Below are 57,671 nucleotides of genomic sequence, written 5' to 3'. Positions count from 1 at the left end.
GAGTTCCTCCTTCGTGTGTATTGATATTATTTACATACGAAAATATGTTTTCAGAATAACTTGTGTTGTATATTAAGGCCACTTCAACTGGAATTTCACCTTTTTCGTGATCCATCGAAATTACGTGTGTAATAATAGGCTCACGGTTTCCGTCTAAGTAGCGAATGTATTCCTTTAATCCTTCGGTAGAATGAAATACCTCTCCTAAGAAGTTTCCATCTTTATCAACTTCTCTTTTATCTGTAAATGTGATTGAAATTCCTTTATTCAAAAAAGACAATTCACGCATACGTGCAGAAAGTGTATCGTATGAATACTCTGTAGTTTGTGTAAAAATAGTTGGGTCAGGATAAAAAGTTACAATAGTCCCTCTTTTAGTCGTATCTCCAATTTGTTTTACTGGATACAAAGCCTTTCCTCTTTCGTATTCTTGCTCATACACTTTTCCATCACTACTATGAACGGTTGCTCTCAAGTGAGAAGATAAGGCATTCACACAAGACACCCCAACACCGTGAAGACCTCCAGATACTTTATAAGAATCTTTATCAAATTTCCCTCCAGCTCCAATTTTGGTCATTACTACCTCAAGTGCTGAAACGCCTTCTTTTTTATGAATACCAACTGGAATTCCACGACCGTTGTCTTCAACTGTAATAGAACCATCTTCATTTATAGCTACACTAATGGTATCACAATGACCTCCCATTGCTTCATCGATAGAGTTATCTACCACCTCATACACTAAATGATGCAAACCACGGACACCTACATCTCCAATATACATGGATGGACGCATCCTTACGTGCTCCATTCCTTCTAATGCCTGAATACTGTCTGCTGAATAATTGTTCTTATTGATTTCCTCGCTCATATAAATTTATTCTAAAAATGTATTTTTTGTATAACACGCAAATATACAAAAGCAGAAAGGAATTTAGGGCAAAAATGCCGTTTTAAGCGCTTAAGTTATCAACATTCATAGTTTATATCCCAACAAAAAAAAACACGCCCTAAAAAGAGCGCGTTTTCAACATTAAAACTAATAATCTAATTCAAATAAACAATTATGCTTTTACATAGGCATCATCGTGCACATTGGCCACCGCTCTACCTGATGGATCATTCATATTTTTAAAAGCTTCATCCCATTCTAAAGCTATTTTTGTACTACAAGCCACACTTGCTTCTTGTGGCACGCACAAAGCCGCTGCATCACTTGGAAAATGTTCTGCAAAAATAGAACGGTAATAATACTCCTCTTTTGATGTTGGTGTTTGCAATGGGAATTTGTACTTAGCGTTAGCCAATTGTTCATCGGTTACTTCTTCAGCAACAACTGCTTTCAAAGTATCAATCCAGCTATAACCCACTCCGTCACTAAATTGTTCTTTTTGTCTCCAAGCAACACTTTCAGGCAACATATCCTCAAAAGCTTTACGAACTACCCATTTCTCCATTGGGTGTTCTTTGTTGATCATTTTATCTTGAGGATTGATACGCATAGCTACATCCATAAATTCTTTGTCTAAAAATGGTACACGCCCTTCAATTCCCCAAGCAGCCAAACTTTTGTTCGCTCTCAAACAATCATACATATGCAGTTTACCTAATTTACGAACATTCTCTTCGTGAAATTCTCGAGCATTCGGCGCTTTATGAAAATACAAATAGCCTCCAAATAACTCATCAGCACCTTCACCAGACAATACCATTTTGATTCCCATTGATTTAATGACTCTCGCCATTAACCACATAGGAGTTGACGCTCTTACAGTAGTAACATCATACGTTTCTAAGTTGTAAATCACATCACGAACGGCATCTAATCCTTCTTGAATGGTAAATTTAATTTCGTGGTGAATCGTTCCGATATGTTCTGCTACTTTTTGAGCTGCAGCTAAATCTGGCGAACCTTCTAATCCTACAGAAAACGAGTGCAATTGTGGGTACCAAGCATCTACTTGATCGTCTGACTCAATACGTTTTTGAGCGTATTTTTTGGCTACAGCCGAAGTAATTGACGAATCTAAACCTCCTGAAAGCAATACTCCATAAGGCACATCACTCATTAATTGTCTGTGGACCGCAGCTTCTAAAGCTTCTTTAATTGCAGGAATACTGGTTTCATTGTCTTTTACCGCTTCATAGTCCGTCCAATCCCTTTTGTACCATTGTACAAACTCACCATCTTTACTTGATAAATAATGTCCTGGAGGAAACAACTCAATTTTGGTACAATAGCCTTCTAATGCTTTCAATTCAGAAGCTACATAAAAAGTACCGTGTTGATCCCATCCTATATATAAAGGAATAATTCCCATGTGATCACGAGCTACGAAGTACTCGTCTTTTTCAACATCATAAATAGCAAATCCGAAGATTCCATTCATTTCGTCAATAAAATCAACTCCTTTTTCTTTGTATAAAGCCAAAATTACTTCGCAGTCACTTTCGGTTTTAAACTGATATTTACCTTCAAATTGTTTGCGTAAATCGCGGTGGTTATAAATTTCGCCATTGGCAGCCAAAATTAAATTGCCATCTTCGCTTAACAATGGTTGTTTCCCTGAAGCTGGATCTACAATAGCCAAACGTTCGTGAGACAAAATCGCTTTTTCATTACTAAAGATTCCACTCCAATCTGGTCCACGATGGCGGATAATTTTAGACATTTCTAAGACTTGAGGTCTTAGGCTTTCTGATTTCTGTTTTAGGTCAAAGGCACATACAATTCCGCACATAACTATATTTTTATTCTGATTATTTAATTTGATGAAGCAAAGATGCTATAACAGATATAAATAGAAAACACAAAATCGATTTTTAGTTATAAATTATAACTAAAAATCGATTTTTAAATAAAATATGAAATATAAAATCGATTCAATCAGAAGAAACACTTAAAATCTGTAAATCGTAAGCGCTATCTAATTACGATTATTTTTGTTTCGCTCCTTTAACAAAAGTATTTGAAGGCTTTATCTTAACAATCTGACTAGCTTCAACTTGCATCAAATCGGCATCAAAAACCACAAAATCCGCCCATTTACCGACTTCCAAACTTCCTTTTTCGTTTTCTTCAAAATTAGAGTAGGCTGCCCAAAGCGTCATTCCTTTTAAGGTTTCTTCGCGAGACAAAGCATTTTCTATTTGAAAACCATTTTTTGGAAATCCTTTTACATCTTGACGTGCCACTGCAGCGTGAAACGTAAGCATAGGATTGACTTCCTCCACAGGAAAATCAGTTCCTAGGGCTATTGTACCTGCTTTTTGGAGTAGTTTTTTATACGCGTATGCATTTTTCAAACGGTCTTTCCCTAAGCGATCGCCCGCCCAATACATATCGGAAGTGGCGTGTGTAGGCTGAACGGAAGGAATGATTCCGAGTTTAAAATAATCAAAATCGGATTCCTGAATTACTTGTGCGTGTTCAATTTTCCAGCGGCGGTCTTTTTTGCCTGTCAATACTTCTTTGTAGATTTTAAGCAAAACGGTGTTGGCCGAATCTCCAATCGCGTGCGTATTGAGCTGAAAAGGCGAATTGGCAATTTGTTGCGCTACAGCTTTAAGTTGAGGCACTGGAGACAACAAAGCTCCAAATTGTTTAGGACTATCTGAATACGGTTTGTGCATACAAGCGCCTCTCGACCCCAAAGCCCCATCGCCATACATTTTAAAAGAGCGGACATTCAATTGGTTGGTTTTATAGATTCCTTTTTTGAAATACAAATCCATATTTTTTTGATTGGCCGTAATCATCGCATAGACGTTTATTTTCATTTTACCCACTTGTTGCAAACTATCAATCAAAACAATAATATCTGGATCTAATCCAGCATCGTTCACAGTTGTCAAGCCATAATCAAACATTACTTTTTCGGCATCCAAAAGCGCGGCAATTTGTGTTTTTCGGCTGGGTTTTGGAATGATTTTAAACACCAATTCCATAGGGTTGTCAATCAGAATTCCGGTTGGTTCACCATTTTGAAGTTCAATTTGTCCGCCATCCGCTTTTGTCTTAGCGGTAATTCCAGCCAATTGCAGCACTTTGGAATTGACTACTATGGCGTGTCCGTCAATGCGGTTGAGTACCACAGGAATATTTGGAAAAGCGGCATCGAGTGCTGTTTTGGATGGAAATTTCTTAACGGCCCAATCGTTTTGATCCCAGCCATTACCGACAATAAATGCTGGATTTTTTGCTTTTTGAAACGCTTTTAGGCGCGTAATTATTTCTTCGAAGCTTTTGGTGCCGCGCAAATCTACTTCCTGTAACGTTAGTCCATAGCCATAAAAATGACAATGCGCATCTATTAAACCAGGATAGATAAATTTTCCTTTGTAATCTAAAATGGCCTTGGAAGTATATTTTTTCAAAAGCGAATCCGTATTTCCGATAGCCAGAATTTTTCCATCCTTAATCGCCATAGCTGTAGCTTTTTCGAAGGCAGCATTTACGGTATAAATGGTCGCGTTGGTTACGAGCGTATCCACTTCTGTTTGTGTGCTAGACATACAAGAAAACAGGAATAGGAATGCAAAAAACAGAGAAAATGATTTCATATTTTTGAAATTGGGTTTGGTCTCGCTAAGATAAGGAAAAGTCTCCTTCATCTGATTGTTCAAGAATCACATCACCTTACTCGATTAACGCCACTTAAATGTAGACACAAAAAAACCGTTGCTTTCAAACGGTTTCTATTTGTTTTTATTTGGATTTTGTCTAGTATCAAATATCCGAACTACATATATTTTACTTTTATTTTTCCTATAGGTTATCTTATAATGACTTGTTATTAATTTACGATAATCATATTTTAAATGAACAAAATCTTCATCTATCACACCAATTTCCGTAAAATCTACATCAGGGTTTTCTAAAATTTCGATGGTTTCAAAAATTGTATTGATAATTTCTTTTGACTTGAAAACACCATAAAGCAAATCATTAAAACCTCTTACTTTTTGCAAGTCTTTTAGGGCTCTTGACGTTAATTGAACAATTATTTGGTTTCCCATTTGTCCATAATTTCTTTAGCTTCTTTAAGACTATACAAACGACCGTTTTTAATATCTTCTTCTCCTTCGGCAATCATTTTGTCCTTTCTCTTTTGAATCCTGTAAGACTGTACCATTTGGTATAACATTTCCACAGTTTTATCATCTTCCTGATCTATAAAACTATGCAATTCTCTCTTTAACTCAATAGCATTCATCTTTTTATGTTTTAAAAATCAAAAATACAAATTTTGTTTCAACTACTTTTACCCTTCTTTCCAAAAAATCAAAATAATCCCTGCTAGCCCCGGGAGGAGCGGCATCCTTTGTTGCCGAGGTTCGGCAGCAAAGATATAGCGGATCGCGGGACGATGAAGCCAAGAGAGCCTGATTATTGCCGCTACTATGCTATAGACAAAACAAAACTCTGACGGATAGTAAATGCAAATAGCTTATTGTTCTTTTTATTTTTTTCCCTATAAATTGATTACAACTACTCTCAGTCTGTATACAAAGCTCCGTTTTTTATTTTTTAATTTAAATTATAGTTAATTAAACCACAAAAAAAATCATTTTTAAAATCAGTTTATTTTTTATAATTCGATTTATTTCTACTGTACTTTAAAAATTAGCCCAGCAATATCTTTCATGCAATGCTACTGTGTTTAGATATTCCCACTGAAAACACTATTACTATTTTGTTTAAGTGTAAATTGACGTTCCTATACAAACGCGACACAAACAGAACAAAATTCATATAATTTAACCTATTTATACATATTTAATAAATTTAATCACTAAAAAATATTATATTCGTAATATTATAACCAAAAAAAAACAACCAATATGACATTTAAAATTTTTAGAATATTAATAGTAACCGCTATTATATTCACATCTTGTAGTAGAGATGAAAGTGAAAATCAAACAGTAGTTGTCAATGTTTTGCAAAAGGAACCATTGACCACAGCCCAAATTAATGCAACTATTAATCAAGTTTTAACTTCAAATAAACAATTCCATTGGAGTGAAATGTCGAGTCAAATGATTTGGAGCGCGGCTTTGCAAGGTCAAAATTTAATCACAATAGGATTTGGGAATTCCGCTTCAGATTTTGACAGAAGTAAGTCGTCAAATAACCAAAAAATGCAAGAGGATTTACTGAGTATTATTTCTAAATACGAAGGCAAAGAATTAAAAGATATTTTAGTTTCTTCGGATGAATTTTTAAATCTCATGGATGTTGTTATTACCAAACAAGAGACAGTAATTGCCTTGAGACAAAGTAAATATATTAGATATATAGAACCCGCTGATTATAGGTATTTAGGCGACAGAGCAAACAATCAATACGAGAAATCGAGCTCTAGTACTAGCTCTGGTTGTGGGTTTGAATCTTCTACTTTAAATACTCAAGATTACACCACAGTAACTCCTAATGCAAGAGTTCCTTGGACATTTTATCAACATAATATTCCATCGGCTTGGAATTTAAGTACAGGAAGAGGAATTACAATAGGTGTTATTGATACAGGTACTTCTCCTAACCAAACTTTACTGGGATCAAACTTTAATAATGGTCTTTCAACAGATCGTTCTATTCAAAAATTTGGGACATTTGTAAATTCTATTTGGCCATGGAGCACAACAACAGACGGATCTAGTGATCTATGTGGACACGGTACCAGTATGTCATCAGTAGCTGCTGCACCTAGAAATGACAAAGGATTACCTGTTGGAGTAGCCTATAATGCCAACTTAGTAACGTATAGAGCCGCAGAAAATGTATTACTAGAAGGCTACCACGAACAGAATGGGGTTAAAAATGCGTTTACTGGTTTAGGAAATAATTCAAATGTGAAAATCATATCCATGTCTATGGGATATATATTTTCTGTAGGGAAAATTTCTGATGGTGTAAAATACGCTCATAGCAAAGGTAAATTAATATTTTGTGCAGGAGGAACTTCTACTACATTTACCACTTTTGTTGGAGTAATTTTTCCTGCCTGGATGCCAGAGGCAGTTGCCGTAACTGGAGTAAAAGAAGGTACTAATTATCAGAAATGTGATGTTTGCCACACAGGGGACAAAATTGATTTTACCATAGCCATGCAAAGAGCAGCAGGAGGAAATACGGTTCCTGTTACAAGCTATTACGATAATCAATCTGATTATGTAGGAGGTTCTTCTGTGGCCACAGCAACTACTGCAGGAATTGCTGCATTAGTATGGGCTAAAAATCCAACTTGGACAAGAGATCAAGTGCTAACAAAAATGAAACAATCTTCTAGATATTACCCTACTAAAAATCCTGATTTTGGTCACGGAAACATCGATGCTTTCTTAGCTGTTCAATAAATCTTAAAAATAACATAACCACTTATTTTTTTATAATTAAGTGGTTATGTTTCATTTCTATAAATATAACTTTTAAATAGTTCGAAGTGTTGCATTTATACTCACAAATATTAAAATAAAACACAAAAAAAGGTTGGTTTCGAACGGTGATTTATTCGTTTTATTTAGATTCTTTATTGTACCAAAAATGTGAATTATATATCATACTTAAAGACATTATCTCTATAGTATTCATCTTTTCATGTTTTAAAAATCAAAAAATATAAATTTTGTTTCAACTACTTTTACCCTTCTTTCCAAAAAATCAAAATAATCCCTGCTAGCCCCGGGAGGAGCGGCATCCTTTGCTTTTTTTCTTTAAAAAAGCAAAGATATAGCGGATCACGGGACGATGTTACCAAAAAAAACATTTGCTTCCCGCTCCTACTCTAACTTTTAAATTACAAAATTTCTTGAATGGTGTATTTGGTGGTGTTGATTTCGAATTCGAAATCTACTTTGTTGCCCATTAATTTCCTGCCCAAAGGAGATTGTGGCGAAAGCGCGATGATGTTGATGCCCTCGATTGTGATTTTGGGCAAGGCCAAACTGAGGTAGAGGTAAATGCCGTTGGCCACGACCAAACTACCCACGACTATGGTTTCGGCTACGATGGTGGGGTCGATTTTGTCTAAAACGGCTTTTTGAGCCAAGACTTCTTTTAGTTTGTGATTGAATTTTTCTTGCTCAATATGCATCATTGAAAGTGCGGTTTCGTGCTTGTCGCCTGCGGATCCTTTGGCATCATTTTTTGAATCTTCAGTCAATGCGGCAATCATATCGCGAAATGCATCGATACGGTCTTGCACTAATTGCAGGTAGTAGGTGTGTGTTTTTTGTTTGAATGTCATAGGAAAAGGTTAACCACAAAGTGCACTAAGAAGCGCAAAGTACACAAGGTTTCATTATTAATTTCTTTTGAAAAATGTCTCGCATAGTAATTCAAAAAAAGGAAAAATCTAACTTATAAAATAACTCTATATTTATTTCAAATTCGTTTTAGGAACAGCTTGTGATTTATAGTTCATAGGGAGTAAATCGCCCATTTTTTTGGTAGATAAAACTCCTGAATACTCCACGTCTTTGACATTAAGATTATTTCCAAAATTATCGATGTAAAGTGTATCCGTCTTGAAAACAATCTGAGATTGCTCTTTCTTTTTGTACAAGACGTTATATACTGAATAAAATTTAGGTTTCTTACCCGCAAGCAATACGTCTTTCAAGTCATTGACTAGAATTGTTACTTTTTTCAAATCTCCATTGTCCTCGACTTTAAAAAATTGTGAAGGGTCGGCTTGAAAACTCTTTCGAAACAATAAAAAGTCATCTTTTCCCCATACATTACTTGTAAGGTTCTTAAAAAAATGCATAGATGAACCTTGGTAAACTTTCTCTCTTCTTAACTTTACTTTTTCATCATTAATTACCTCAGAAAACAAAGCCGTTCCTAGAAACAAACTTTGGGTTACATCTTGACTTTTTATTGACTTTTTATAAAATTTCAGGCTAAACTCATATAAATCAAACTTTATTTTATATCCCAAATGCTCATTATTTACCAGTAAAGGGACTGAAGAGCTTGCCGTCAATAGGTTGTTATCATAATCGTACACAAAATTAATTTCATCTTCATTTTCTATCTTACACGATTTTCCTGCTACCGTTCTTCCTAAAAAATACTCTCTAAAAATGTTTAGCATACTTTTTCGACTGAACCCATTTTTTACGATTACTACTTCTTTTAAAGCTTCTGGTTTTAAAGAAAGATAAACGTTCTGATTGTTGTTTTCAAAAGGATTAGCTATAAAAACCGAATTATAACCTAGGTAATTAATCACCAATGAAGAATTAATCTTTTCTTTTACCACAAGATAATACTTCCCTTCTGAATCAGTCAAAGTACTGATTGTTGTCCCATCCAAATACACGGTAGCTCCTGGTAAAGGCTTTTTTTGTTCATCAAACACGGTTCCTTGAATTGCTTGTGCAAAAGCAACGCTTGAAAAAAGTAAAAAAAACAAAAGCAACCGTATTTTCATAGCTTTAAAAATCAAATTTATAACTTGCTCCCGCTACGATTTGAAATCCTTGAACGGGAAGATTGAGCCATTTTTGATAGGCTTGGTTGGCAATATTGTTGGCTCTTAAAAAAGCGGTAATGCGCTCGCTGTATTTATAACCTACATTCAAGTTTACATCAAAATAGGACGGCAAAGTAATACTAGCCGAATTGGTAACCAAATCCGTATTGAATTGATTCTCTTTTCTATCGCCAACAAAAAACACTTTAGCACCCGCAAACCATTTGTCTGTAATGACAACGTCTAATGTGGAATTGATTTTCATAGTGGGTAAATTCCACGCTTCGGCTTGAATATCTGTCGTATAGGTATTTAAAGTAGCATTTATTCCGAAGGCCACGTTTCTTGAAAAATCGGCTTTTAATTCTGCAAAAAGACTCATCGTTTTTACATCATCATAGACTATACCTAATGAATTTCCAAAAGCGTAAGACTCATTTGAACTAAGTTCCGTATAGTTATTCGCCTTGAACAAGGCCTTATTCCCTTCATTCAGATAGGATGCACTAACATTATAGCTAACTGAATTTGCCAATTTACCTTTTAATCCAGCAAAAAGATTGTACTTGGAATCTGTGGGCTGAATAAATAAAGTAGGAGAAAGAAATGGATTTTCATTCACAAAATCCATATAAGTATTCTGTTTTAAACTTCCATCGGCACCTAAATAAAAGATCATCAAATCACCCACGACTTTGTAGGATGCTTTGAAATTAGGATAGAAATACAATTTGCTTTTACTAGCTTGGGTATCCAAACTATAAAACAAACTCGCTCCTATTTGTAAGCTCCAATCGTTCTCTGCAATAGCAAATCGAGGGGCTAATCCAAAATTTAAGAAGCGATACTCAATAGCCGCTGTATTGGTTTTACTATAATTATTCTCAAAGGATCCGCCCAAATAATCCAAAACAACAGAGGTTGTGACTGCTTCATTCCAAAGATCCATTCCAAAAATAGATTGCGCAAAAAAACGATTTTCAGAAGATCCAAAAGCATCTGTAAAATGATGAAATTTTATTTTGGATTCATCTAACATACTTTCATCCATAGTCAGATTTCCTGATAGCGTGATGGTATTGTATTTTTGTTCTGAATCAATACCATTGATTAAATCGTTACGCTCACTTGGAGTTAAAGAACTTCCGAAATCAGCTTGCAATCCATACCAATTATAAGTTTGACTTTGAAATCCACCAGCAACATCCCAAGAATAATCACTTTCTTTTACTCCATAAAACAAATCTAATTTGGTATCATAAAAATGGTCATCGAGTAGCACATCATTTATACCACCTTGAGAAGAATGATGCTGAAAGCTCGCCCCTATAAAATCTCTAGCTTGTAATTTTTTATACACAAACAACGAACCTTGAAGCGTTCCGTAATTTCCAATACCCAATGAAGCATAATTTTCGAACAAGCGTTGTGCTTTGGCTTTTTCTACACTTGCAGCAACTCCTTTTGCAGGAGTAAAAGTAGACGCTACAGGAAAAGACAAAACCGTATATTTTACTGTTTCTTTTTGGGCATTTCCTTTATCGTCCAAAAGTGGCGTTTCTTTGATTTTGAAGGCATCCGATACGGTAGGCGAAAAAGATTTCACAACATTTACCTCTTCTGACCCAATGGTACCTTTCTTTTCTTGAGCAATACCCAAAGAGAAAACAAAAAGCATTGTAATGATACTAGTGATGCTATTGGAGGAAAAAGACTTTACTTTATCTTGTATATTCATATTATTTTACTCTTTTATACTAGTGTTTAGTATGATTTTCTAGGAATCTTTACAACTCCATAGTTGCTTTTGATATAATTTTTCGACTAATAAAAGTGATAGAAAGCAAATGCTTTTTGATTGCCTTTATTTTGAAATAGAAGAGTTCGTTTTAGCTTCCTCCTTTTTAATGGTATCCAATTCAGTTTGCGCCGCAGTAACCACATCTTTATACTCTGTGAAATTTTTAATGACACTTTCCAAAATGTAAGTCGCTTGAAAACTATCTTTTAATCCATAAAAATTACTGGCCATCACCACCAAACCTTTGGCACCCAAATAACGATAGCTGGAATAATTTTTGGCTAGTTTTTGAACCACTTCGTTTGAAGCTTCAAATTTCCCTTCTTTATTTTTAAAATAGGCATCATAATAAATCGCTTCAGCGGCTAATTCCCCTTTAGCAATGGGCAATAATCTCGCATAAGCTTCTTTTGCTTTTGTTTCATTTCCAGCTTGAATAGCACTTCTTGCAATAATTATTTGAGCATCGCTTTTTACCATTTCTTCAATCTTGGCCTCGGCTAAAACTTTTTCAGCATAAATAACTGCTTTTGGGTATTCTTTTGTTTCATAATACAACTTCATCAAATTAGAGAGTGCAAAAAACTTATTTTGTGCGATATCAGATTCTATTTCTAAATGCAACAATACTGGAATGGCATAATCTGTTCTTTTATCTTTTAAATGAATTTGAGCCAAGCGAACCAACGATTGCTCCGTATATTCAGAACGTGCTTGTTGTACTACAAAATCAAAATGAGGAATCGATTTACCTGCTGTTCCTTCATCATAATACGCTTGCGCCAACTGATAATTGGCTTTCAACGCGTGAACGCCATTAGGAAAAGAGGTCACATATGTATTAAGCCCAGCTATAGCTTGCTTCGTATTGCCTTGTTGCAACTGTTTTTCGGCGGCTTCATAACTGTCATTATCCAATTCTACATCAGTAACCGAAACAAAAGACAACGTTCGCACCCAAGCCGCATAGTCATTCACTTTGCCACTATCCACATAAATCAAACGCGCCGAAGCCACCGCTTCTAAAGCTTCTGGGGTTTTAGGAAAATCTGTGGCAATTTTTTTGAATTTGGTTAACGCCAAATCATCTTTATCATCATTATAATACACTAAACCTTGTCGCAACATCGCTTTTGAGGTAAAGGTTCCTTCTGGAAATTCGGTTATTAACTGGTTGTAAGTAGTTATAGCCAATTCGTCTTTTTTGTCTGCTACGTATGTATTTCCTAATTCAAAGAGCACATCATCTCTATAAACAGATTGTTTGTAACGCTCCAAGAAAACTTTCAACTCCACTATTTTCTTGTCATTTTTTGCTAAAAAACCATATGCTAATGCTTTTTGAAGATAAGCATAATCAGCATCTACACTTTTTAGCTCTATGGCTTTTATGTAGTTATCAATTGCTGGCCAATATTTTGACCCTACAAATCTGCAATCCGCCAAACGCAAGTAAGCGTCTGCCAAACGCACTTTATCTTCTTTGTTCTCGTCTATTTGCTTTTGAAAATAAGTCGCTGCTTGCTCATATTCTTTCAGTTTAAAACTCGTGTAGCCTAAATTATAATTACTGTTTTTAAACTCCACCGTTGTTGCTGCACTAGACAAACTGGCAAATTGTTTAAAACCCGCCAAAGCTGACGAATAATCTTCTAAAACAAAATCCGATTCGGCTTTCCAAAACGTGGCACGAGCGGTTATTGCAGTGTCCTTCGATTCGTTTATGGCTCGATTAAAAAGCTTGGTTGACGTGGCATAATCTCCAGCCGTAACCGCTTCAATTCCGCTGTAAAACAAGACTTTTTGATACACCACTTTATTTTCTGCAGTTTTATTTCTTTCTAGCAAAACCAATGCTTCTTTATAATTTTTAGATGAGATATAAGAATCTATCAACAAACGCTCCACCTCAGCCACATTAGGATTACGAGGGTATTTTTCTAAAAAAGCCATCAAAATAGCCGGAACACTTTCGTACGAATTTCCAATTTCATAACTTAATTTGGCATAATTAAGCGTAGCATCTTCCTGAAGCTCGGTATTAAAATCCATTTCAGAGGCATTTTTAAACGCATTCAATGCCTGCGTTTTTTGGCCTAAATCCAAATACGATTCTCCTAAATGATAATACGCATTTTGAGCCACAAAATCTTTTCCATCAATGATTTTATTGAACTGTGCAATGGCATTTTCATATTGCTTTTGTTGGTAATACGCATAACCCAATTGATAAAAATCGGTATTGTTCCACTTGCCTTTTTTCCCTTTGTATTCGGACAAATACGGAATCGCTTTCTGGTAATTTTTTAAGTTGAAATAACTCTCACCAATAATTTTATTCAATTCAGACAGTTCCATTTCATTCGATTGTTCCATCGCTTTCACACCCAAATCAATCGCTTTTTGGAAGTTACCCAACTTAAAATTCATATCCGCCTGAAAATACGACAACTTCTCTTTGTATTTTTCTTCGCCCGAAACCTCGTCAAAATACTTAGTTGCCGCTTTGTAATCATCGCCTTCATACGCCATAAACCCTAGATAATACTTAGCCTGAGCACCGTATTCTGCCGAGTTCAAAACCATATTCAAGTATTTAGATGCTTCTTTTTTCTTTCTGGTGGTGTAATAACTATATCCTTTTTGAAAATTAAAACGCTCCAATTCTTGTTTTGTCAATTCATCAGCTTCCACTTTATCAAACCAATACAAGGCTTTTGGGTAATTATTTTGTTCAAAATAATAATGTGCAGCTTCAACATAAGCTTGATTTCGCTTAGAGCTAGTAGGATATTTTTTTACGAATAATGCCACCAAATCCTCAGCATTATTGGCGTTTGTTCGGATAGCACAATTAGCAATGTAGTACGCACAATCCCCTTTGATATCCTCATTAGAAACATTCTGCTGCACTTTTTCAAAAACAAGTTGGGCGCTAGCATATTGCTTATTCATATACAAATCCATTGCCGTATCAAAACGCTGCAAATCGTGAGTATAAACAGTAGATTTTTGTGCAAAAACACCAGAAAAACAAAGTAAAAAAGGTAGAATTAGGAGCCAATAAAAGGTACGCATTGTGCTATTTTTTTGATGATTCAAATATATCATATTTATCGTATTACAAACGAGAAGAAACAACATTTTATTATCTCACTCCAATCGAGAATCGTAATTAGGAACAGAAAAATAAGGCATTTTTGTATACATCGTCCTGCTCTACACTATATCTTTTGTTTCGCTATCGCTTCACAAAAGGATGCCGTTTCTATCAGGGTTAAAAGCCAACATTAAGGCATTCTTGGATGCATTAAAATTCGACTTAAACTTCCCCAAATTACTTTACAAAACAAACTAAAGCCTTTCGCTATTACTATTACACAACAAAGCAACAATCAAACTGATGATTTTAGCTCATTAGCTTCGAATTTATTTTGAATACAAAGGCTAACTTCTTACTTTTACGCAATAAATCACTTCAATCATGTCACAAACCGTATTAGCTTTAAACAACGTAACCATTTATCAAGAAGGAAGAACCATTTTATCCGATGTTAATTTAGAAGTAAAACACGGTGAATTCATCTACTTAATAGGAAAAACAGGTTCAGGAAAAAGTAGTTTACTCAAAACCTTATACGGTGACTTGCCTTTAACAGAAGGTACTGGACATATTGTAGATTACAATTTAGAAACTTTAACTGAAGTAGAAATTCCTTTTTTAAGAAGAAGAATCGGAATCGTTTTTCAAGATTTCAAACTCTTACCTGACCGTTCGATAAATGACAATATGTTGTTTGTACTCAAAGCAACGGGTTGGATAGATTTGAACGATATGAATAACAAAATCGAAGAAGTGCTTACCAAAGTAGGCATGCAAGATTTTGGCAACAAAATGCCGCACCAACTTTCTGGAGGAGAACAACAAAGAGTTGCTATTGCAAGAGCTTTGCTTAACGACCCTGAATTTATTCTTGCCGATGAACCTACAGGAAACTTAGACCCACAAACCAGTGCCGAAGTACTTGAGGTGCTAAAAACCATCAATGCTCTTGGCAAAACCATCATTATGGCCACTCACGATTATGCGTTGTTAATGAAATACCCTTCTAAGACCTTAAAATGTGAGGATACCAAAATTTTTGAGGTAGTTCAGCGCACAGTATAATGCTTTCTATTCTTATTCCGGTATACAATTATGCTGTATTTCCATTAGTTTTGGAAGTACACAAACAATGTATTTCCGCCGGAATTCAATTCGAAATCCTTTGCCAAGACGATTTCTCCTCTTCATTTATAGAAGAAAATCGTACTGTTGAACAATTATCGTATTGTACATTTTCACAAAATGCAGTCAATTTAGGCAGAGGAAACAATCGAAATTCACTGATTCAAAAAGCACAATTTGAATGGTTACTGCTTTTAGATTGTGATACGTTTCCCAGAGATTCTTTTTTTATCAAAAACTATGTTTCGTTTATTGAAAAACCAATGGCTCCTTTGGCCTTTGGAGGAATTATATATCATCCCAAAAAGCCTCATAACTCACAATTGTTACGCTGGGTATATGGTCAAAAAAGAGAAGCTTTGTCTTGTGAATTCAGGAATAAAAAACCTAACAGCCGCGCACTTACTTCTAATTTAGTTATACGAAAAGAAATCGCACTGAGCCATCCATTTCCTGAATCGATGAGTGATTATGGGTATGAAGACTTGTCTTTTCTATCGAATTTGGGGCAGCAGAACATTACTGTTTTTCACCTGGACAATCCAACTTTTCATCTTAATTTAGAAACCTCCGCTCAGTTTTTGACAAAAACAGAAATTGCATTGCAAAACTTAGTCCTGTTGATTCAGACTAAAACAATAAAGCCCAATGAAAGTAAAATAATAGCAACATTTTTATGGGTCAAAAAACTACATTTGATACAATTGACGGCTTGGCTTTTTCAACAAACCAAAACAGTTACTACAAAAAATCTATTGTCTGACAATCCTTCGTTGCTACTTTTTGACTGGTACAAGTTGGGTTATCTTTGCCTATTGCAAACGCTCAAATAAGGTCTTCCACTTCAACATAATCGCATCCAAATCATACTTCGAAACACTTTGCCGAGCGTTGGCTCCCAGCTTTTTTCTTAAATCTTTATTCTCGAAAAGCAAGGCTAATTTCTCCGCAAAAGCGGTTGCATTGCCATCCTCAACCAAAAAACCATTTACACCATCAGTTATAATTGACCTTGGACCTACTGGGCAATCGTACGCCACACAAGGCAAACCAAAAGCCATAGCCTCAAGCAGCACCAAACCCAATCCTTCAGAACGAGAAGTCATCACCAACACCGAAGCGTTTGCATATAGTGGAGCAACTTCCGAAACAGGAGGATAAAAACGAACGGAAGAGGCAATTCCTAAAGCATTTACAAAAGGAATCAGATTTTCTTCAGGAGAAAGCGTTCCATAAATATCCAGTTTCCAATCAGGATACTTTTGAATTAATAAAGACCAAATCTCCAATAATCTATCGAGTCCTTTTTCATAGGAATTACGGCTAACAGCTAGTACTTTTTTAGCATCTAACGCAGCTAGTTCTTCTGATTTAAAAGACAATGGATTAGCAATAATCATACTATTTTTACTATTCCATTCTTGGGCACTTCCCCTATTCAACACCACAAAAGCATCAAAAGTTTTAGCTCCCCATTCTTTAAGAAAAATTCCTATTAGAAACCATAATCGAGACAAAAAAGGAAATGTAAAAGGTCTTTCATTTACATACTTTGAACCATGGCTTTCAAAAACCAGAGGTAAGCGCTTACCAATTAACAAGGGAACCAAGTAACCTTTCAATCCATTATCCGCCACAATAATACTATCGGGTTGCACTTGCGATATAATCTTTTGCAATTGTTTTTTGTAGGCATAAATCGCACTCAAAAAATAACCTTTTCGTTCAATATCATGCCAAACAATTTGCGCATTAAATTCAAAAAAAGGATGTTCTTCCCCATTATTCTGGGTCATAATATGCACTTCGTACCCGAAATTTTCAATGAAATAGTCGGTTTTGGTAGCTAGCACTTTTGCTACCCCACCCGCTTGATTGACAGAAGGAACTAAATACAATAATCTCATTTTTTAGTGTCCAAAAATTGTGAATAGTCTCGGATATAATCCGATTCTTCAAAAACATCCGATGCCAAAACCAAGCATACCGCACCCGAAGAAAAATTCTGTAATTCTCTCCAAATCCCTGTCGGAATCAGTAATCCCATAGAAGGTTTATTGAGCAAAATTGTTTTTTTCTCAAAACCGTCATCCAAAACTACCTCAAAGCTACCGCTTAAAGCAATCAAGACTTCTTGTTGTTCAATATGCGAATGTCCACCCCTAAAAGCACTACTAGGCACATCAAACAAGTAATACACTCGCTTAAAATCGAAGGTTAGAATATCATTTTGAATGAATCCTAAATTCCCACGAGTGTCTTCAACCACTGGGATTGCAATCTTTTTTAAGTCTTTAAGAGTAGTTTTCATTGGGTAAGTTCTAAATATTTTTTACGCCCATTAAATGCAAATTGAATGGCTTTGGGTATTTCTTTTAGCCTTATTTTTTTCTGCTTAACATCATAAAACACTTTTTGTAAAACGCGAAAAATCCAATTGTTCATCCCTACACGTTTCAAAAAAGCTCCTTGAATGTAATATCGTTGTAAAAAATCTACTTTATCAGTTGTGGTTTGGGTTTTATGGACAGCAATTACTTTGGGAACAAATGAAATTTGCTGTTGCTGACGATACAAATCCATCAAAAAAATTGCTTCTTCCCCCATTTCAAAGGTTACTCCTAATCCAAAATGAGCATCAAATTCGATTCGCGACGTCTCTAAAATGGCTTTATTTATCGTTATTTCAATAGACATCACAGAAAACAAAGTCAATGGTTTCAAAAACATTTGACTCTTTTTTGGATATTTTTTAAACAACTTCCTGTTTTCGTTTTCAATTTGAAAACTAATCACTGCGGCATCGGGAAACAGCTTGTAGGCATTGATGATTGTTTCTATAAAATCAGGTTCAAATACTTCATCATCATCTGCCAAAATTAAAATTTCTCCTTGGGAATTTTTCAATCCCAGATTTCTACTTTTAGACAACCCTATTTCAAAGGAATTAATGACTTTGACAGCAGGAAAATCAGAGGTTAAAATAGCATTTTCATGGGTTTGATTGACGATTAAAATTGAAAAATCAGCAAAATGAGCAAAAGGAAACATCGGAATCAAAAAATCCAACGAATCCCTATTCATCGTTGCAATTATAATTTCAATAGCCTCTTTTGTATAACGAATATTCAATTTGTTCTTACATTTACACAAATATAGAAAAATAGGGTTTGTAAATGAAAATACTTTTGATTGGCGAATACAGCAGGTTGCACAATTCTTTAAAAGAAGGCTTGGTAGCATTGGACCATGAAGTCATACTTGTAGCCTCGGGTGATGCTTTCAAAAACTTCCCTTCTAATTATTCGTTTCGAGCCCAAATCATCAATAGCAATTGGTTTTTTAAGAAAACAAGAAACCTAATTTACAGTTTAACTCGAATTGAAATTGAACAGATAGAACACGCGATTCGTTTTTACCTTTTACTTCCAAAACTTGATAAATTTGACCATGTACAACTCATTAACTCAGATGCATTAGCAACTTTTCCTTGGGTTTCGAGATTTCTATATCGTAAGTTATTTCAAAGTGTAAAAAGCCGAAGTTTACTCATTTGCGGTGACGAAACGCCAGTCATTGATTATTTGCTAAAAAAAGAATTATCGTATTCTATTTTGACTCCTTTTTTTGAAGATGCTACACTCAAAAATCATTTTTATTACCCTTTAAAATACACGAAACCATCTTACAGAAAAACCTTCGAATGGTTAGCACAAAATTGTCAATCGATGACGACTTCTGATATGGATTATAAAATTCCGATGGAACGAATGGGATTCAATGCGCCCTTGATTCCTAATCCAGTCAATTGTGAAAAGATTCCTTTTGAAGCCATAAGCAATCTTGAACCCGTTGTGATTTTCCTAGGCATTAATCGAGGGAGTTACATTAAAAAAGGGATTCCTTATTTTGAAAAAGCATTGGCCGAAATTGAGAAAAAATACGGTAATAAAGTTACTATCTCTGTTTGTGAAAACCAAGCGTACCAAGCGTATATTAAATTGTACCAACAAGCTCATATTGTACTCGACCAGATTTATGCTATGGACCAGGGATATAACGCTTTGGAAGCTATGGCAAAAGGAAAAGTAGTTTTTACAGGTGCAAGCGAGGAGTTTACAAATTATTATCATTTAACCGAAAATGTAGCTATTCACGCATTACCAGACAAAAATTACCTTGTTCAGCAATTATCCTATCTGATTGAAAACCCAAGCAAAATAAAGGAAATGGGAGAACGAGCAAGAGCATTCATAGAAAAAGAACATCATTATAAAAAAAACGCAGAACAATATCTTGCGGCTTGGAAACTTTAACTCTTCGGTAAAAACAGTTTTCTAAACACTAACAAAATCAATATAAAACCTAAGGCACTAGCGCAACAATACGCTTGAATCGCTCCTTCATATCCCCGAGTTTTTATCCAATACAGTGATAGTAGTAAATAGCTTAGATTAAAAGTTATTTCAAGAAAAAAATAAACCTTGAGTCGTGCTTTGATTAAAATTTGATATCCAAAGGCTAAGGTTAGTATTTTAAAAAAATCACCGATAAACTGCCAAATCAAAACCGATTTTAATTTCAAAAACTCCGGTGTGAATACCCACTTCAAAATCCATTCTTTAGTAAAAAACAAAACCAATAGCATTACTAAAAACAAAGGGACAAAAGACGAAAAGTACACCTTTACTTCTTGCTTAAAAGCGTCCTCGGTTGACAATGACGCTAATTTTGGCATATAATACAATGACAATCCAGATGTAAAAAAAAGCATATAAAAACTAGATAATTTGGTAGTAGCTTCCCAAAAACCAGCTTCGGTTAGAGAATAGTTTGTAGTAATCGCATTCCGTATCAAAAGCAGTGTTAATGGAGCAATAATGGCCGTAAGTAAAGCCATTGCAGAAAACTTTTGAATGGCCGTCACATATTCCTTTTTAATTAAAAACCGAAAATTAAATTGAAAAAGGCGTTTGTCTTTTACGACAAAAACAAAAGTAGTAAGCACCATCAGTAGTTCACTTAAGGCAATCGCCCAAATCGCACCATCAATGGAATGAAAATAAATTAAACTTATTGTTACTATAAAAACCAAAACAGAAGAAACCAATTGTACTAAAACAATAGTTTTGAATTGTTCCAAACCATTATAAATGGCTAACCAAAATGTAGTAAGCAACACCAACGGTAAAGACAAACCAACTATTCGGATTGGAGTAGTCCATTGGCTTGAATCGAACAAAAGCTGCGCAATAATGTCTGCAAAAAAGAAAACCCCAATGGCTAATAAAGAAGAAATAAATAAAAAAACAGAAAGAAAAGTAGCATACAATTCCGAAAGTGCTGTCTTATTTTCTTTGTTTTCAGCCACCAATTTCACCAGTGAAGTGCTAATCCCAAGTGTTGCAACCGATTTTAACATCGCACCCAAATTTCTAAAATTACCTAGTAAAGCCATTCCAGAAGGCCCTAAGAAAACTGCGACCACCTTGTTCGAGATAAATCCCAACACAAAAGTAGTCCCTACCGAAAGTGAATTCACACTCAGCACCTTGAATAGATTATTTTCTTTTAAAAATTTCAAAATTAATGAGTTAAAACAAGAAATTAATATTGGTTTAAGGCTTTAATAATAGTACTAACTTCTTCGTCTTCAAGAGCTGGATTCAGTGGAATACTCAAAACTTCCTCGTGAATTTTCTCGGTGATAGGAAACGAGAGCGAATTCATATTTCCTAAAGCCTTTTGCTTGTGCGGCGGAATGGGATAATGAATAGCTGTTTCAATGCCGAGTTGTTGCAAATAAGCTTGTAATTCGGCTCTTTTTGGAGTTCGAATCACAAACAAATGGAAAACATGATTTTTTGAAAAATCCCAAAATGGTAAGATAATCTTATCGTTTTTAATTTCGGTCAAATAGCGTTTTGCAATAGTTCTTCGCTTTTCATTATTTACATCTAAGTTGGATAATTTCAGGTTCAAAAAAGCAGCTTGAATTTCATCCAATCTCGAATTAACACCGATAAACTCATTCTGATATTTTGATTCGGAACCATAATTACGTAGGGATTGTATCACTTTGGCCAATTGAGCATCATTAGTAACAACTGCTCCTCCATCACCCAAAGCACCTAAATTTTTACTCGGATAAAAACTGTAAGCACGAGCCCATAGTTCGGTTTTGGAATTTGGAATTTCAAAATTGGAATTTCTTTCTATTCCATGAGCCTGAGCTGCATCTTCTACAACAATCAAATTATGTTCAGTGGCAATGGCATTTATTTGTCCCATTTCTGCTAACTGACCATACAAATGAACAGCTAAAATAGCTTTGGTCTTTGAAGTTATTTTTTCTGGAATCAAATTAGGATTAATGTTGTAAGTTTCTAATTTAGGTTCGACCAAAATAGGAACCAAATCAGCAGCCAGAATAGCTAAAATACTTGCAATATAAGTATTGGCTGGTACAATAACTTCATCCCCTTTTTGCAATTTTCCTAATTCAATATAGCCTTTAAATATTAAAATCAAAGCATCCAAACCATTGCCCACGCCCAAACAGTGTTCGGCTTTACAATAGCTGGCAAATTTTTTTTCAAATGTTTCGACTTCTTTACCTAAAATATACCAGCCGCTTTCTAAAACCGATTTCAATTGATCTTGAAATGCCGTTTCATAGCGTTTGTTTATTTTTTTTAAATCTAGAAATCGTATCATTTTAATGTGATTTTATAAAAATCTTGATTCCATACGGTGCAACCCAATTCTTCTTTTTGCTGTAATAAGCCACTATGAAATCCTTTTTCGCCAGAGTCATTTACAATTCCCATATCAAAAAAATGTTTGCCTCTTTTTTGAAAAATATCTAGTAAAGAAATGAATAAAAAATCCAAAGCACGGTATTTTTCACCGTTTTTGGAAGTGGCACCGTATTGTGATTTTACTCCGTTTTCAAATTCAAAAATGGTGATTCCTGCTACAATTTTATCCTCTACATACGCAGAAAATTGTTTGATATTTTGAGGAAATCTTTCGTGAAGCAATTGAATTTCTGCCAAGCTATGAACTGGTTTTGCAGCATATTTTTCTATTAATCTTGGCTCAAGAATTTTTTCCCAAAAAGGTTGAAAATTGGTTTCTTCTACCACTCGCAATCCCAATACTTCTGTTCGTCTAAAATGTTTCAATTTACTTTTAGAAATTGGAATCTCTTGATGCAATTGCGCTACCATATTCATTTCTTTTCGGTAGAGTTGCGCTCCTTTTTTCATCAAAAAAAAGTCAATCGCTGCGTTTCCTTGCCCTAAATAAAATGAAGGAATTGGGTGCAAATAAAAATGTCCCATCCGCTTGCTTTTGAAAAAATCAAACACCAAATCCAAAATCGTTTCTATCTTTTCTATTTTTAATTTGGAAGAATAAACCAATCCGCCATAAGTTAATCCTTGATGTGAATACACCGTGTTGTCTACTCTATTAGCAGGTAAAACTGCAACTAGTTTAACTTTGTCAAATAGTAACAGCGAAAAATCCTCAAACCGTTCTTTATGGTACTCCATAAAATCCCTATGAAACAAAAATGTAGCATTTGTAGCGGCACTCACAAAGGTGTTCCAAAGCTCATAATCGCTTTCTTGATAAGGCCTTACACTATAGTTTTTCAATTTTATTTCAATTTTAAATCAAATGTAGGTAACGACCAATTGAATTTGACCACCAACAATCGAACAATGATAATCACTAAGGATGTTACTAACTGAATTAATTCATCTGGGAAGTTGCCTTTTTTTAGCATAAAAAAAACAATACCTCCCAAAATACAAATGGTAGCATAAATTTCTTTTCTGAAAATAACTGGAATTTCATTACACAAAATATCCCTAATCACACCTCCAAAGCAAGCCGTCATAGTTCCCAAAGCAGTACAAATGATAGGATGCAAACCAATGCTAATCCCTTTTTCTAAACCAATAAGCGTAAAAACTCCCAAACCAATAGTGTCAAAAAGGAACAATGATTTACGCAACTTATCGAATCTTTTTCTAAAAAGAATCGCCAAAATATAGCCAATGAAAATCACATAAACATAGTTGAGATTGAGCATCCAACCCACGGGAGTTTTACCAATAAGAACATCTCTTAACGTACCGCCGCCTACCGCAGTAACAAAGGCAATAATCAATATTCCAAAAGGATCCAATCGTTTATTCATTGCCGTAAGTGCTCCCGATAAAGCAAAAGCCATAGTCCCAATAATATCTAGTAAATAAAACATGTTGCTCTTATTCGTTTACTCTTAAACAATGTTGTTTCTTTTTGAAGAAAACAAAATTAAAGAAATACTTATTAAATAAATGCAGTATTCTTTAAATATCCTAATTCAAGTTTAATCTAAGTAATACTCTGTGTATATTTGTCATTAAAAAAAAGCTTGAAACAAATTACTTCCATACAGAATCCGTATATCAAATCCTTGGTTTTATTACAGGAAAAAGCCAAAGCTCGAAAGCAAACGGGCACTTTTTTGATTGAAGGACAACGAGAAATAAGCATTGCAATAAAAGGAGGCTACGAAATTGAAACCTTATTATTTGTTCCTGAAATTTGTTCGGAAAGCCAAACCAAGCAATTGGCTCCAAATGCAGATTTAATCGAAATTACTTCCGCCGTTTATGAAAAACTAGCTTACAGAGATTCTACAGAAGGTGTCTTGGCTGTAGCAAAAACCAAATCGACATTGTTATCGGATTTAAAACTTTCCGAAAACCCATTGATTTTGGTGGCAGAAGCTCCTGAAAAACCAGGCAACATTGGCGCATTGTTGAGAACCGCTGATGCTGCTAATTTGGATGCCGTAATCATTGCCAACCCCAAAAGCGATTTATACAATCCAAACATCGTTCGTTCGAGCGTAGGTTGCTTGTTTACCAACCAAATCGCCACTGGAAGTACGGCGGAAATTATTGCCTTTTTGAATGAAAGAAATATTAGTTTCTATTGTGCTACTTTACAAAATTCCAATAGCTATCATCTTGAAAATTACACGACTCCAACCGCTTTGGTAGTGGGAACAGAAGCAACAGGATTGACTCAAGAATGGCGCGATGCGGCCACACAAAATATTATTATCCCGATGCAGGGCGAAATTGATTCGATGAACGTTTCGGTTGCCGCGGCTATTTTGATTTTCGAAGCCAAAAGACAAAGAGGGTTTTAGATTTTAGAATCTAGATTTTAGATTTTTGTAAGTTGAATAAAAATACTATAAATAACCAATAATGAAAAAACAGTATTTCTCTCTACTGCTGCTATTAGCAACCAGTTTTACCACTTTTGCACAAATTACCGAGGAGCAAATTGATCAAGTTACCGAGAAAGCCATTCAAACCTTTAATGTGCCTGGGATTGCCGTAGCGGTAGTAAAAGATGGCAAAGTAATTCATTCCAAAGGATATGGCGTAAAATCAATTTTGACCAAAGAAAAAGTAGATGGCAACACCTTATTCGGGATTGCTTCAAATAGTAAAGCCTTTACCACAGCCGCATTAGCTATGCTGGTTGAAGAAGGAAAACTACAATGGGACGATAAAGTAATTCAGTATTTGCCCAATTTCAAAATGTACAATGACTATGTTACCAACGAATTTACCATTCGAGATTTAGTAACGCATCGAAGTGGATTAGGACTTGGCGCAGGTGATTTAATGATTTGGCCTGACGGAAGCGATTTCACTTCAAAAGATATAATCGAAAATTTACAGTATTTAAAACCTGTTTCTGGCTTTAGAACCAAATTTGATTATGACAATCTTTTGTACATCGTGGCTGGGGAAATTATTCACAAAGTAAGTCAACTGAGTTGGGCTGACTTTGTTGAACAACGTATGATGAAACCACTTGAGATGAACCATAGTGTCGCTTCATACAAAAGGTTAAAAGACACTACAAACGTCATTGCTCCACACGTTCCTGTAAACGGTCAATTAAAAGTAATCAAGCCTTATACCAATCAACTTTTTGATGGAGCGGCAGGCATCTACTCTAGCGTAAATGACTTGAGTAAATGGGTACTTTTGCAACTCAACAAAGGAAAATACGGACCAGAAAACAAAGCTTTATTCTCTGAAGCGCAGCAAAATGAAATGTGGCAATTGCAAACCATCATTCCAGCAACCACTCGCCCACCCTACAACACCCACTTCAATGGTTACGGATTGGGCTGGTTTTTGAATGATGTTAAAGGATATAAACAAGTTTCGCACACAGGAGGTTTAGAAGGAAATGTCACTCAAGTCACTTTGCTTCCAGAACTACAATTAGGGATAGTTGTTCTGACCAATCAACAAGAAGGTGCCGCTTTTTCAGCGATAACTAATACGATTAAAGATAGTTATCTAGGTATTCCTGCTCAAGATTATGTAACGCTGTATCATAATCGAATCAAAGCCAATGTCGCTACTGCCGACAAAGTGACCGAAGAAGTTTGGGCAACTGTTGCTAAAAACAAAAAAGACAAAGTAAAAACTGATTGGAAATCTATTATTGGAACCTATAAAGACAATTGGTTTGGTGCTATTGAACTTTCAGAAAAGAAAGGAAAAATTTATTTTCAATCGAAACGCTCTCCACAATTAGCTGGCGAAGTTTTCTTTTACAAATCAGGCAATCTTGTGGTGAAATGGAACAATGCATTTTTCAATGCTGATGCCCATTTATTCCTAGAAAATGATACTTCAGGAAAAACGATTGGCATCAAAATGAAACCAATTTCAGACTTAACTGATTTTAGTTATGATTTTCAAGACTTAGACTTAAAAAGAGTCAACTAGTCGCCAACAAATATTTTATTTTTGTCCGATAAAAAATGATTGTATTTTTTTATCGGACAAATTACTTTTAAAAGCTCTTAAATAAACTTTAATAGTCAATTTTACCTTGCGAATCTGGTATTTATTACTTAGCTTTAAAAATTGAACCATGCCGTTATGACAGAATTAGAAATAGAAAAAGAAAACAAAGCGATTGCGCACGAGTATAAAGAATTGTTGCGTATTAGCTACCAAACCTTAACACCTGCCGATAAAAAACTGATTCGAAAAGCCTTTGATGTAGCCGTTGATGCTCACAAAGATCAACGAAGAAAATCAGGAGAGGCTTATATTTTCCACCCCATTGCTGTGGCCAAAATTGTAGCTTCTGAAATTGGTTTAGGTGCTACCTCTATTGCTGCTGCATTGCTTCATGACGTAGTAGAAGATACTCCCATTACTGTACACGACATTGAAAAACTTTTTAATCCAAAAGTAGCACAATTGGTAGAAGGACTTACCAAAATTTCTTTGGTTCAAAAAGACCTAAACGCCTCCATTCAAGCTGAGAATTTTAGAAAAATGATTCTTACTTTGAATGATGATGTCCGAGTAATCTTAATTAAACTTGCCGATCGTTTGCACAATATGCAAACTATGGATTCGATGCGCGAAGACAAGCAAACCAAAATCGCTTCCGAAACACTCTATATTTACGCACCATTAGCGCATCGATTAGGGCTATACAATATCAAAACCAAGTTAGAGGATTTGGGATTGAAATATACAGAACCCGAGATTTATAATGAAATTGTAAGCAAAATCAAAGAAACCAAAGAAGAACAAGACGCTTATATTAATGATATTTCTGAAGTACTAAAAAATTCTTTAAACAAAGAAGAAATTAACTACATCATCAAAGGAAGACCTAAATCTATCTATTCTATTCGGAGAAAAATGAGGGCTCAAAATGTAAGCTTTGACGAGGTCTACGATAAATTTGCCCTTCGCATTGTTTACAAATCAGAACCCAACGAAGAAAAGTTTTTGGCTTGGAAAATCTATTCCATTGTTACCGACCATTACAGACCAAGCCCAAGTCGATTGAGAGATTGGATTTCGTCTCCAAAATCTACAGGTTACGAAGCCTTGCATATAACGGTCATGGGACCAAGAGGTCGCTGGGTAGAAGTACAAGTACGAAGCGAGCGAATGGATGAAATTGCGGAAAAAGGGTATGCCGCTCATTATAAATACAAAAACGGGGCTACCGAAGAGAGCGGTTTGGATGTTTGGCTGAACTTACTGAGAGAAGCTTTAGAAAATTCAGAAACGAATGCCGTAGATTTTGTAGAAGATTTCAAAATGAATCTCTATTCTAAGGAGATTTTTGTGTTTACTCCAAAGGGAGAAATCAAATCGCTTCCTAAAGGTGCCACCTCGTTGGATTTTGCCTTTAGTATTCACTCAGAACTAGGAATTAGAACCCGAGGAACTCGCGTTAACGGCAAACTAGTTCCACTAAATTATGAACTCAAAAGTGGTGATCAAATTGAAGTAATCACTTCACAATATCAAAAACCAACCGCTAACTGGCTGGACTATGTGACCACTTCAAGGGCAAAAACAAAAATTAAAAACGTTCTCAACGAAAACACTAAAAAAATTGGTGAAGAAGGAAAAGAAATTCTTACCCGTAAGTTAAAACACCTAAAAATCAACTTGAACGAATCTGTTACCAATGAGTTAGTAAATTTCTTCAAACTAAAAACCAGTTTGGATTTGTATTATAGAATAGGAATTGGTGCAATTGAAAATCAGCAATTGAAAGACTTTGCTGCTAAAAAAAGTAATACCATCATCAATTTCTTCAAGAATAAAATCAAACGTAATCAAAAAAACACGGCGGATATTGACATTCACAAACCAGAAATAAATACTAATTATGATTTACTAGTTTTTGGTACTGAGCATGACAAATTAGACTACAAATTGGCACCATGCTGTAACCCAATTCCAGGAGACGATGTTTTTGGTTTTATTACTATCAACGAAGGGATTAAAGTACACAAAAAAGATTGCCCTAATGCCATAGGAATGCAATCTAACTATGCATACCGTATCATGAGTGCCAAATGGATCGATTCTACGCAAGAAGAGTTCAAGGCGCTACTAGACATTACCGGAATGGACGTACTAGGATTGACCAACCAACTCACTAAAGTTATTTCAAACAATATGCATGTCAACATACAAAGTATTTCTTTGAGTACCAATGCAGGTCTTTTTCATGGTCAAGTAGCGGTAATTGTTCAGAACAATACGATTCTCAAAAAAATGATCAATAACATCAAAAAAATCGACGGAATAGAAAAAGTAACTAGAGTCTATAACACATAATTTTCTTTTGAAGAACATTTAATCACAAACTTTAAAACTAGGGCCTTTAATCTTTAAACAAAATAATTTATCTTTGCCAGATATGACACTCATCTCCACAGAAAACAATAAAAATCAAGAAATTGTAAAAAATGTTTTTACAATGTATCTTGAGAATAAAGGACACAGAAAAACGCCCGAACGTTATGCTATCCTTCAAGAAATCTACGATAGTGAAGAACATTTTGATATCGAAAATTTGTACATCAAAATGAAAAACAAAAACTATCGTGTGAGCCGAGCAACATTATACAATACAATTGAATTGCTATTAGATTGTGCGTTGGTGCGTAAACATCAGTTTGGACAAAATCAGGCGCATTACGAAAAATCATATTTTGATAAACAACACGATCACATCATCATGACCGATACTGGAGAAGTAATCGAGTTTTGCGACCCAAGAATACAAACTATCAAAAAAACAATTGAAGAAATTTTTGATATAGAAATCACCAACCACTCGTTGTACTTATATGGCAACAAAAAGAAAACAGAATAATTTTTTATAGACTAAAGAAGACTGGACAACACAAGCGTTGTCCAATTCTATTTATTTAACAACAAACAATACACATAATGACCGTAGATTTATTATTAGGATTACAATGGGGAGATGAAGGGAAAGGAAAAATCGTAGACGTACTGACCTCAAATTATGATATCATTGCACGTTTTCAAGGGGGACCAAATGCTGGACACACCTTAGAATTTGATGGAATTAAACACGTTTTGAGAACCATTCCTTCTGGTATTTTTCATAAAAAGGCAGTAAACATCATTGGAAATGGCGTTGTAATTGACCCTGTTGTTTTTCAAAAAGAAATTGAAGGTCTTCAAAAATTTGATATTGATATCAAAAGTAAATTAATCATTTCTAGAAAAGCTCATTTAATTTTACCTACTCACCGTTTGCTTGATGCGGCTTCTGAAGCGGCAAAAGGAAAAGCGAAAATTGGTTCTACTTTAAAAGGAATTGGTCCAACTTACATGGATAAAACAGGTAGAAACGGCCTTCGTGTTGGTGATATCGAATTAGAAGATTTCGCAGATCGTTACAGAGCTTTGGCAGACAAACACGAAGAAATGATTAAATTCTATGATGTAGCGATTCAGTACAATTTGGCAGAAATGGAAACTGAATTCTTTGAAGCCATCGAAGAATTGAAAAAATTAGATTTTATTGATAGTGAAGAATATTTACACCAAGCACAAAAAGCAGGAAAATCTATTTTGTGTGAAGGGGCTCAAGGCTCTCTATTAGATGTTGATTTTGGAACCTATCCATTTGTTACTTCTTCTAATACAACTGCTGCTGGTGCTTGTACAGGTTTAGGAATTGCACCAAACAAAATCAAAGAAGTATACGGAATTTTCAAAGCTTACGTTACTCGCGTAGGTAGCGGACCTTTCCCAACTGAATTATTTGATGAAGACGGAGCTACTATGGCTAGAATTGGTAACGAATTTGGTTCTGTAACTGGAAGACAAAGACGTTGTGGTTGGTTAGATTTAGTAGCGCTAAAATATGCCGTTCAAGTCAATGGAGTAACCCAATTGATGATGATGAAGGGCGACGTGCTTTCTGGATTTAAAACACTAAAAGTATGTACCGCTTATGAATACAAAGGAGAAGAGATCACTCATTTTCCATATAATATCGAACCTGAAAACGTAACTCCTGTTTACCAAGAATTTAAAGGATGGGCACAAGATTTGACAGGAATGACCACTTATGAGGAATTACCTAAAGAACTAAAAGAATACATCGAGTTTATAGAAAAAGAAGTAGAAGTACCTATCAAAATAGTATCTGTTGGACCAGACAGAAAGCAAACTATTTTGAAATAGAAACCAAACGCTCTGAGTATTTCAGAGCGTTTTTTATTCCGTCTAATAATTAATAACATGAAAAAAAAGTTGTCTATTTTCCTTCTGATTCTAATTCTTTTTTCTTGTAAAAAAGACGAGATAGAAACTCCCATAAATAGTACTACAAAATACAGTACATTGGAGGCAAAGCTTCTAATGAACCAGAAGCCTATACAACTTATTGGTGTAAATGCTTTTCATGTTTTTGGTGTGGGAAGTACAGATATGAATACTTGGAAAATAGACATAATTCGAGAATTTATTGGCAATATAAAAGAGACTCCATTAACGGGTAGCCCGATAAAAGATGCTACAGGAGCGTATTTATATTCGCTCGAAAATATCATAGCAGATAATAGAGCCAATAAAAGAGTCACCATTATCTGTGCTTTTGGTTGGGATGGGACCCCAAACACAGCTTTTACAGGAAGAAGCCCGCAACAGACAAATTGGTGGCAAGAATACAAGACGCGATTAAAAGAATGGGCAACTTACCTAAAAGACCAACCCGATGTATGGATTGAAGTATGGAATGAACCCTACCGATACGACAGAGCAGATGGCTATACCGACCAAATTTGGCTACAAGACATGAATGAATTAGTAGCCATTATTCGGTCTACAGGAAATCAAAACATTGTCGTTGTGCCTTGCGCTGAACAAGGGCAAGACGAAAGTGTATTACTAAATAAAGGCAATGAATTTCTTAATGGAAAATCTAATATATTATTTGATATTCATGCGTATGAAAAATGGCTTTTGGACAGCAATAGTTCTGTTGAAAATCGTTTGAATCAATTGAGAAATAAAAACATTCCGATAATTATAGGAGAAATAGCGCCTATGAATGCTGGAGTTTTAATGAATCCAAAAACATTTTTAGATACTATGTTTGACCATGGACTATCTATATGTGCTTGGGTTTGGAAAAAAGACGGAAACGACATAGACGCCTTATTAACAACAACTGGAGAACCAAACAACAATAACAATAATAATTGGGGAACAACATTCAAAGATCTAACCGATAGAAGTAGAAAACCATAAAAGCTATGCCAAATCCGAAATACAAAATCCAAAAGACCGAATTACTATCCGACAATTGGTATATTTTGAACAGGGTCACTGTTGATTATCAAAAAAAAGATGGTACATGGGACACTCAAAAAAGGGAGGTATACGACAGAGGCAACGGCGCCGCCATTTTATTGTACAACACGCACAAAGGGACTGTTGTTTTAACCCGCCAATTCCGATTGCCGACCTATATAAATGGCAATAAAACGGGCTTACTGATTGAAGTCTGTGCTGGTTTACTTGACGAAGATGATCCTGTAGCTTGTATCATTCGTGAAACCGAAGAGGAAACTGGGTATCGCCTTTCATCGGTGCGAAAAGTATTCGAATCGTATATGTCACCTGGAGCCGTAACTGAGATTTTATATTTTTTTGTTGGCGAATACGATGCAAGCATGAAAGTAAGTTCTGGTGGTGGATTAGACCAAGAACATGAAGAAATTGAGGTTATTGAAATTCCGTTTGAACAAGCGTACTTGATGATTGAAACTGGCGAAATTAAAGATGCCAAAACAATTATGCTCTTGCAATATGCCAAAATCAACCAACTGATTCCACATACTACAAGACTGGCTGATGATTACATTAATGAGTAATTTTGATTTTTTCTTTTTTATCTAAAAGCCTTTTGCTCCTGACTAGCCCCGATAGGAACGGCATCCTCCTGACTTGTGATCGAACAAGACAGGAGATATAGTGGATAGTGGGAAACCTGCCTCCCGAAAAAAATAACTGTTTCGCTCCTAAAAGATCAAATATTTTGCGCTAAAAAGTACCAAAAAAGCAAGGTAAAAAAGGAAATAGGAATCCCAAAAGCTATCATCATACTGCATAATTTTGGTTTTAATCCGTGGCTTGCGGCCAAAATACAACCCGTTATCATAGGCGCCATAGCGGATTCTAACAACGCTACTTGAATGACCTCTGAACGTTGCTGTAAGATAACGACATACAACAAAAACAGAAACGCTGGAGCGATAAGTAATTTATAAAAAAGTCCTAGTTGCAAAAAAGTCCAATGCTTGCTTTTGCTATCAAATTGTAACTGCAATCCCACCGAAAGCAGTGCCAAAGGCGTGACACCTGCGCCAATTATTTTGAGCCCTTGTTGAAAAAAAGCAGGTAATTCGTATTCGTAAGTATTCATCAAGCAAGCGATGACAAAGGTTATAAAAGGCGGAAAAAAAGCTATTTTTTTGACAATTTGTAGACCAGTTGTTTGCCCTTTGGAATACATCGTTGCGACCAATATTCCTAAAGTAGACAGTACCACAAAGGATCCTGGCTGATCGACTAAGATGGCGGTTTTCATTCCGCTCTCGCCATAGAGTGCCGTAATAATGGGGAATCCGAGAAAGGATGTATTGCTGAGACCGCTACAAATGATTAAGCAACCAGTGAGTTTTCGTGACCAGCCAAAATGTTTACCAAGAAGCGCAAACACCAACCAAGATAAGAGAAAAATAATCCAAGCGACTAGAATTGGATACAACAATTGAGCATTCCATTGGATTTTTGGAATGTAATACAAGGCCAAAGCCGGAAGACAGATTTGAATAACTATCCAGTTGAGTTTTTTCGGAGTTGTTTTTGGGATAACAGCAACGCGTTGAAGCACTATACCGAGTACCAAAAAAACAACAATAAGAATAAAATTAATCATAAGGCTTGTTATTCAAGAGCAGTCAAAAAGTTGTTCCCCAAAAATACAATTAAAATTATTTTAATATTCACGCAAACCCGTAAGTTTTATTTAATTTTACTCTCAAAACAATTTTATCTTGGCCAATACGAATCAAAAAAAATCAGCGCTTCACGAAATTCCGGGTATTTCATCACCCGAAAATGTTAGCAATGTAGCGGCTCACAGCATTCAATCGTTTCGAAAAAAAACACCTACTCCTGCTGAATTAGTTGAAGGGATTTTGGCTGGCAATATTACCGCTTTGAGCCGTGCCATTACACTAGTAGAAAGCACCAATCCCAAGCATTTGAGTCAAGCCAACGAAGTCATCAATTCGTGTTTGTCGTACGTAAAAGAATCCGTTAGAATAGGTATTACAGGAGTTCCTGGTGTTGGAAAAAGCACTTTTATTGAAGCCTTTGGAAAACACTTAACGAGTTTAGGTAGAAAAGTGGCTGTTCTCGCTGTCGACCCTAGCAGCACCATTTCGCACGGAAGTATTTTGGGCGACAAAACCCGAATGGAAGAATTGGTTAAAGATAAAAATGCTTTTATTCGACCTTCGGCATCTGGGGAAACCTTGGGCGGTGTGGCGCGAAAAACCAGAGAAACCATCACCTTGTGCGAAGCTTTTGGTTTCGACACCATTATCATTGAGACGGTAGGTGTTGGTCAGAGTGAAACCGCGGTGCATAGTATGGTCGACTTTTTTTTATTACTAAAAATTGCCGGAGCAGGTGATGAATTACAAGGCATTAAACGAGGCATTATGGAAATGGCCGATGCCATAGTCATCAACAAAGCGGATGGTGACAATATCCGAAAATCAAATTTGGCAAAAGTGGAATTCAACCGAGCCTTACATCTTTTTCCAACCAAAAAATCGGGTTGGACACCAACTACAGCCACTTGCAGTGCTATAACAAAAGAAGGAATTCCAGCTATTTGGGAAACCATTTTACACTACATAAAAAACACTCAAAGTAATCAGTATTTTTTTGAAAAAAGAGCTACACAAAACCAGTATTGGATGCTCGAAACCATCAATGAGTATTTGAAAAACAATTTTTATAATCATCCAGAAATAGTTCCGCTATTAGAAAAAAATAAAGAAGCCGTGGCTCAAAATGCCCTTTCACCATTTGCTGCTGCACAGGTTATTTTGGATACATACTTCAAAAAATAAAGGAATCCATTTTGACATGAATTCCCTTAAAAGCTATATTTGCTAAAATTATTCCTCTTCGAATCTTTCTATTTCGCGATCGTAAAACGCATTCGCTTGTTCGATTAAACCTTCCATTTCGGCGTTCAATTCGGCTTCGTCTAGATCTTCTGGCTCTTCTAAAAACTCTACCTCATCATCTTTAAGATTAATGATAAATCGAGGATAATCCATATGAATGATAAAGATATCGTCTGGAAAGTCAGTATTGTCGCCTAGTAAAAATTTTGGTAATTCCATTTTTGCTTGTTGTTTATTGTTTGTTGTCTATTGACTTTATTTTACTTCGAAGCTATTCAAAGCTTATAACTATTTTACAAATTTAATCATTCAGTCCTTAACAGTTGACCGATTAATCAAATAACCGATTAACCAAAAACTATCTATCTGAAAGAATCACAGGTGCACTTCCTTTCCCCATAAAAATAATTTTGGTATTGGGTGAAGTAGCAATATCTTTCTGTGCTTTAATTTGTTCGTACTGCAATTGTTTATCGGTCAGTCCCAAAGAAATAATGCGTTGATAATCTGCGATACCCTGAGCTTCTACCCTTTTACGTTCCGCTTCTTGCTTTTCCTTTTGCAAAACAAAGGTCATTTTTTGAGCATCTTGTTCAGCATTAATTTTACTTTCGATGGTTTTCTTTACGGATTCTGGCAAATTGATGTTTCGAATCAACAATTGCTCTAGCACCAATCCTCTAGCTTTAAAATCGGCTTCAATACTTTTGAAAATACGTTGTTGAAATTCATTTCTTTTAGTCGAATACAAGGCCACTGCATCATAATAAACAGCATTGTCACGAATACGGGTTCTAGTTACTGGACGTACAATTTTATCGGTGTAGCTTTCTCCAATTCCTTTCAAAATTTTAGGTGCTTCATTTGGGACTACACGATACAAAACCGTTAAGTCTATGACTACTTCCAAACCATCATTAGATAATACTCTAATAGCATCATCACCTTCTTGAGCCCCTTCGCTATGAACGGCTGACATGGTATAATTTTGTGTTTGCACATCAAAAACAGTAATATCCAACAGTGGGTTCACAACATGAAGCCCACTTTCTAAAACGTCGGGCTGTACACTACCGTAAAGCGATTTTACGCCCACTTTACCCGCGTCGATTTGCTTGAACATCGAAGAAAAAACTCCGATTAGTAGTAATAAAACACCAATAATTTTTAAAAGATTAGAAAATTTAGATAAAGGATTAGCGTTGTTGTTTACAGTAAAACTAACGACTAACAAAATTATTCCGAGAATAATAAATACTATCATTTTTTTTGGATTTAATTGATATGCTTATTATACGAGGAAATAAAACAGAAGTTACATTTATAAGAAAAACTTTATTCAGCTGTGTTCAAAAGAACTAGTTTTTTGGTCAATTGAGAAAATCGAATGTATAAAAATAGTGCCGCAGCCGTTAATCCCGCCAATAATCCAATCCAAATTCCTACCGCCTCTAAATCTGTATATTTTCCTAAGTAAAAGGATACTGGAAACCCAACAATCCAATAGGCTACAAAAGTAATGTACATTGGAATCTTCACATCTTGAAGCCCTCTCAAAGCTCCCAAAACCACAACCTGAATACCATCTGAAATTTGAAAAACTGCTGCAACCAACAACAATTTAGCCGTTATCATTATAATTTCATTGTTATCCGCCAATTGAGAAACATCGGCAGTATTCAAGAATAAATGTGGCAAATAATTATGAAAGACAATAAATAAAATGGCAAATAGCGATTCAATAAGGATTGCCAATAAAAAAATAGAACGTGCTACAACAATTAGTCCTTTAAAATCGCCCGCTCCCTTGGCGTGACCAACTCGAATCATTGCTGTTACATTCAATCCCATTGCTACCATAAAAGTAGAGGAAGCTAAAATTAAAGCAATTTGATTGGCCGCTTGATTATTTTTACCCAAGGTTCCTGAAAGCCAAATCGCTGCTGTAAATAAAGTAACCTCGAACATCATTTGCATCGCTGATGGCAAACCTAGATTGATGATTTTTTTTAAAATCGTTTTTTTGATTTCTTTGAACGTAAAATTTTCAAAATAGCGTTTCATTATGGCATTCTGTTTCATAATGTAATGCATAAAAATCACCATCAAAATTCTAGAAATAACTGTTCCTAAAGCTGCTCCTATGATTCCCAACTTAGGAAAAAACCAAACGCCATAAATCAAGACATAGTTAAAAAACACATGCACCACATTAGCAAAAAATATGGCATACATAGAATATTTGGTCTGCGATAATCCATCGGCAAATTGCTTGTACCCTTGATAAATGATTACAGGAATCAATGAAAAAGCAACCCAATCAATATATGGCCCTGCCAAAACAACAACCGTTTCGGGCTGATTCATAAAATACATTAGTTGCTTGGACAATACGGTCAAAACAAACAAGACAACCCCCAAAATAGTACATAACAACAAGCCGTGATGAAAAGTCGTTCGGATTTTTTTGGTGTTTTGTTCTGCATCTGCTTCTGCTATCAATGGAGTAATAGCTGTAGAAAAACCAATACCTACAGAGAGCGCCAAAAAAATAAAACTATTACCTAAAGAAACCGCTGCCAATTCAGTAGATCCCAAATTACCTACCATATAATTGTCTACAATACCAATTAAAGTATGTCCCAGCATCCCTAAAACAACGGGATAAGCCAATTTTATATTCTGCGAAAACTCTTTGGTATACTGTGACAAGTTCATTATAGTGCTTTTTAGGTCGGCAAAGGTAATCAGAAGAAATTGATTCTTTGAATAGAACTATGTTTAAAAAAATCATTTTTTAAACTTTACAATCGACCTTGAATAGAGCGCTACTAACCAAACAATTTTCTTAATTTCTCTTATCGGTAAGGGTTTTCATAAAAGCAATTAACTGCTTCTTTTCCTTATCAGAAAGCAGTAATTGATCTTCAGGTAAGGTTTGATTGGGCACTTTAAATCCAAGGCCAATTCCACCACCTTTGTTATAAAAATCAATGACTTCTTCTAAAGTTTTAAAAACACCATTATGCATATACGGAGCCGTTAACTCAATATTTCTGATGGTCGGTGTTTTAAAAGAATTTCTATGAATTTCGGCTTGGGTCAATTCATATTTTCCTAAATCGGCATCTAAATAATTATGCCTATTGGGTACTCCTAAAATTTCGCTTTCTGTTTTCATAAAATTAGGTGGGACTGTCCCGTTGGTTAAAGGAATAAAATGGCAAGTAGCGCATTTAGCTTTACCTGCAAATAAATTAAAACCTGCTTTCTCGTCTGTCGAAAATTCGACTTCGTCACGCATGTATTCATCAAACTTTGAATTGTATTGGCTCAAAGAACGAACGTAGGAAGCCAAGGCATTTTTGATTCCGAATTCGTTGATCTCATTTTTAGGAAATGCTTTTTTAAATTCGGCTACATACTTTTTATCTTTTTGCAAGGCTTTCACTGATTTTTCAAGGGAACCGTGCATTTCTATTTCGTTTGTAATGACAGCCACAGCTTGATCTTCGAGGTAACTTACTTTGGAATCATAGAAGAAAGCACGTTGGAAAGCGATGTTCATCAAAGTGGGTGTGTTTCGCTTTACTTTAGTTTTGCCGTCTAAGGAAATCGTTTGTTCTAAACCATCTGTAAAAGCAAGATCAGAATGGTGACAAGAAGCACAAGAACGCGTATTATTGCCCGACAAAATAGGGTCATTGAATAACTTTTTTCCTAAGGCAATTTTTTCTGGAGTGGTTTTATAATCAGGAAAACCATTAAAGGCTTCTATATCAAAAGCGTCTTTGTCAAAAAGGGTTTGAGCTGTGGTTTTTAAGCCTCTAGTTTCTTCTGGAAACGGAATAGAAGCGTTTTTTTGAAATGCAAAAAGTTGCTTGCTCAATGGGTTTGCTACGGTTTTAATAAAATAAGCACGATCAAAAGAAGCAAAATCAATATGTGTATCTAAATACTTTTTACCCTTGCTTAGCGTGGCTATTATAGCTTTATAATTTTTTGAGTTATTATTCTCATAAAGTGAGACTACCTTTTCGATGCTTTCCAATACTACTTTGGCCTCAGGAAGCGAATGCAAAGCCAGTGGAGAATCAAAACCTGTGATACCAAGGCTTATCATTCTAAAAATTTCTAAACGCAAAGCATCAAAAATAAAAGAATCAGTTAAAGTAGTTTGCTCCGAAACTTTTTGCAAGCGATTCAAATTAGATCTCAATACTCCTAATTCCACTTCTAAATCAGATTTGGTCAATGTGTCGTATTTTGGAAATAGGAATTCTTCTACCACTTGAAATCCTTCAGGAGGAACCGTTATCCCATCATTTTCTTCAAACTCAGGAATCGCAGGGCCATTAATAGACTTAGACACTGCGGGATAATAATACTCACTCATCCATTCCATTTTTTTATAACTATTTCTAGCCTTTAAAAATTGGTTTTGAATCGTTGAAAGCTTAGCATCTGAAGCTACTAAAGCTTTTAATTGATCGACCTCTTGAATTAATTCAGTTACATTCTTAGCGAAATTTAAAGCAATGATGTCATGATTAGATTCTTTTTTTCCACAAGAGAAAAAAGAGCATAATAACAATAAGAAAAAATATTTTTTCATAAAAAACTAAGGTGTTGATTTGAGAGTATTGCCCCCTATTTACATTGTTCTGTCCTTTTTAGTAGTACTCCCAAAAGATGATTCGATAAAAAACTAAAACCACGATTGCAAGTTTGCAATCGTGGTCAAGTACATCGAAAGCATGTATTATCTAGCTAAACCTTTAATTACAAGTATTTGGCTCGCTTGATTTTCGGTAGGACGTTTTGTTCCTCCATCTACTCCTTTGTATTTATCAGCTCTCCATGTATGTGGTTGTACCGACAATAAAAAAGTATCCGCAACGCCAACTTGTTCAGAAACATCAATCATTGCACCATATTCCCAGCTACCAAATTTTGAAGCACCACCCACATTATAAGTAGCTGCATCTGTTGCTGTACGACGGTGATCTAATTCAAAAACTACTTTTAGTTGTTTGGTTGCTATATTGTATTGATAGATATAAGCATCGTGTGTTTCATCTCCATAACCATTAGAATCTTCTTGAACATATACATAATTAGTAGTCACACAAATGTTATCAGGATTTTGAAACTTACCTGCCACACCGTTACGATCATCACCATCTAAAATAACTTCTAAGTTTCCTTTCAAAGGATCTTTTTCGTCTAAATTTAGTTTGTACACACGACCATATTTCGTTCTAGAAGCATCTGCGTTTGCTCCTGTAGTGTTTTGTCCGGTTACATTAAAATAGATTTCTCTTGTTCCTTCAACACTTCCTTTTTTGTAATCTAAGTCTTCTACTCTTCCAAATTTCAACGCTTTCAATGTATTTACTGAAGCATTGATGGCAGTACCCGTCAAACTTTTATGATTTTCAATTTTAACAAATGAAACAGGATATTTTTGATTTACAGCAATATCTTTTTCTCTTTGATTCTCATCATTTCGTTTCATCATGTACAAAGAACCGTTTTGTAAATCTCCTACTTTGTCCGCTACGTACATAAACACTTGTCCTCCATAAGTATCAGAATCGTCATCACCTAATAAAATAACTGTTTTACCAGGATACGCTTTAGCATTTAAAGGCACCGCATTTTCAGCATTTAATCTTCCTAACGCTTCTAAACCTCTGTTTTTAGAAGCTTCTGCTATGCTTGCAAAAGGATCCAAACCATGCGTAAGAGATTCCTCTCCTGACTCTCCTGAAGTTAAAAATATAGGTCCAAAACCATGCTCTGCTGGGGTAGCCATTGTAGCACTACACAATCTCCAAAATCCACCATCTGAGTTCAATAAATACTCCCCTTTAACTGGTTTAAAAGTTTTATCAAGAGTAACTCTCGAAACTGCAAAATTGTCTTCATGATTCACTAAAAAAGTAAAAGTCCCATCGGCATTTTTTAATAAACCTGTTCCATCTGCTGAACCTCCGAAAACAAATTTTGAACTTTCTGGCAATACATCATCAGAAGATATTAATGAAAATAATTCAATGCTTTCAAATCCTGACATTTTCTTCATTAAAGAAGGAGTAACCGATTGATTTTTTAAAACAACAGCCGTTGTTTCTTTTGGTTCATTAGTATCATTCTCACAAGAAACAAGGGAGATAACACACAATAATGGTAAAATTAGTTTTTTCATTGTTTTTGTTTTTTTATACAGACAAAATAAGAGCATGAATTTAAACACACTGTCACTATAGGATTAAGAAACAGCTATCAATACGTAAGATTTTAAATTATAATTTAATCTAAAATTTACAAAGTAACAATAAGTACATATTGGGTTTAAATTGAATTAACAATAAGAAGCCAAACCATAACTAGCTTTCTCAAAAAAGAATAAAAAGAAACCTCTAAAGTCCGCTTGAACGGAAAGATTCTGCCAACAAATCACTACTTTAGTTGATTTTTAATTCATCTTGATTCCCCACTTTATTGGAATATTGATACAAATTTTATACTATAATGGAAAAATTCACACTCGAACTTTTATTTCAAATCATAGGAATTGGTTCTGCTTCTGGTCTTATTTACAAATCGCCTTCCTTATATGTTATTGGTGACAACAGCGGCTATTTATACGAATACAATATGGAAGCCAAAGACTTACAGCAACACGCTATCATTGAAAACGCCAGCGTAAATATTGCCAAAAAAGATAAACCCGATTTTGAAGCCATAACGAGTTTTGATGACAAGTTGTATGTTTTTGGTTCCGGTTCTACTCCGAAACGCAACAAAATGGTAGAAATTAATACAACCGAAAAAGAGATTAAAACCAACGATTTGACGGATTTGTATGGCGTGATGCAAAGCTTTGGTCAAATTAAAGCCGATGATTTTAATCTGGAAGGGGCCATTTATACTGGAAAAGAATGGATGCTTTTTAATCGGGGGAACGGGAAAAAGAGCAAAAATGTGATTTTTACGATTTTTGGCAAGAACTTGATTAATGAATTCAATATGATTAGCAACGAATATAAGTTGCCTAAAATTAATGGCGTGCGTAGCAGTTTTACCGATGCCGTTTTGATTGATGCTAAAATTTATTTTTTGGCTACCGCCGAAGATACACAATCGACGTATAATGATGGAGAAGTAAAGGGCAGCTTGATTGGTGTAATAGATGTAGCAACAATGAAACTAGAATTTACACAAAAAATAAGCGATACCCATAAATTTGAAGGCCTTTCCCTCTATCAAAATTCGGACAAAACAGTAGCGTTTTTGTTATGCGAAGACAAAGACTCGGAGGTGTTGGAAACGAATATTTATAAATTAGTACTTGACAAGAGTACCCTTTAAGTAACAAATTTGATTGCTTCCAAAAAAAACACTATGTAGGCTCATAGCCCCGATGGAAGTGGCATCCTTTTTTATAGCTGACAGGTTTTTGGACCTGACAGTTATAAAAAAGATATAACGTACAGCGGGAATCCTGCTAACCAGAAAGCCTAGTGTTGGCGCTCCTTCATTCATTTTTAAAACTAGAATTCCTGATGATTGTAGTAAAAAAAGAATGTTTTTTTGATAGGCTTCCCAACCTTTTTGATTTTTAATCGCTCTTTAGTAATAAAGACATCAATTGTGATAAACGAAACCCTACTCTCTAACTGCAAAAAAATGCACCGTGATGCTCAGCGACAGGTGTATGAGTATATGGCGCCTAAGCTGTATCGCACTTGCAAGCGCTATCTTAAAAAGGAGGAAGATATTGAAGAAGTTTTGGCCGACGCTTTTTATACTATTTTCACCAAAATAGACAAATTGAAAGAGGTGCTGGCTTTTGAGGCTTGGTGCCGAAAAATAACGGTGAATCACTGTTTAGCAGCAATTAAAAAAAGTACCAATTTTAATATGTATTTGGATGATGTGAAATTGCTTTCGCAACCTTTTACTGAAGAAATCACAGCGCTTGAAGAAGCCGATTTATTGGAACTTTTGAATCATATTCCAGAGGGTTGCAAAACTATTTTCACTCTTTTTGTGATAGAAGGCTATGGACACAAAGAGATTGCGAGTTTGTTGCAAATCTCTGAGGGCACCTCAAAATCACAATTGAATGCCGCCAAAAGTAAACTAAAAGAACTGGTGAACAACCTCTATTATCAAAAAGCAAAATAGGTATGGACTATCAAGATAAATTATTCGAACAAATAAAAGAAGCTGAGCGAAATGCTGAAAACCAAGATTTCCCTGGAATGGAAAAAGTATGGTCGCGCTTAGAAGAAAAACTAGACAAAAAGGAAGATAAAAAAACTATCGCTTTGTGGCAAAAAATCGCTGTAGCAGCATCGCTTTTATTGGTGCTTTCGATTGGATTTCAGTTTTTGAATTCGCCTAGACCGAAAAGTATTCAAGAAGCTCCAGAGGTGGTTACTACAACCACAAAGAACAATCCATCGGCTATTGAAACTAACGAAAATACAACCAATACTACTCCTATCATCGTACCAAAAGCTGAAGCTGAAGGAATCATCAACAGCATTATAGCGCAAGAAGTTGCCGTTCATAACGCGCAATCGAAAGACACGATAATGAGTAGTGGGACAAATGTTATTAGTATTCCTGAAATCGCTACAGCAATTGCAAGTTCGGAAGTAGCGGATGAAAAGGATTCAGACTCGAATGCAATAGAGCAAAAACTAGCGGCTCCAGCTTCAGTAGCCAAAGAGAAAGCCAGTTACAAAATGGCTTTTGCTGAAAAAAGTCAAGAGCGTGCTAAAAAAAGCAGTCCATTGGTCGTGATTGACAACACAGCGCTTTCGGACAGTAATGCCTCAAAAAGAGAACGCATTATGCAAGAAGAACTTTCTAATTTTAAACCCGAGAACTTAGAGTCGGTGATAGTTTTAGATAATCCACTTTATATCATTGATGGCAATTACTTTTCGGAGGATGATTTGTTTGGTCCACAGCCTAAGAGTCCTTACGCGCCTCTCAATCATCAAGACATTAAGACCATTGTCATTCTTAAAGACACCGATGCCGTTTCAAAATATGGCGAAAAAGGCAAAAAAGGAGTCGTAATTATCACTACAAAAACAGGAAAACCCGCAGTCCAAAAATAGGAATCCCCTAACACTAATCTTAAAAAAACACGATTATGAAAAACGTAAAACTTATTTCATTAGGCCTTGCTATGCTTATATGTTTCGTAACAAAAGCACAAGAAAAAACGATTACTGGAACCGTTTCTGACGCCTCTGGCCAGCTACCTGGCGTGAGCATTATCAACAAAAACTCAAGAGCAAATGCTAGTACAAATTTTGATGGCAAGTATACCATTCAAGCGCAAAAAGGAGATCAATTGGTGTTTAGCTACATTGGTTATAAACCACAAACTAAAAAAGTGGGTGAACAAAACATCATTAATGTAAAATTAGTGGCAGACCAAATGTCCCTAAGTGAAGTAGTCGTAGTAGGCTATGGCAGATCTGAAGAATATGAATCGGATAATACTTTCTATGAAAAAAAGAAAACCTCGACCGCTGCTCCTGTTCAAGCGCTGCAAGGTCGTGTCGCAGGAGTGACCATTTCATCTAGCACTAACGCCATTGCCAACGCTCCGCAAAACATCGTCATTAGAGGTACTAACAGTATTTCATCTAAAAATGAACCGCTGTATATCATCGACGGTGTGCCTGTAAAATCGAATGCACTAGCTAAAATCAACCCTAACAATATTCAGGATGTAAAAGTACTCAAAGACAGTGCTGCCACTTCGCTATATGGATCAAAAGCTGCAAATGGTGTTTTGATTATCACCTCAAAAAATGAAATTTATAAAAACTTAAGCGAGAAAGAAATAAACAAAAGACTAAAACAACTCGATCCTTATCAACCCGAACCTATCGATGACGAAGACTATGAAAGTTTTGTAGAAAATGCATTTGAAAGCCCTAAAACAGCGCCACTTTCTACTTTTTCAATTGATGTTGACAATGCCTCTTATACCAATGTAAGACGTATGATTAACAACGGACAAAAAGTACCTAAAGATGCGGTTCGCGTAGAGGAAATGGTTAATTTTTTCAAATACAATTATACACAACCTAATAACCAACATCCGTTTGCTATTCAAACCGAATTGAGTCACAGTCCGTGGAATACCGATACTAAAATTTTGAAAATTGGATTGCAAGGAAAAAACATTCCGACCCTTGATTTGCCAGCCTCCAATTTGGTTTTCTTGATTGATGTTTCAGGTTCTATGAGTGATCCGAATAAGTTACCCTTACTCAAACAATCTATGAAAATTTTGGTAAATGAGTTGAGAGCCAAAGACAAAGTATCGATTGTAGTGTATGCTGGAGCCGCTGGTCTAGTATTACCTCCAACCTCTGGAGATGAAAAAGAAACCATAAATACTGCATTAGAAAAACTTAATGCAGGAGGAAGTACCGCAGGTGGCGAAGGCATTACGCTTGCCTATAAAATTGCAGCAGAAAACTTCATAAAAGGAGGCAACAACAGGGTAATTTTGGCTACTGATGGAGACTTTAATGTGGGAAGTTCTTCTAATACTGATATGGAAAACCTCATCGAAGAAAAAAGAAAATCTGGTGTATTCTTAACTTGTTTAGGCTACGGAATGGGAAATTACAAAGACAGTAAAATGGAGATATTGGCTAATAAAGGTAACGGCAATTATGCCTACATTGATACCATTCAAGAAGCGAATCGTTTTTTAGGTAAAGAATTTAAAGGGTCAATGTTTGCAATTGCTAAAGATGTAAAAATTCAAATAGAATTCAATCCCAACCAAGTGAAAGCCTACCGATTGATTGGGTATGAAAACCGAAAACTAAGACCTGAAGATTTTAAAAATGATGCCATTGATGCGGGAGAATTGGGCAGTAATCATTCAGTGACGGCTTTGTATGAAATTATACCAGCGGGCAGCAAAAGTAAATTTTATACAGAAGCGGATGAACTAAAATACACCACCACTACTCCAACAGAAAATAAATATACTAACGAGTTAGCCACCATAAAATTCCGTTACAAAAAACCAGATGGTGACCAAAGTATCGAAATGGTTCAAACCATTGAAAACAAAAGTACGTTGTTGGAAAACGCCAGCGATGATTTTAAATTTAGTAATGCCGTAGCTTGGTTCGGTTTAAAATTGAGAGATTCAAAACTGATTGCGAATTCTTCTTCAAAAGACATTATTGCTTTGGCAAAACAAGGCATGTCAAACGACTCTGAAGGATACAAAGCCGAATTCATCCGCTTGGTAGAGGCTGCAAATTAAGGTTTACTATTTAGTTTCTTTCTTTAAAGTTAAAAACCTAAATACGTGTTAAACTTAAATTAAGAAATACCAAAAAGCATCATTTTAGGAAGCAAAACCCTTATTTTTGTGAGACTAAAATGCTGCTTTTTTTGTATTATAAAACTCAGATATGATAAATTTAAAAAATAAAAATGCACTAATTACAGGTGCTGGAAAAGGAATAGGAAAAGCAGTAGCGATTGCATTAGCCAAAGAGGGTGTAAATATCGTTTTGATTGCTAGAACCCAAGCGGATATTGATGAAGTTGCTCAAGAAATAAACACTTATGGTGTAAAAACCTTGGCATTAACAGCAGATGTGGCTGATATAAATTCAGTTAATTTAGCCATAGAGAAAGCAATAGCCTCATTTCAAACTATTGATATCCTGATTAACAATGCTGGAATTGCAGCTTTTGGAAAGTTCTTAGAGTTAGAACCCTCAGAATGGGAACGCATCATTCAGGTAAATTTGATGGGAGTTTATTACGTGACACGTGCAATTTTACCAAACATGATAGAGAGACAAACGGGTGATATCATCAACATTTCATCAACTGCGGGCTTAAATGGAAATGCCTTGACGAGTGCGTATAGCGCTTCCAAATTTGCACTTTTGGGTTTAACTGATTCGTTGATGCAAGAAATGCGTAAACACAATATTAGAGTTACCGCATTAACGCCTAGTACTGTAGCTACTGATATGGCCAAGGAGTTAAACCTTACTGATGGTAATCCTGAGAAAGTCATGCAAGCAGAAGACATAGCTGAGTTGTTAATTGCTCAACTTAAACTAAACCGTCGTGTTTTTATTAAAAACAGTAGTATTTGGTCCACCAATCCTTAATTTATTTACTATGAAAAAGTATTTAGGACAATTAATTTCAATAGAATTTGATGACTTAAAAGAAATCTTCTCTGGTTTTCTTATCGATTATTCCGAAGAATGGATTTTATTACGTAAGAATCCCGTTGATTTCATTTTGGATGGATATATACTGCTTAAACATAAAAAGGTAAAGACTATACACAGGGATGAAGACCATGAATTTACCGAAAAAATAATTCGATTAAAAGGAGAAAAAACAACTACTGACACCATCATTCCAATCCAAAATCTGGCTACAATCGTTAGCTTTTTGGATGAAAATTATAGTGTTTTTCAGTTTTCTAAAAAGTCGACACGTATTGCTTATTTGGGTAAACTAATCTCGTTGAGCAAAGACGAACTGATTATTGATTTCCTAGATACACGAGGGGAATATGGTGGAGATTTGAGTGTTAAGCCTGAAAAGATAAGAACTATTGAATTTGATACTGACTATATTAAAGCCATTCAATTGGTAATTCCAGACGATGAAAATTAGACTTACAAACAAAAAGCCCTTGCAAATAAGGGCTTTTATGCTATAGACAATATTATATTGTAGTCAATGTGTTGATAAATTCCATACGAACACTTCCGTCTTCGTCCATTCGGGTCAATTGAACCTCGTGTAAAGTATTGACTAATGCAGGATCCCAAGGGGTTTTCACTTTTACATAATTTTCGGTAAAACCGTGAATATATCCTTCTTTATTTTCACCCTCAAACAAAACTGTTCTTTGGGTTCCTAATTGACTTTCGTAAAACGCACGACGTTTCTTTACCGATAAACCACGTAACATTTTGCTTCGTTTGGCTCGAACATTATTAGGAATCACGCCTTCCATCACAGCCGCCTCAGTGTTATCACGTTCTGAATAGGTAAAAACGTGTAAATAAGAAATATCCAAATCATTCAAAAAATGATAGGTTTCAAGGAAATGCTCGTCGGTTTCTCCGGGAAATCCAACAATTACATCCACACCAATACAAGCGTGTGGCATTACTTGACGTATATTGGCTACTCTATCGGTATATACTTCACGTTGGTAACGACGTTTCATTTTACCCAAAATTTCATTACTCCCAGATTGTAAAGGAATATGAAAGTGTGGTACAAATGTTCGGCTTTTGGAAACAAAATCAATCGTTTCGTTTTTCAACAAATTGGGCTCGATAGAGGAAATACGTAGGCGTTCAATTCCATCCACTTCATCAAGCGCTTTTACCAAATCAAGGAAGGTATGCTCGTGTTTTTTATTCCCAAATTCTCCTTTTCCGTAATCGCCAATATTCACACCTGTAAGCACTATTTCTTTAATCCCTTGTTTCGAAATTTCGGCAGCATTTTTTAATACATTTTCCAAAGCATCACTTCTAGAAATTCCTCTAGCTAGTGGAATCGTGCAATAGGTACATTTGTAATCACAACCATCTTGCACTTTCAAAAAAGCTCTTGTTCTATCACCAATAGAATAACTGCCAACATAAAAATCGGCTTCGGCGATTTCGCAAGAATGCACTTGACCAAAATCATTTTTGGATAAATCGTTAATGTAATCTGATAATTTGAATTTTTCGGTGGCGCCCAGAACCAAATCTACACCATCAACATCGGCGAGTTCTTCTGGCTTTAATTGCGCATAACAACCCACAGCGGCCACAAAGGCTTTGTCATTCAGTTTCATCGCTTTGCGTACGACTTGTTTGAATTGTTTGTCTGCATTTTCCGTAACTGAGCATGTATTGATAACATACATATCGGCTACTTCTTCAAAATCCACTCTTTCAAAGCCTTCTCCTTGAAGATTTCTCGCTATGGTTGAAGTTTCTGAAAAGTTCAATTTACAACCCAGTGTATAGAAGGCAACTCGTTTTTTATTTTCCATAAGATAGCTCAATTAATGAAATCGTTGTCAAAAAATTGAGGATGCAAAATTACAAACAAAAATCAGGATATCGCAATCAATACTTTAGAATAATTTCAAAATAAGTATTTTTTTTTCGACATAAAAAGTCATTACTTACTATAAATCAATGCTTTATATTTTAAAAAACACACAACCATCATAAATCCAGATAAAATACTATATTTCCTACCTCAAATTTTGAAGATGCCGATTTAAATCCTATATTGCACTGCGATTAACACAGAAACATAATTCATTTAAAATCAACAAATTAAAGAATGGGAAAGCCGAAAACCAGCTAGAGTAGGCAAAAAAAATATTAATATTAACATGAAAGCATTTTTCCCCACAATCTACTTCATGCTATTAGCTATTTTGGGCTGCTACAGCCAGAATAACACTAGCAAAACAAACACTTTTCCTACAATTGCCACCCTAACCAATTGGGCCAATTACAACTCACAACAAAAATTTGATTTAGAAATTAGAGCTTTAGGATTTAAATTCGAAGTAAAAGAAGCCGAAACTAGCTCAATTGCCTACACTTACATTCGTAAAGTGGTGATTGACGGAGTAAACTACACCGACAGAATTGTCTATAGAATTACCAACGACAATAGTGCAAGCATTATTACTTTGGTTACAGCTTCTACAGATTTGGTTACTTTATATAACCCACAACTTACTGCCTTCAAGAATGTAAAATGTGAAACCCCAATGGCAAAAGACAAAAATACCTCTTGCAATTGTTATGAAAATAAAACACATGCCATTGATCTTTGTGATGAACGTGTAAAATTAACTATGGGTGACGGGAACAAATATTTTGTTTCAGTAGCCAAAATTTAATCATTACTTATAAAAATAAAAACGGGAAAGTAACATTGATACTTTCCCGTTTTTTGTAACTTAAAAAAGTTAACTCAATATATATCGTTCAATAACTTCAGCCACGCCATGATTGTTATTTGAGGCCACAACAACATCGCCAAAGCCTCTCAATTCTGGAGTAACATTATCCACCCATACACCTAATCCAGCATATTGAATCATTGTCAAATCATTTCCTGCATTTCCTACTGCAATAATTTCGCTTTGGTCAATGTCTAATTTTTTAGCCAAAAATTGAATACTTGCCGCTTTATCGATGCCATTAGGAGCTACTTCCAAAAAGAAAGGTTTCGACATCGACACACTCAAATCAGGCATTGCTTGTTTCAAATCGCTTTCTACAGTTTTCAAATAAGCAGGATCTTCAAGTAAAATACATTTTACCGCATTGGAAGTAACGGCAGCCTTAAAATCAGGAACCAATTTATGAGGCATACCCGTAATGCTTCGCTCTATTTCAATAAATTCAGAGTGCGTTTCGCTTACAATAGTATCATTAATATACGTAATGATATGCGTTTTCATTTTCAAACTATAATCATGTAACTCATGAATTTGTTCTTTGGTTAGTGATTGCTCAAAAATTACCGCATCGTTTTTTAAATCACTAACTACAGCACCATTAAACGAAATCATGTAATTGTTTTGCAAATCATTCGCAAAATGCGTCATGGCCGGCGTTGGTCTACCTGATGCCAAAACCACTTCGACTCCTTTTGCTTGTGCCATAGCAATCATGGCTCTATTTTCTTTAGAAATGGTATGATCATCTGTCAGCAGTGTGTCATCCATATCTAAAACTAACATTTTATATTTCATAACTTATGGAAACAATTTAAATACTCATTCTAAAATCCTCGATAACTGGATTCGCCTTCGCAAAATCTGTTTCTTGAATAAAAATTTCAATAGCCAAATCAGAACCACCAAATCCACCCAAACGAGCCGATTGAATATTGTCTTTTTTTACGGTTTCGATTCCCGCTGTTTCTAATTTTTCTTGTAAGGCTAGTGCTAATATTTCACTGCCTGAAAACACTTTCATTAATCCCATGGTCTTTATTGTTTGTTGTTGGTGGTTTGTGGTTATTGGCGTGTTGTTGAACTAAACCACAAAAGTTTATCTTAAAATCTGCCTTCTAACTTTCTTGCTCTTCGTCCTCTTCTTCGTAAAAATCAAATTCAAAAGGCTCAATTAGCATTTTTTCTGCCAACAAATCTATTCGCTCCGTAATTTGTTCCGCAAAAATGATACGCTGTGTTTTGGTAATACTATTGGAAATACGCATAATTTTGGTTTCGTGACGTAATTTCAAAATTGGATCCGTGTCATCAATAATGAACATCTTTAAACGATTGACATTGTAACCGGCAGAGGAAAACATTTCATTCAATCGATTAGGCGTACCAATCAAAACATCGATACCTGTAGATATATAATTTTTATCATAATCCATATCACCTTTGTCGTGTACACCGTATACTTCTAACTTGGTATACTGATTGTATTTATCAAAAAGCTCCTCCATTGCTAACACCTTAGCTTTGTCCTCTACTACGATAAGTGCTCTTGGGGATTCTTCATTAGAACCTGCCAAACGCTGAATTACATTGATTACAATAGTCGTTGTTTTTCCGCTTGCTTTTGGTGCAATAATCAAACAATCTGCTCCACTTTTAAGCGTAGAAAAAGTTTCTTGTTGCATAGCATTGGCTTCTACCAAACCGTTTTCTATCAATGCGTTTTGAAGATTCTCGTTTATCTTTTTTAATTTCATTTGTCGTTATTAAAAAATTGAATGATTGAAAGATTTATTAATCTCTTTATGTATCAATCATTAAATCATTACATTTATTTTGATGCAAACAATTGTACATCCGTTTCCGAAATTTCGCTACCACCCAGAATAATCAGACGTTCCACTACATTGCGTAACTCTCGTATGTTTCCAGTCCAATCGTATTCTTGTAACAAACTAATCGCTTGATCCGAAAACTTCTTAACCGCATTGCCTTGTTCTGAAGCAATTTTCTCCGCAAAATGTGTAACCAACATCGGAATATCGGTGCGACGTTCATTCAAAGCAGGAACTTTGATTAAAATAACCGCCAAACGGTGGTACAAATCTTCTCTAAAACGACCTTCGGCAATTTCTTGTTTCAAGTCTTTGTTGGTTGCAGCAACTACACGAACATCGACTTTAATGTCTTTATCTGCTCCCACTCTCGTAATCATACTTTCTTGCAACGCACGCAACACTTTGGCTTGAGCCGAAAGACTCATATCACCAATTTCATCTAAGAAAATAGTGCCTTTATCCGCTGCTTCAAACTTGCCTGCTCGGTCTTTTACAGCCGAGGTGAAGGCGCCTTTTACATGTCCAAACAACTCACTTTCTATCAATTCTGATGGAATAGCCGCACAGTTCACTTCGATTAAAGGAAAACTTGCGCGTTCGCTTTTTTCGTGCAATTGATGGGCTACCAATTCTTTTCCAGTTCCGTTAGGTCCTGTGATTAATACCCTAGCTTCGGTAGGAGCCACTTTATCAATCATCATTTTGATATGATTAATGGCTTCGCTCTCGCCAATCATTTCGTAGTTTTTGCTGACTTTTTTCTTTAGAATTTTATTCTCAACTACTAATTTTTTGCGGTCCAAGGCATTGCGAACGGTATTCAACAATCGGTTCAAATCTGGCGGTTTCGAGATGTAATCAAAAGCTCCCAAACGCATCGTATTGATGGCAGTTTCCATATCGCCGTGCCCCGAAATCATCACCATTGGAATCTCAGGTTTGATTTTTTTGACAGCTTCTAATACTTCAACCCCATCCAATTTTGGCATTTTAATATCGCAAAGCACCAAATCATAATCGGTATTTTTTATTTTCTCTAAACCTACAGCGCCGTCTTCAGCTTCGTCTACTTGATAGGTATCATTCTCTTCTGAAAGAATTTTGACCAAAACCCTACGAATCGCCGCTTCGTCTTCTATAATTAATATTTTACTCATTTTTTTAAAGTTGCTTAGACACTGAGTCGCTAATATTCTAAGTTGAATAAAAAGTCTTAGCGACTCTTCAACTTAGCCTCTCAGCCTCTTCATTTAATATTTCAACCACTTATACAATTCTTTCCAACTTGGTTTTTTGCCGTACATCAAAATACCCACGCGATAAATTTTGGAAGCAAACCAAACTACCAACAAAAACGTTCCGAATAAAAGTACCATCGAAAGCAAAATTTGCCACAAAGGTACGCCAAAAGGAATGCGCATTAGCATCACGATTGGCGATGTCAAAGGCACAATCGAGAAAATGGTAGCTACCGTGCCGTGAGGGTCATTGATTACGGTAAAAAATCCGATGTAAACGCCCAAAATCAAAGGCATAATAATCGGCAACAAAAACTGTTGTGAATCGGTTTCGTTGTCAACCGCCGCACCAATTGCGGCATAAAATGAACTGTACAAAAAGTAGCCTCCAATGAAATAAATCACAAAACAAGTGAGTAAAGTCCCAATTGGAAGGTTCCATAATTCGGCTATATACAATTGGGCCGTACTAGCTATTTCGTGTTGCGCTGCTTGCATTACTTCGGGTGGAACTTTAGAAGTAGGTCCTAAATTGACACCGAAAAACAACGAAGCACCCAAAAACAATCCTAAACCTATAATCGCCCAAATTAAAAACTGAAGAATACCTGCCAATGAAGTCCCAATGATTTTACCCATCATCAACTGAAAAGGTTTTACCGAGGAAATGATGATTTCGATGATACGATTGGTTTTTTCTTCGATTACGCTTCGCATCACCATATTGCCATAAATCACGATAAACATCATAATCAAATACCCAAAGGCACCGCCAATGGCAATTTTAATTTCATTCAATCCTTTCAAACTTTCCTCACCCGAGGCTTTACTCAAACTGATGTTGATATTGGACTGTGCTTTATGTATCGCCACAGTATCCAATTTTGCGGATTGAAAATTAAGTTGGGTAATTTTTTTATCCAAAATATCCTGAACTTCCTCAATAAAAGTGATACTTGGACTATCATTGGAAATGAATTGAATCTTCTTATCCAAATCGGCAATAGATGCCGTTTTAGGAATTTGCAACACGCCTTCAAAACGCTCTTGCGTGATGCTGTCTTTAAGGGCTTTCACGTCCAAAATCGACAAATCCAAATACTGGTATTCGCTATCTTTTTTATTTTTAGCCATAAAATCTGCAACAAACAAACCCGTTTCGTCGTGAACCGCAATTTGCTTGGTATCGGCTTTCATAGACGCCAAATAGCTTACAAAAACAGCAATTCCAACAAATAATAACGGACTCAAAAAAGTCATTACGATAAACGATTTGTTGCGCACCTTGGCTATAAATTCTCTTTTTATGATAAGGGATAATTTGCTCATTATTTTTATAGAATTTACTCGGTTACAGTTTTAATAAAGATATCGTTCACACTTGGAATTTTTTCCACAAAATGGGTCACTTGACCACGTTGCGTAAGGACTTGCAACAACTCATTTGGTGTCCCAGTACCTAGCTGAATTTCTAATTTCAATTCTTGATTCAATGATTTGAAATTGGCTGGACCCACGGTAAACTTTTGCGTCAAATCATACATTAAGCCTTCGATATTATCTGTCAAAATGCCGACTTCAAAACTATTGGAGCGGTATTGACGCTTTACTTCTTCCAATTTGCCCTCAATGAGTTTATTCGATTTATGAATCAAAGCGATATGGTCACACAATTCCTCTACACTTTCCATTCTATGGGTCGAGAAAATAATGGTAGTGCCTTTTTCTTTTAATCCTAAAATCTCATCTTTAATAATATTGGCATTCACAGGGTCAAAACCTGAAAACGGCTCATCAAAAATCAACAATTTGGGTTGGTGCAACACACATACCACAAACTGAATTTTTTGTGCCATTCCTTTGGACAACTCCTCGATTTTCTTGTTCCACCAGCCTTTGATGTCTAATTTCTCAAACCAATAGTCCAACTGAATTTTAGCTTCTTTTTTAGAAAGCCCTTTCAGTTGCGCCAAATACAAACACTGCTCGCCCACTTTCATCGATTTGTACAAACCTCTCTCTTCGGGTAGATAGCCGATTTGCTGAATGTGATGGGGTTGTAATTTTTCGCCATCCAAAAGCACTTCACCACTATCGGGCAACGTAATCTGATTGATGATACGAATTAAAGAGGTTTTTCCGGCACCATTAGGTCCTAATAAACCATAAATACTGCCTTTGGGTATCGAAAGCGAAACGGAATTAAGCGCAACATAATCGCCATATTGCTTTACTACATTTTTTACCTCGAGAATACTACTCATAGCTTGATTTTTAGAATTGCAAAAATAGGTAATTAGTAGTCAACAATCCCCAATTGTTACAGAAAATGCGGCTTTTTACAGCAATAAAACCAAACGAACTTCAACTCTAAACTTGAAGTAATTTCCTGTTTTTTGGGAGCAGCACGAGTCGATATTTCAATCACGAGTCGTCCCGCTTTCCGCTACAATCTTATGCCCCGAACACCGGGGCATAAGGATTTCCACTACAATCGGGGCTAAAAAAGTACGTTTTACTATTTTAAATATCTTTTTAATGCCAACAGATTTGAACCGCAAATTCGCAAATTATCACAACTGTAAACACTTTCAAAATTTACGAATCTGCGGTAATCAAAAAATACACTTTAAAAAAAATAATTTGCGAATTTGCGGTACTACAATTTTCAAAAACTAAACAGCAAAAAAAAATCCCTATGCTAAAAAAACATAGGGATTAGTATAAAATAAAATTAAAAAATTAAGAAAACATATCTTTAACTTTCTCAAAGAATGATTTGTCTGATTTTTCAGGATGCGGCGTGAAATTATCGTCGTTCAACGCGTTTTCAAAGAATTGTTTTTGTTCTTTGGTCAATGTTTTTGGTGTCCAAACATTCACATGAACTAATAAATCGCCACTTCCGTAACCATTGATACTTGGAATTCCTTTTCCTTTCAAACGCAATATTTTTCCAGATTGAATGCCTTCTTCTAATTTGATACGCACTTTGCCATTCACCGCTTCGATATCTTTAGAAATACCCAAAACCGCTTCCGCAAAACTGATATACAAATCGAAATGCAAATTCTCACCTTCACGTTTCAAGAACTCGTGCTCTAACTCTTCAATAGCTACAATCAAATCGCCAGGAATACTATTCCCAGGAGCATCATTTCCTTTTCCAGAAACTTTCAATTGCATCCCATCTACTACACCAGCTGGAATTTTAATCGAAACCGTTTCGTCCTCTAAAATCATTCCTTGCGCATCAGCATTGTTTGGTTTTTTATCCAAAATTTGTCCAGATCCACCACATGACGGACACGTAGATGCTGATTGCATACGTCCCAAAATAGTGTTAGTAACACGCATTACTTGCCCTTGTCCGTTACAAGTAGTACACGTTTTATAAGTAACACCAGGTGCTTGTACCTTACGTTTTACTTTTACTTTTTTCTCAACACCATTAGCAATTTCTTCCAATGTCAATTTGACTTTAATTCGCATATTGCTTCCTTTGGCACGACGAGGACCTCCGCCTCCGCCTCCGAAACCACCAAAGCCACCTCCGAAAATATCTCCAAATTGACTAAAAATGTCATCCATATTCATACCGCCATGACCACCGCCAAATCCACCAGCACCTTCAAAAGCTTGGTGACCATATTGATCATATTTCGCTTTCTTTTGTGGATCGCTCAACACTTCATAGGCTTCGGCAGCCAATTTGAATTGTTCTTCGGCTGCAGGATTGTCAGGGTTCTTGTCAGGATGGAACTCTAATGCTTTTTTTCGATACGCTTTTTTGATTTCAGCCTCCGAAGCACTTTTAGATATCCCTAATATTTCGTAAAAATCTTTTTTCATTTTATATGATGCTATTACAGGTAGCTACAAACGTGCTACTTTGAATTCTGATTATTGTCCAATTACCACTTTTGGGAAACGAATAATTTTATCGCCTAATTTGTATCCTTTCTCTAATACATCTACAATTTTACCTTTTAAGTCGTCTGATGGTGCAGGAATTTGAGTTATCGCTTCAGCAAAATCAGCATCAAAAGCATCTCCAGCTTTCACATCAACAACCTCTAATCCTTTGGTCACCAAAGTTCCTTTTAGCTTTTCGTGAATCAATTCCACACCTTTTGCTAATAATTCATCCTCAGATTTGTTGATTTCAACCATAGCACGATCAAAATCATCCAAAACAGGTAACAAAGCCAATAAAACTTCTTGACTCGCTGTTTTGAATAACTCAATACGCTCTTTTGTTGTACGTCTTTTGTAGTTTTCAAATTCAGCGAATAAGCGCAAGAATTTATCTTTTTCTTTGGCTAAATCTTGTGCTAGTTGTTCTTCAACACTTAATTCTTCAATGATTAGTTGCTCTCCATTCGCATTATTCTCTAACGTTGTATCATCTATTTCTTGATCGAACTCTGTATTTTCAGTAGTCATATTGCTTTTATTTTTAAAAAAATTTTTAAACATCCTTTTTGATTCTCTTCATTCTTTCTCAAAAGTATTGCCAAAACTGGCAAAATGTCAAATTGTCATACGTATTACTGCTTCGTGCTTCGTTCAAAATAATTATATCTTTTATCCATTTTTACGAACTTCATAAAAATTTAATATAATTTTAAGACTATCACGAAATAGTTTACCTAAATTTGTAAATCTATTATTTCAATATAATATATATACAGAGAATTATATCCGTTTTTAGTTAATTATTAATTCAGCATTGTTTATAATAAAAAAAGCTTCGTTTATCAAAACGAAGCTTTTTTTTTATGCCAATTGTCCCGTCCTGAAATAGCGATACACAAAAACAATCGTTATGGAAGAATACACGAATTATGTAAAGCGCACCCAGCGAGATTACAGCATGTCCTTAAAACTTCAAATCGTTAGAGAAGTTGAGCAA

Annotated in this window: 50 protein-coding genes (1 of these 50 running past the window's edge); 19 read left to right on the top strand and 31 right to left on the bottom strand. The window is 35.5% G+C overall.

Features of this window, described 5'->3' with window-relative positions:
• The 5 genes from gyrB to WFZ86_RS13380 all read right to left on the bottom strand — a co-directional run.
• Positions 1–874, bottom strand: partial view of a DNA topoisomerase (ATP-hydrolyzing) subunit B gene (gene gyrB, locus WFZ86_RS13400; RefSeq protein WP_342692395.1) — the 5' end (the start) only. Its footprint begins 1,070 nt before the window's first position; 874 of the gene's 1,944 nt are visible here — the first part of the coding sequence; the start codon lies at positions 872–874; its stop codon lies off the left edge, out of view.
• Positions 875–1,067: 193 nt separating this feature from the next.
• Positions 1,068–2,744: an asparagine synthase B gene (asnB, locus tag WFZ86_RS13395; RefSeq protein ID WP_342692394.1), complete on the bottom strand. Its 1,677-nt coding sequence runs from the start codon at positions 2,742–2,744 to the stop codon at positions 1,068–1,070.
• Between the two features lie 196 nt (positions 2,745–2,940).
• Complete coding sequence (locus tag WFZ86_RS13390) at positions 2,941–4,566, bottom strand: amidohydrolase (protein ID WP_342692393.1); 1,626 nt, start codon at positions 4,564–4,566, stop codon at positions 2,941–2,943.
• A gap of 135 nt (positions 4,567–4,701) precedes the next feature.
• Positions 4,702–5,022, bottom strand: a complete 321-nt coding sequence (locus WFZ86_RS13385; RefSeq protein ID WP_342692392.1) for a type II toxin-antitoxin system RelE/ParE family toxin — start codon at positions 5,020–5,022, stop codon at positions 4,702–4,704.
• A complete protein-coding gene (locus WFZ86_RS13380) occupies positions 5,007–5,219 on the bottom strand; it encodes a hypothetical protein (protein WP_342692391.1) in 213 nt (70 codons plus the stop codon). Before WFZ86_RS13380 ends, WFZ86_RS13385 begins: the two co-directional genes overlap by 16 nt.
• A gap of 628 nt (positions 5,220–5,847) precedes the next feature.
• Between WFZ86_RS13380 and WFZ86_RS13375 the strand changes: the two genes are divergently transcribed.
• Positions 5,848–7,362: a S8 family peptidase gene (locus WFZ86_RS13375; protein WP_342692390.1), complete on the top strand. Its 1,515-nt coding sequence runs from the start codon at positions 5,848–5,850 to the stop codon at positions 7,360–7,362.
• A gap of 440 nt (positions 7,363–7,802) precedes the next feature.
• Here WFZ86_RS13375 and WFZ86_RS13370 read toward each other — a convergent pair whose 3' ends face one another.
• The 4 genes from WFZ86_RS13370 to WFZ86_RS13355 all read right to left on the bottom strand — a co-directional run bounded on the left by WFZ86_RS13370 (position 7,803) and on the right by WFZ86_RS13355 (position 14,364).
• Positions 7,803–8,252 carry a hypothetical protein gene (locus WFZ86_RS13370; protein WP_342692389.1) on the bottom strand — a complete coding sequence of 150 codons (450 nt, stop codon included), beginning with the start codon at positions 8,250–8,252 and terminating at the stop codon, positions 7,803–7,805.
• A gap of 132 nt (positions 8,253–8,384) precedes the next feature.
• Positions 8,385–9,443 (bottom strand): carboxypeptidase-like regulatory domain-containing protein, encoded by a 1,059-nt coding sequence (locus tag WFZ86_RS13365; protein WP_342692388.1) that lies wholly within the window; start codon positions 9,441–9,443, stop codon positions 8,385–8,387.
• 4 nt (positions 9,444–9,447) lie between these two features.
• A complete protein-coding gene (locus tag WFZ86_RS13360) occupies positions 9,448–11,223 on the bottom strand; it encodes a TonB-dependent receptor (protein WP_342692387.1) in 1,776 nt (591 codons plus the stop codon).
• Positions 11,224–11,349: 126 nt separating this feature from the next.
• On the bottom strand, positions 11,350–14,364 hold the full coding sequence (locus WFZ86_RS13355) for a tetratricopeptide repeat protein (RefSeq protein WP_342692386.1): 3,015 nt from the start codon (positions 14,362–14,364) through the stop codon (positions 11,350–11,352).
• A 406-nt stretch (positions 14,365–14,770) separates the two neighbouring features.
• Here WFZ86_RS13355 and WFZ86_RS13350 point away from each other — a divergent pair, with 406 nt between their 5' ends.
• Together WFZ86_RS13350 and WFZ86_RS13345 are read left to right on the top strand one after the other, a co-directional pair.
• Entirely contained in the window at positions 14,771–15,454 is a 684-nt protein-coding gene (locus WFZ86_RS13350) for a cell division ATP-binding protein FtsE (RefSeq protein WP_342692385.1), read from the top strand.
• Entirely contained in the window at positions 15,454–16,347 is an 894-nt protein-coding gene (locus tag WFZ86_RS13345) for a glycosyltransferase family 2 protein (RefSeq protein ID WP_342692384.1), read from the top strand. The genes WFZ86_RS13350 and WFZ86_RS13345 overlap by 1 nt, the downstream gene beginning before the upstream one ends.
• Here the strand turns inward: WFZ86_RS13345 and WFZ86_RS13340 are convergent.
• The 3 genes from WFZ86_RS13340 to WFZ86_RS13330 are packed head-to-tail and all read right to left on the bottom strand — an operon-like array spanning position 16,327 to position 18,646.
• Positions 16,327–17,421, bottom strand: coding sequence for a glycosyltransferase family 4 protein (locus tag WFZ86_RS13340; protein ID WP_342692383.1), 1,095 nt, complete (start codon positions 17,419–17,421; stop codon positions 16,327–16,329). The two genes, WFZ86_RS13345 and WFZ86_RS13340, sit on opposite strands and share 21 nt — an antisense overlap.
• Entirely contained in the window at positions 17,418–17,825 is a 408-nt protein-coding gene (locus WFZ86_RS13335; protein WP_342692382.1) for a sugar 3,4-ketoisomerase, read from the bottom strand. Before WFZ86_RS13335 ends, WFZ86_RS13340 begins: the two co-directional genes overlap by 4 nt.
• Positions 17,822–18,646, bottom strand: a complete 825-nt coding sequence (locus WFZ86_RS13330; protein ID WP_342692381.1) for a glycosyltransferase family 2 protein — start codon at positions 18,644–18,646, stop codon at positions 17,822–17,824. Before WFZ86_RS13330 ends, WFZ86_RS13335 begins: the two co-directional genes overlap by 4 nt.
• Positions 18,647–18,690: 44 nt before the next feature.
• Here WFZ86_RS13330 and WFZ86_RS13325 point away from each other — a divergent pair, with 44 nt between their 5' ends.
• The gene (locus WFZ86_RS13325) at positions 18,691–19,830 is read left to right on the top strand and encodes a glycosyltransferase family protein (RefSeq protein WP_342692380.1); all 1,140 of its coding nucleotides are present in this window, start codon (positions 18,691–18,693) and stop codon (positions 19,828–19,830) included.
• Here WFZ86_RS13325 and WFZ86_RS13320 read toward each other — a convergent pair.
• Genes WFZ86_RS13320 through WFZ86_RS13305 form a run of 4 tightly spaced genes read right to left on the bottom strand, consistent with a single transcriptional unit; the run spans position 19,827 to position 23,789 of the window.
• Entirely contained in the window at positions 19,827–21,098 is a 1,272-nt protein-coding gene (locus WFZ86_RS13320) for an O-antigen translocase (RefSeq protein WP_342692379.1), read from the bottom strand. The two genes, WFZ86_RS13325 and WFZ86_RS13320, sit on opposite strands and share 4 nt — an antisense overlap.
• Positions 21,099–21,121: 23 nt before the next feature.
• On the bottom strand, positions 21,122–22,231 hold the full coding sequence (locus WFZ86_RS13315) for a DegT/DnrJ/EryC1/StrS family aminotransferase (RefSeq protein ID WP_342692378.1): 1,110 nt from the start codon (positions 22,229–22,231) through the stop codon (positions 21,122–21,124).
• On the bottom strand, positions 22,228–23,178 hold the full coding sequence (locus WFZ86_RS13310; protein WP_342692377.1) for a FemAB family protein: 951 nt from the start codon (positions 23,176–23,178) through the stop codon (positions 22,228–22,230). Before WFZ86_RS13310 ends, WFZ86_RS13315 begins: the two co-directional genes overlap by 4 nt.
• Before the next feature lie 2 nt (positions 23,179–23,180).
• Complete coding sequence (locus tag WFZ86_RS13305) at positions 23,181–23,789, bottom strand: trimeric intracellular cation channel family protein (RefSeq protein ID WP_342692376.1); 609 nt, start codon at positions 23,787–23,789, stop codon at positions 23,181–23,183.
• Positions 23,790–23,945: 156 nt separating this feature from the next.
• Between WFZ86_RS13305 and WFZ86_RS13300 the strand changes: the two genes are divergently transcribed.
• From WFZ86_RS13300 to nudK, 7 genes are all read left to right on the top strand, one after another.
• On the top strand, positions 23,946–24,731 hold the full coding sequence (locus WFZ86_RS13300) for a TrmH family RNA methyltransferase (RefSeq protein ID WP_342692375.1): 786 nt from the start codon (positions 23,946–23,948) through the stop codon (positions 24,729–24,731).
• A 61-nt stretch (positions 24,732–24,792) separates the two neighbouring features.
• Positions 24,793–26,343: a serine hydrolase gene (locus WFZ86_RS13295; RefSeq protein ID WP_342692374.1), complete on the top strand. Its 1,551-nt coding sequence runs from the start codon at positions 24,793–24,795 to the stop codon at positions 26,341–26,343.
• A gap of 156 nt (positions 26,344–26,499) precedes the next feature.
• Positions 26,500–28,722, top strand: coding sequence for a RelA/SpoT family protein (locus WFZ86_RS13290; RefSeq protein ID WP_342692373.1), 2,223 nt, complete (start codon positions 26,500–26,502; stop codon positions 28,720–28,722).
• 82 nt (positions 28,723–28,804) lie between these two features.
• Positions 28,805–29,263, top strand: a complete 459-nt coding sequence (locus WFZ86_RS13285; protein ID WP_024981183.1) for a Fur family transcriptional regulator — start codon at positions 28,805–28,807, stop codon at positions 29,261–29,263.
• 77 nt (positions 29,264–29,340) lie between these two features.
• A complete protein-coding gene (locus WFZ86_RS13280; protein WP_342692372.1) occupies positions 29,341–30,612 on the top strand; it encodes an adenylosuccinate synthase in 1,272 nt (423 codons plus the stop codon).
• A 57-nt stretch (positions 30,613–30,669) separates the two neighbouring features.
• Positions 30,670–31,680: a cellulase family glycosylhydrolase gene (locus tag WFZ86_RS13275; RefSeq protein WP_342692371.1), complete on the top strand. Its 1,011-nt coding sequence runs from the start codon at positions 30,670–30,672 to the stop codon at positions 31,678–31,680.
• 5 nt (positions 31,681–31,685) lie between these two features.
• Positions 31,686–32,306: a GDP-mannose pyrophosphatase NudK gene (nudK, locus tag WFZ86_RS13270; RefSeq protein WP_315171653.1), complete on the top strand. Its 621-nt coding sequence runs from the start codon at positions 31,686–31,688 to the stop codon at positions 32,304–32,306.
• Positions 32,307–32,461: 155 nt separating this feature from the next.
• Here the strand turns inward: nudK and WFZ86_RS13265 are convergent, their stop codons facing one another.
• Positions 32,462–33,373, bottom strand: coding sequence for an AEC family transporter (locus tag WFZ86_RS13265; RefSeq protein WP_342692370.1), 912 nt, complete (start codon positions 33,371–33,373; stop codon positions 32,462–32,464).
• 118 nt (positions 33,374–33,491) lie between these two features.
• Here WFZ86_RS13265 and meaB point away from each other — a divergent pair, with 118 nt between their 5' ends.
• On the top strand, positions 33,492–34,580 hold the full coding sequence (gene meaB, locus WFZ86_RS13260; RefSeq protein WP_342692369.1) for a methylmalonyl Co-A mutase-associated GTPase MeaB: 1,089 nt from the start codon (positions 33,492–33,494) through the stop codon (positions 34,578–34,580).
• Positions 34,581–34,628: 48 nt separating this feature from the next.
• Here meaB and WFZ86_RS13255 read toward each other — a convergent pair whose 3' ends face one another.
• From WFZ86_RS13255 to WFZ86_RS13235, 5 genes are all read right to left on the bottom strand, one after another.
• Positions 34,629–34,859: a hypothetical protein gene (locus WFZ86_RS13255; protein WP_342692368.1), complete on the bottom strand. Its 231-nt coding sequence runs from the start codon at positions 34,857–34,859 to the stop codon at positions 34,629–34,631.
• 139 nt (positions 34,860–34,998) lie between these two features.
• Positions 34,999–35,904 (bottom strand): prohibitin family protein, encoded by a 906-nt coding sequence (locus WFZ86_RS13250; RefSeq protein ID WP_342692367.1) that lies wholly within the window; start codon positions 35,902–35,904, stop codon positions 34,999–35,001.
• A 71-nt stretch (positions 35,905–35,975) separates the two neighbouring features.
• Positions 35,976–37,358 carry an MATE family efflux transporter gene (locus tag WFZ86_RS13245; protein WP_342692366.1) on the bottom strand — a complete coding sequence of 461 codons (1,383 nt, stop codon included), beginning with the start codon at positions 37,356–37,358 and terminating at the stop codon, positions 35,976–35,978.
• 130 nt (positions 37,359–37,488) lie between these two features.
• The gene (locus WFZ86_RS13240) at positions 37,489–39,255 is read right to left on the bottom strand and encodes a cytochrome-c peroxidase (RefSeq protein ID WP_342692365.1); all 1,767 of its coding nucleotides are present in this window, start codon (positions 39,253–39,255) and stop codon (positions 37,489–37,491) included.
• A 147-nt stretch (positions 39,256–39,402) separates the two neighbouring features.
• Positions 39,403–40,851, bottom strand: coding sequence for a PhoX family protein (locus tag WFZ86_RS13235; RefSeq protein ID WP_342692364.1), 1,449 nt, complete (start codon positions 40,849–40,851; stop codon positions 39,403–39,405).
• Positions 40,852–41,177: 326 nt separating this feature from the next.
• Between WFZ86_RS13235 and WFZ86_RS13230 the strand changes: the two genes are divergently transcribed.
• The 6 genes from WFZ86_RS13230 to WFZ86_RS13205 all read left to right on the top strand — a co-directional run bounded on the left by WFZ86_RS13230 (position 41,178) and on the right by WFZ86_RS13205 (position 47,360).
• On the top strand, positions 41,178–42,017 hold the full coding sequence (locus WFZ86_RS13230; protein ID WP_342692363.1) for a DUF6929 family protein: 840 nt from the start codon (positions 41,178–41,180) through the stop codon (positions 42,015–42,017).
• Between the two features lie 318 nt (positions 42,018–42,335).
• Complete coding sequence (locus WFZ86_RS13225; RefSeq protein WP_342692462.1) at positions 42,336–42,836, top strand: RNA polymerase sigma factor; 501 nt, start codon at positions 42,336–42,338, stop codon at positions 42,834–42,836.
• 2 nt (positions 42,837–42,838) lie between these two features.
• Positions 42,839–43,783 carry a hypothetical protein gene (locus tag WFZ86_RS13220; RefSeq protein ID WP_342692362.1) on the top strand — a complete coding sequence of 315 codons (945 nt, stop codon included), beginning with the start codon at positions 42,839–42,841 and terminating at the stop codon, positions 43,781–43,783.
• 35 nt (positions 43,784–43,818) lie between these two features.
• Positions 43,819–45,972, top strand: coding sequence for a vWA domain-containing protein (locus tag WFZ86_RS13215; RefSeq protein WP_342692361.1), 2,154 nt, complete (start codon positions 43,819–43,821; stop codon positions 45,970–45,972).
• 151 nt (positions 45,973–46,123) lie between these two features.
• Positions 46,124–46,840 carry a 3-ketoacyl-ACP reductase gene (locus WFZ86_RS13210; RefSeq protein WP_342692360.1) on the top strand — a complete coding sequence of 239 codons (717 nt, stop codon included), beginning with the start codon at positions 46,124–46,126 and terminating at the stop codon, positions 46,838–46,840.
• 10 nt (positions 46,841–46,850) lie between these two features.
• Entirely contained in the window at positions 46,851–47,360 is a 510-nt protein-coding gene (locus tag WFZ86_RS13205) for a hypothetical protein (RefSeq protein ID WP_342692359.1), read from the top strand.
• Positions 47,361–47,412: 52 nt separating this feature from the next.
• Here the strand turns inward: WFZ86_RS13205 and mtaB are convergent, their stop codons facing one another.
• Positions 47,413–48,747, bottom strand: a complete 1,335-nt coding sequence (gene mtaB / locus WFZ86_RS13200) for a tRNA (N(6)-L-threonylcarbamoyladenosine(37)-C(2))-methylthiotransferase MtaB (protein WP_342692358.1) — start codon at positions 48,745–48,747, stop codon at positions 47,413–47,415.
• A gap of 351 nt (positions 48,748–49,098) precedes the next feature.
• On the opposite strand from mtaB, the gene WFZ86_RS13195 reads away from it, so the two are divergent.
• Positions 49,099–49,617 (top strand): hypothetical protein, encoded by a 519-nt coding sequence (locus tag WFZ86_RS13195; protein ID WP_342692357.1) that lies wholly within the window; start codon positions 49,099–49,101, stop codon positions 49,615–49,617.
• 69 nt (positions 49,618–49,686) lie between these two features.
• Here the strand turns inward: WFZ86_RS13195 and WFZ86_RS13190 are convergent, their stop codons facing one another.
• From WFZ86_RS13190 to WFZ86_RS13155, 8 genes are all read right to left on the bottom strand, one after another.
• Positions 49,687–50,478, bottom strand: a complete 792-nt coding sequence (locus tag WFZ86_RS13190) for a Cof-type HAD-IIB family hydrolase (protein WP_342692356.1) — start codon at positions 50,476–50,478, stop codon at positions 49,687–49,689.
• A 16-nt stretch (positions 50,479–50,494) separates the two neighbouring features.
• Complete coding sequence (locus tag WFZ86_RS13185) at positions 50,495–50,713, bottom strand: putative signal transducing protein (protein ID WP_024981189.1); 219 nt, start codon at positions 50,711–50,713, stop codon at positions 50,495–50,497.
• Between the two features lie 85 nt (positions 50,714–50,798).
• Complete coding sequence (locus WFZ86_RS13180; RefSeq protein WP_342692355.1) at positions 50,799–51,437, bottom strand: DEAD/DEAH box helicase; 639 nt, start codon at positions 51,435–51,437, stop codon at positions 50,799–50,801.
• A gap of 74 nt (positions 51,438–51,511) precedes the next feature.
• A complete protein-coding gene (locus WFZ86_RS13175; RefSeq protein ID WP_342692354.1) occupies positions 51,512–52,675 on the bottom strand; it encodes a sigma-54-dependent transcriptional regulator in 1,164 nt (387 codons plus the stop codon).
• Positions 52,676–52,768: 93 nt separating this feature from the next.
• A complete protein-coding gene (locus WFZ86_RS13170) occupies positions 52,769–54,085 on the bottom strand; it encodes an ABC transporter permease (protein WP_342692353.1) in 1,317 nt (438 codons plus the stop codon).
• 14 nt (positions 54,086–54,099) lie between these two features.
• Positions 54,100–55,020, bottom strand: coding sequence for an ABC transporter ATP-binding protein (locus WFZ86_RS13165; RefSeq protein ID WP_342692352.1), 921 nt, complete (start codon positions 55,018–55,020; stop codon positions 54,100–54,102).
• Positions 55,021–55,498: 478 nt separating this feature from the next.
• Positions 55,499–56,608, bottom strand: coding sequence for a molecular chaperone DnaJ (gene dnaJ / locus WFZ86_RS13160; RefSeq protein ID WP_342692351.1), 1,110 nt, complete (start codon positions 56,606–56,608; stop codon positions 55,499–55,501).
• 51 nt (positions 56,609–56,659) lie between these two features.
• A complete protein-coding gene (locus tag WFZ86_RS13155) occupies positions 56,660–57,235 on the bottom strand; it encodes a nucleotide exchange factor GrpE (protein ID WP_342692350.1) in 576 nt (191 codons plus the stop codon).
• Positions 57,236–57,671 lie beyond the last annotated feature (436 nt).

Origin of the sequence: Flavobacterium polysaccharolyticum (assembly GCF_038739875.1) — a bacterium.
Taxonomy (GTDB): Bacteria; Bacteroidota; Bacteroidia; order Flavobacteriales; family Flavobacteriaceae; genus Flavobacterium; species Flavobacterium polysaccharolyticum.
This window is presented reverse-complemented; position numbering and strand designations above follow the sequence as displayed.

Coding starts and splice junctions, on each gene's coding strand:
- asnB (WP_342692394.1), bottom strand. CDS start 2,744: ATGTGCGGAATTGTATGTGCCTTTGACCTAAAACAGAAATCAGAAAGC.
- WFZ86_RS13390 (WP_342692393.1), bottom strand. CDS start 4,566: ATGAAATCATTTTCTCTGTTTTTTGCATTCCTATTCCTGTTTTCTTGT.
- WFZ86_RS13385 (WP_342692392.1), bottom strand. CDS start 5,022: ATGGGAAACCAAATAATTGTTCAATTAACGTCAAGAGCCCTAAAAGAC.
- WFZ86_RS13380 (WP_342692391.1), bottom strand. CDS start 5,219: ATGAATGCTATTGAGTTAAAGAGAGAATTGCATAGTTTTATAGATCAG.
- WFZ86_RS13375 (WP_342692390.1), top strand. CDS start 5,848: ATGACATTTAAAATTTTTAGAATATTAATAGTAACCGCTATTATATTC.
- WFZ86_RS13370 (WP_342692389.1), bottom strand. CDS start 8,252: ATGACATTCAAACAAAAAACACACACCTACTACCTGCAATTAGTGCAA.
- WFZ86_RS13365 (WP_342692388.1), bottom strand. CDS start 9,443: ATGAAAATACGGTTGCTTTTGTTTTTTTTACTTTTTTCAAGCGTTGCT.
- WFZ86_RS13360 (WP_342692387.1), bottom strand. CDS start 11,223: ATGAATATACAAGATAAAGTAAAGTCTTTTTCCTCCAATAGCATCACT.
- WFZ86_RS13355 (WP_342692386.1), bottom strand. CDS start 14,364: ATGCGTACCTTTTATTGGCTCCTAATTCTACCTTTTTTACTTTGTTTT.
- WFZ86_RS13350 (WP_342692385.1), top strand. CDS start 14,771: ATGTCACAAACCGTATTAGCTTTAAACAACGTAACCATTTATCAAGAA.
- WFZ86_RS13345 (WP_342692384.1), top strand. CDS start 15,454: ATGCTTTCTATTCTTATTCCGGTATACAATTATGCTGTATTTCCATTA.
- WFZ86_RS13340 (WP_342692383.1), bottom strand. CDS start 17,421: ATGAGATTATTGTATTTAGTTCCTTCTGTCAATCAAGCGGGTGGGGTA.
- WFZ86_RS13335 (WP_342692382.1), bottom strand. CDS start 17,825: ATGAAAACTACTCTTAAAGACTTAAAAAAGATTGCAATCCCAGTGGTT.
- WFZ86_RS13325 (WP_342692380.1), top strand. CDS start 18,691: ATGAAAATACTTTTGATTGGCGAATACAGCAGGTTGCACAATTCTTTA.
- WFZ86_RS13315 (WP_342692378.1), bottom strand. CDS start 22,231: ATGATACGATTTCTAGATTTAAAAAAAATAAACAAACGCTATGAAACG.
- WFZ86_RS13305 (WP_342692376.1), bottom strand. CDS start 23,789: ATGTTTTATTTACTAGATATTATTGGGACTATGGCTTTTGCTTTATCG.
- WFZ86_RS13295 (WP_342692374.1), top strand. CDS start 24,793: ATGAAAAAACAGTATTTCTCTCTACTGCTGCTATTAGCAACCAGTTTT.
- WFZ86_RS13290 (WP_342692373.1), top strand. CDS start 26,500: ATGACAGAATTAGAAATAGAAAAAGAAAACAAAGCGATTGCGCACGAG.
- WFZ86_RS13285 (WP_024981183.1), top strand. CDS start 28,805: ATGACACTCATCTCCACAGAAAACAATAAAAATCAAGAAATTGTAAAA.
- WFZ86_RS13280 (WP_342692372.1), top strand. CDS start 29,341: ATGACCGTAGATTTATTATTAGGATTACAATGGGGAGATGAAGGGAAA.
- WFZ86_RS13275 (WP_342692371.1), top strand. CDS start 30,670: ATGAAAAAAAAGTTGTCTATTTTCCTTCTGATTCTAATTCTTTTTTCT.
- nudK (WP_315171653.1), top strand. CDS start 31,686: ATGCCAAATCCGAAATACAAAATCCAAAAGACCGAATTACTATCCGAC.
- WFZ86_RS13265 (WP_342692370.1), bottom strand. CDS start 33,373: ATGATTAATTTTATTCTTATTGTTGTTTTTTTGGTACTCGGTATAGTG.
- WFZ86_RS13255 (WP_342692368.1), bottom strand. CDS start 34,859: ATGGAATTACCAAAATTTTTACTAGGCGACAATACTGACTTTCCAGAC.
- WFZ86_RS13250 (WP_342692367.1), bottom strand. CDS start 35,904: ATGATAGTATTTATTATTCTCGGAATAATTTTGTTAGTCGTTAGTTTT.
- WFZ86_RS13245 (WP_342692366.1), bottom strand. CDS start 37,358: ATGAACTTGTCACAGTATACCAAAGAGTTTTCGCAGAATATAAAATTG.
- WFZ86_RS13240 (WP_342692365.1), bottom strand. CDS start 39,255: ATGAAAAAATATTTTTTCTTATTGTTATTATGCTCTTTTTTCTCTTGT.
- WFZ86_RS13235 (WP_342692364.1), bottom strand. CDS start 40,851: ATGAAAAAACTAATTTTACCATTATTGTGTGTTATCTCCCTTGTTTCT.
- WFZ86_RS13230 (WP_342692363.1), top strand. CDS start 41,178: ATGGAAAAATTCACACTCGAACTTTTATTTCAAATCATAGGAATTGGT.
- WFZ86_RS13225 (WP_342692462.1), top strand. CDS start 42,336: ATGCACCGTGATGCTCAGCGACAGGTGTATGAGTATATGGCGCCTAAG.
- WFZ86_RS13220 (WP_342692362.1), top strand. CDS start 42,839: ATGGACTATCAAGATAAATTATTCGAACAAATAAAAGAAGCTGAGCGA.
- WFZ86_RS13215 (WP_342692361.1), top strand. CDS start 43,819: ATGAAAAACGTAAAACTTATTTCATTAGGCCTTGCTATGCTTATATGT.
- WFZ86_RS13210 (WP_342692360.1), top strand. CDS start 46,124: ATGATAAATTTAAAAAATAAAAATGCACTAATTACAGGTGCTGGAAAA.
- WFZ86_RS13205 (WP_342692359.1), top strand. CDS start 46,851: ATGAAAAAGTATTTAGGACAATTAATTTCAATAGAATTTGATGACTTA.
- mtaB (WP_342692358.1), bottom strand. CDS start 48,747: ATGGAAAATAAAAAACGAGTTGCCTTCTATACACTGGGTTGTAAATTG.
- WFZ86_RS13195 (WP_342692357.1), top strand. CDS start 49,099: ATGAAAGCATTTTTCCCCACAATCTACTTCATGCTATTAGCTATTTTG.
- WFZ86_RS13190 (WP_342692356.1), bottom strand. CDS start 50,478: ATGAAATATAAAATGTTAGTTTTAGATATGGATGACACACTGCTGACA.
- WFZ86_RS13185 (WP_024981189.1), bottom strand. CDS start 50,713: ATGGGATTAATGAAAGTGTTTTCAGGCAGTGAAATATTAGCACTAGCC.
- WFZ86_RS13180 (WP_342692355.1), bottom strand. CDS start 51,437: ATGAAATTAAAAAAGATAAACGAGAATCTTCAAAACGCATTGATAGAA.
- WFZ86_RS13175 (WP_342692354.1), bottom strand. CDS start 52,675: ATGAGTAAAATATTAATTATAGAAGACGAAGCGGCGATTCGTAGGGTT.
- WFZ86_RS13170 (WP_342692353.1), bottom strand. CDS start 54,085: ATGAGCAAATTATCCCTTATCATAAAAAGAGAATTTATAGCCAAGGTG.
- WFZ86_RS13165 (WP_342692352.1), bottom strand. CDS start 55,020: ATGAGTAGTATTCTCGAGGTAAAAAATGTAGTAAAGCAATATGGCGAT.
- dnaJ (WP_342692351.1), bottom strand. CDS start 56,608: ATGAAAAAAGATTTTTACGAAATATTAGGGATATCTAAAAGTGCTTCG.
- WFZ86_RS13155 (WP_342692350.1), bottom strand. CDS start 57,235: ATGTTTAAAAATTTTTTTAAAAATAAAAGCAATATGACTACTGAAAAT.